General features: G+C 56.0%; 47 protein-coding genes, 3 tRNA genes and 3 rRNA genes (2 of these 53 running past the window's edge). 15 read left to right on the top strand and 38 right to left on the bottom strand.

Annotated features, from left to right (window positions below):
• The 5 genes in view from BMY44_RS13130 to BMY44_RS13150 are tightly spaced (at most 26 nt apart) and all read left to right on the top strand, a layout consistent with a single transcriptional unit that may run on beyond the window.
• Nucleotides 1-127: the 3' portion of a hypothetical protein gene (locus BMY44_RS13130; protein ID WP_242650564.1), read on the top strand. The gene continues 320 nt to the left of window position 1, outside the view; 127 of the gene's 447 nt are visible here — the last part of the coding sequence; the start codon falls outside the window, past its left edge; its stop codon occupies nt 125-127.
• Between the two features lie 26 nt (nt 128-153).
• Entirely contained in the window at nt 154-798 is a 645-nt protein-coding gene (locus BMY44_RS13135; protein ID WP_089995648.1) for a MotA/TolQ/ExbB proton channel family protein, read from the top strand.
• A 6-nt stretch (nt 799-804) separates the two neighbouring features.
• Nucleotides 805-1,266, top strand: coding sequence for an ExbD/TolR family protein (locus BMY44_RS13140; protein WP_089995651.1), 462 nt, complete (start codon nt 805-807; stop codon nt 1,264-1,266).
• Between the two features lies 1 nt (nt 1,267).
• A complete protein-coding gene (locus BMY44_RS13145; RefSeq protein WP_089995654.1) occupies nt 1,268-1,672 on the top strand; it encodes a biopolymer transporter ExbD in 405 nt (134 codons plus the stop codon).
• Nucleotides 1,669-2,844 (top strand): hypothetical protein, encoded by a 1,176-nt coding sequence (locus tag BMY44_RS13150; RefSeq protein WP_089995657.1) that lies wholly within the window; start codon nt 1,669-1,671, stop codon nt 2,842-2,844. Before BMY44_RS13145 ends, BMY44_RS13150 begins: the two co-directional genes overlap by 4 nt.
• Here BMY44_RS13150 and BMY44_RS13155 read toward each other — a convergent pair.
• From BMY44_RS13155 to BMY44_RS13230, 16 genes are all read right to left on the bottom strand, one after another.
• Nucleotides 2,841-4,850 (bottom strand): serine/threonine protein kinase, encoded by a 2,010-nt coding sequence (locus BMY44_RS13155; protein WP_089995660.1) that lies wholly within the window; start codon nt 4,848-4,850, stop codon nt 2,841-2,843. The two genes, BMY44_RS13150 and BMY44_RS13155, sit on opposite strands and share 4 nt — an antisense overlap.
• Entirely contained in the window at nt 4,850-5,614 is a 765-nt protein-coding gene (locus tag BMY44_RS13160) for a PP2C family protein-serine/threonine phosphatase (RefSeq protein WP_089995665.1), read from the bottom strand. The genes BMY44_RS13155 and BMY44_RS13160 overlap by 1 nt, the downstream gene beginning before the upstream one ends.
• 5 nt (nt 5,615-5,619) lie before the next feature.
• Nucleotides 5,620-6,348 carry a type VI secretion system-associated protein TagF gene (tagF, locus tag BMY44_RS13165; protein ID WP_089995668.1) on the bottom strand — a complete coding sequence of 243 codons (729 nt, stop codon included), beginning with the start codon at nt 6,346-6,348 and terminating at the stop codon, nt 5,620-5,622.
• Nucleotides 6,349-6,352: 4 nt separating this feature from the next.
• On the bottom strand, nt 6,353-9,925 hold the full coding sequence (gene tssM, locus BMY44_RS13170; protein WP_242650565.1) for a type VI secretion system membrane subunit TssM: 3,573 nt from the start codon (nt 9,923-9,925) through the stop codon (nt 6,353-6,355).
• Nucleotides 9,926-9,969: 44 nt separating this feature from the next.
• Nucleotides 9,970-11,496, bottom strand: a complete 1,527-nt coding sequence (icmH, locus tag BMY44_RS13175) for a type IVB secretion system protein IcmH/DotU (protein ID WP_089995674.1) — start codon at nt 11,494-11,496, stop codon at nt 9,970-9,972.
• Nucleotides 11,496-12,827 carry a type VI secretion system baseplate subunit TssK gene (gene tssK / locus BMY44_RS13180; protein WP_089995676.1) on the bottom strand — a complete coding sequence of 444 codons (1,332 nt, stop codon included), beginning with the start codon at nt 12,825-12,827 and terminating at the stop codon, nt 11,496-11,498. The genes icmH and tssK overlap by 1 nt, the downstream gene beginning before the upstream one ends.
• Before the next feature lie 103 nt (nt 12,828-12,930).
• Entirely contained in the window at nt 12,931-18,249 is a 5,319-nt protein-coding gene (locus BMY44_RS13185; RefSeq protein WP_131801609.1) for a beta strand repeat-containing protein, read from the bottom strand.
• 244 nt (nt 18,250-18,493) lie between these two features.
• Nucleotides 18,494-18,570, bottom strand: a tRNA-Met gene (locus BMY44_RS13190).
• Between the two features lie 71 nt (nt 18,571-18,641).
• Nucleotides 18,642-18,756, bottom strand: a 5S ribosomal RNA gene (gene rrf / locus BMY44_RS13195).
• An 81-nt stretch (nt 18,757-18,837) separates the two neighbouring features.
• Nucleotides 18,838-21,672, bottom strand: a 23S ribosomal RNA gene (locus tag BMY44_RS13200).
• A 350-nt stretch (nt 21,673-22,022) separates the two neighbouring features.
• A tRNA-Ala gene (locus tag BMY44_RS13205) sits at nt 22,023-22,098 on the bottom strand.
• Between the two features lie 19 nt (nt 22,099-22,117).
• A tRNA-Ile gene (locus BMY44_RS13210) sits at nt 22,118-22,194 on the bottom strand.
• A gap of 161 nt (nt 22,195-22,355) precedes the next feature.
• Nucleotides 22,356-23,819: ribosomal RNA gene (locus BMY44_RS13215) — 16S ribosomal RNA — on the bottom strand.
• Together the 16S, 23S and 5S rRNA genes with 3 tRNA genes alongside form the textbook arrangement of a ribosomal RNA operon.
• A gap of 762 nt (nt 23,820-24,581) precedes the next feature.
• Complete coding sequence (gene msrQ, locus BMY44_RS13220; RefSeq protein WP_089995682.1) at nt 24,582-25,199, bottom strand: protein-methionine-sulfoxide reductase heme-binding subunit MsrQ; 618 nt, start codon at nt 25,197-25,199, stop codon at nt 24,582-24,584.
• 3 nt (nt 25,200-25,202) lie between these two features.
• On the bottom strand, nt 25,203-26,102 hold the full coding sequence (msrP, locus tag BMY44_RS13225) for a protein-methionine-sulfoxide reductase catalytic subunit MsrP (RefSeq protein WP_089995685.1): 900 nt from the start codon (nt 26,100-26,102) through the stop codon (nt 25,203-25,205).
• A 70-nt stretch (nt 26,103-26,172) separates the two neighbouring features.
• Nucleotides 26,173-27,672, bottom strand: coding sequence for an FMN-binding glutamate synthase family protein (locus BMY44_RS13230; protein ID WP_089995689.1), 1,500 nt, complete (start codon nt 27,670-27,672; stop codon nt 26,173-26,175).
• A 259-nt stretch (nt 27,673-27,931) separates the two neighbouring features.
• Here BMY44_RS13230 and BMY44_RS13235 point away from each other — a divergent pair, with 259 nt between their 5' ends.
• The 3 genes from BMY44_RS13235 to BMY44_RS13245 all read left to right on the top strand — a co-directional run bounded on the left by BMY44_RS13235 (nt 27,932) and on the right by BMY44_RS13245 (nt 30,241).
• Nucleotides 27,932-28,408, top strand: a complete 477-nt coding sequence (locus tag BMY44_RS13235; RefSeq protein ID WP_089995693.1) for a fasciclin domain-containing protein — start codon at nt 27,932-27,934, stop codon at nt 28,406-28,408.
• 243 nt (nt 28,409-28,651) lie between these two features.
• Complete coding sequence (locus tag BMY44_RS13240; protein ID WP_165611846.1) at nt 28,652-29,014, top strand: calcium-binding protein; 363 nt, start codon at nt 28,652-28,654, stop codon at nt 29,012-29,014.
• A gap of 99 nt (nt 29,015-29,113) precedes the next feature.
• On the top strand, nt 29,114-30,241 hold the full coding sequence (locus BMY44_RS13245) for a lytic murein transglycosylase (protein WP_089995699.1): 1,128 nt from the start codon (nt 29,114-29,116) through the stop codon (nt 30,239-30,241).
• A 34-nt stretch (nt 30,242-30,275) separates the two neighbouring features.
• Here BMY44_RS13245 and clpB read toward each other — a convergent pair whose 3' ends face one another.
• On the bottom strand, nt 30,276-32,888 hold the full coding sequence (gene clpB, locus BMY44_RS13250; protein WP_089995701.1) for an ATP-dependent chaperone ClpB: 2,613 nt from the start codon (nt 32,886-32,888) through the stop codon (nt 30,276-30,278).
• Nucleotides 32,889-33,014: 126 nt separating this feature from the next.
• The gene (locus BMY44_RS13255; protein ID WP_089995704.1) at nt 33,015-33,470 is read right to left on the bottom strand and encodes a hypothetical protein; all 456 of its coding nucleotides are present in this window, start codon (nt 33,468-33,470) and stop codon (nt 33,015-33,017) included.
• 145 nt (nt 33,471-33,615) lie between these two features.
• On the opposite strand from BMY44_RS13255, the gene BMY44_RS18235 reads away from it, so the two are divergent.
• The 4 genes from BMY44_RS18235 (at nt 33,616) to BMY44_RS13270 (ending at nt 35,417) form a co-directional block, all read left to right on the top strand.
• On the top strand, nt 33,616-33,762 hold the full coding sequence (locus tag BMY44_RS18235) for a hypothetical protein (protein ID WP_165611847.1): 147 nt from the start codon (nt 33,616-33,618) through the stop codon (nt 33,760-33,762).
• A 135-nt stretch (nt 33,763-33,897) separates the two neighbouring features.
• Nucleotides 33,898-34,350, top strand: coding sequence for a hypothetical protein (locus tag BMY44_RS13260; RefSeq protein WP_131801611.1), 453 nt, complete (start codon nt 33,898-33,900; stop codon nt 34,348-34,350).
• Nucleotides 34,351-34,404: 54 nt separating this feature from the next.
• Nucleotides 34,405-35,106: an orotidine-5'-phosphate decarboxylase gene (gene pyrF / locus BMY44_RS13265; RefSeq protein WP_089995709.1), complete on the top strand. Its 702-nt coding sequence runs from the start codon at nt 34,405-34,407 to the stop codon at nt 35,104-35,106.
• A gap of 122 nt (nt 35,107-35,228) precedes the next feature.
• The gene (locus tag BMY44_RS13270) at nt 35,229-35,417 is read left to right on the top strand and encodes a hypothetical protein (protein WP_089995712.1); all 189 of its coding nucleotides are present in this window, start codon (nt 35,229-35,231) and stop codon (nt 35,415-35,417) included.
• A gap of 247 nt (nt 35,418-35,664) precedes the next feature.
• Here the strand turns inward: BMY44_RS13270 and BMY44_RS13275 are convergent, their stop codons facing one another.
• The 11 genes from BMY44_RS13275 to BMY44_RS13325 form a co-directional block, all read right to left on the bottom strand.
• Entirely contained in the window at nt 35,665-35,946 is a 282-nt protein-coding gene (locus BMY44_RS13275) for a hypothetical protein (RefSeq protein WP_089995715.1), read from the bottom strand.
• A 105-nt stretch (nt 35,947-36,051) separates the two neighbouring features.
• Complete coding sequence (locus BMY44_RS13280; protein WP_089995718.1) at nt 36,052-36,267, bottom strand: hypothetical protein; 216 nt, start codon at nt 36,265-36,267, stop codon at nt 36,052-36,054.
• Between the two features lie 49 nt (nt 36,268-36,316).
• Nucleotides 36,317-37,423, bottom strand: coding sequence for an alanine/ornithine racemase family PLP-dependent enzyme (locus tag BMY44_RS13285; protein WP_089995721.1), 1,107 nt, complete (start codon nt 37,421-37,423; stop codon nt 36,317-36,319).
• Nucleotides 37,420-38,619, bottom strand: a complete 1,200-nt coding sequence (locus BMY44_RS13290; RefSeq protein ID WP_089995724.1) for an N-acetyltransferase DgcN family protein — start codon at nt 38,617-38,619, stop codon at nt 37,420-37,422. Before BMY44_RS13290 ends, BMY44_RS13285 begins: the two co-directional genes overlap by 4 nt.
• An 81-nt stretch (nt 38,620-38,700) precedes the next feature.
• Nucleotides 38,701-39,423 (bottom strand): hypothetical protein, encoded by a 723-nt coding sequence (locus BMY44_RS13295; protein WP_242650567.1) that lies wholly within the window; start codon nt 39,421-39,423, stop codon nt 38,701-38,703.
• 782 nt (nt 39,424-40,205) lie between these two features.
• Nucleotides 40,206-40,787, bottom strand: a complete 582-nt coding sequence (locus tag BMY44_RS13300) for a c-type cytochrome (protein ID WP_089995727.1) — start codon at nt 40,785-40,787, stop codon at nt 40,206-40,208.
• A complete protein-coding gene (locus BMY44_RS13305; protein WP_089995730.1) occupies nt 40,784-42,043 on the bottom strand; it encodes a PQQ-dependent sugar dehydrogenase in 1,260 nt (419 codons plus the stop codon). Before BMY44_RS13305 ends, BMY44_RS13300 begins: the two co-directional genes overlap by 4 nt.
• Before the next feature lie 56 nt (nt 42,044-42,099).
• Nucleotides 42,100-43,671 carry a GMC family oxidoreductase gene (locus BMY44_RS13310; protein ID WP_089995733.1) on the bottom strand — a complete coding sequence of 524 codons (1,572 nt, stop codon included), beginning with the start codon at nt 43,669-43,671 and terminating at the stop codon, nt 42,100-42,102.
• A 14-nt stretch (nt 43,672-43,685) separates the two neighbouring features.
• Nucleotides 43,686-44,210, bottom strand: coding sequence for a twin-arginine translocation signal domain-containing protein (locus tag BMY44_RS13315; RefSeq protein ID WP_089997166.1), 525 nt, complete (start codon nt 44,208-44,210; stop codon nt 43,686-43,688).
• 20 nt (nt 44,211-44,230) lie between these two features.
• Nucleotides 44,231-44,626, bottom strand: coding sequence for a VOC family protein (locus BMY44_RS13320; protein ID WP_089995737.1), 396 nt, complete (start codon nt 44,624-44,626; stop codon nt 44,231-44,233).
• 107 nt (nt 44,627-44,733) lie between these two features.
• Entirely contained in the window at nt 44,734-45,027 is a 294-nt protein-coding gene (locus BMY44_RS13325) for a ribbon-helix-helix domain-containing protein (RefSeq protein WP_089995740.1), read from the bottom strand.
• Between the two features lie 157 nt (nt 45,028-45,184).
• Between BMY44_RS13325 and BMY44_RS13330 the strand changes: the two genes are divergently transcribed.
• Entirely contained in the window at nt 45,185-45,844 is a 660-nt protein-coding gene (locus BMY44_RS13330) for a GntR family transcriptional regulator (RefSeq protein WP_165611849.1), read from the top strand.
• A 170-nt stretch (nt 45,845-46,014) separates the two neighbouring features.
• On the opposite strand, the gene BMY44_RS13335 is transcribed toward BMY44_RS13330, so the two are convergent.
• The 7 genes from BMY44_RS13335 to BMY44_RS13365 all read right to left on the bottom strand — a co-directional run bounded on the left by BMY44_RS13335 (nt 46,015) and on the right by BMY44_RS13365 (nt 53,991).
• The gene (locus BMY44_RS13335; protein WP_089995746.1) at nt 46,015-46,986 is read right to left on the bottom strand and encodes an ABC transporter ATP-binding protein; all 972 of its coding nucleotides are present in this window, start codon (nt 46,984-46,986) and stop codon (nt 46,015-46,017) included.
• Complete coding sequence (locus BMY44_RS13340; protein WP_089995749.1) at nt 46,986-47,960, bottom strand: ABC transporter ATP-binding protein; 975 nt, start codon at nt 47,958-47,960, stop codon at nt 46,986-46,988. The genes BMY44_RS13335 and BMY44_RS13340 overlap by 1 nt, the downstream gene beginning before the upstream one ends.
• On the bottom strand, nt 47,960-48,904 hold the full coding sequence (locus BMY44_RS13345) for an ABC transporter permease (protein WP_089995752.1): 945 nt from the start codon (nt 48,902-48,904) through the stop codon (nt 47,960-47,962). Before BMY44_RS13345 ends, BMY44_RS13340 begins: the two co-directional genes overlap by 1 nt.
• Nucleotides 48,904-49,884 (bottom strand): ABC transporter permease, encoded by a 981-nt coding sequence (locus BMY44_RS13350; protein WP_089995755.1) that lies wholly within the window; start codon nt 49,882-49,884, stop codon nt 48,904-48,906. The genes BMY44_RS13345 and BMY44_RS13350 overlap by 1 nt, the downstream gene beginning before the upstream one ends.
• Nucleotides 49,885-49,900: 16 nt before the next feature.
• Nucleotides 49,901-51,463 carry an ABC transporter substrate-binding protein gene (locus tag BMY44_RS13355; protein ID WP_089995758.1) on the bottom strand — a complete coding sequence of 521 codons (1,563 nt, stop codon included), beginning with the start codon at nt 51,461-51,463 and terminating at the stop codon, nt 49,901-49,903.
• 118 nt (nt 51,464-51,581) lie between these two features.
• The gene (locus tag BMY44_RS13360; protein ID WP_089995761.1) at nt 51,582-53,162 is read right to left on the bottom strand and encodes an ABC transporter substrate-binding protein; all 1,581 of its coding nucleotides are present in this window, start codon (nt 53,160-53,162) and stop codon (nt 51,582-51,584) included.
• A 187-nt stretch (nt 53,163-53,349) separates the two neighbouring features.
• Entirely contained in the window at nt 53,350-53,991 is a 642-nt protein-coding gene (locus tag BMY44_RS13365) for a DUF924 family protein (protein WP_089995764.1), read from the bottom strand.
• Nucleotides 53,992-54,273: 282 nt separating this feature from the next.
• Between BMY44_RS13365 and BMY44_RS13370 the strand changes: the two genes are divergently transcribed.
• Together BMY44_RS13370 and BMY44_RS13375 are read left to right on the top strand one after the other, a co-directional pair.
• Complete coding sequence (locus BMY44_RS13370) at nt 54,274-55,137, top strand: DUF6544 family protein (protein WP_131801612.1); 864 nt, start codon at nt 54,274-54,276, stop codon at nt 55,135-55,137.
• 12 nt (nt 55,138-55,149) lie between these two features.
• Nucleotides 55,150-56,091 (top strand): M23 family metallopeptidase, encoded by a 942-nt coding sequence (locus tag BMY44_RS13375; protein WP_089995769.1) that lies wholly within the window; start codon nt 55,150-55,152, stop codon nt 56,089-56,091.
• A gap of 62 nt (nt 56,092-56,153) precedes the next feature.
• Here BMY44_RS13375 and BMY44_RS13380 read toward each other — a convergent pair whose 3' ends face one another.
• A complete protein-coding gene (locus tag BMY44_RS13380; RefSeq protein WP_089995772.1) occupies nt 56,154-56,813 on the bottom strand; it encodes a hypothetical protein in 660 nt (219 codons plus the stop codon).
• Nucleotides 56,814-56,847: 34 nt separating this feature from the next.
• On the bottom strand, nt 56,848-57,671 hold the 3' end of the coding sequence (locus BMY44_RS13385) for a sensor histidine kinase (protein ID WP_089995775.1). The gene runs 1,120 nt beyond the window's last position; the window shows 824 of its 1,944 coding nt (coding positions 1,121-1,944); its start codon lies beyond the right edge, outside the window; it ends in the stop codon at nt 56,848-56,850.

Raw genomic sequence — 57,671 nt, forward strand, 5'->3', positions numbered from 1 at the left:
CAACACTTCCCGGATCATCGTGAACGCGGTCGCGGCATGCACGCTGGCAGATGGCACAGTCGCGGGCGACCTCTGCCTTTCGGGCCTTGCCGCTGGGTCACGCGGTGCTATTCAGTTCGGCATCTAAAGCGACCTTTATAATAGGACTATTTCATGAATGCCCCCGATCTCTCTGCGCTGAATACGCCGACCTTGGCTGTATTTGCAGCACTCGCGATTATGTCGGCGATGGCAATCACCGTTGCCTTTCTGAAGATATTTCAATTCACACGTCTGGGTGTCGGGAAAACCAAGAAAGCTGACGCAGTGCTTGATCAATGGTTAAACCACCAGACCAGCGAAGCCATGCAGACAACAGTTCAGGGCAAGTCTGTGCTGATGCGCGTTCTTCATTCCGTGTTTTCAGCAATTCAGGCCCGCCCCGACGAGCCGAGTTTTGCAGAAGAACTTGGACGTCAGACCGCATTGGTCGAGATTGGCGCGATGACGCGGCGACTGCGCGTTCTCGACATGGTTATTCAGGCCGCCCCGATGCTTGGCCTCTTGGGAACGGTGATCGGTATGATCGACGCTTTCAGCACGCTGGCTGCGTCCGACGGGGTCGTGGATCAGGCGCTTCTCGCGGGTGGCATCTGGACAGCGTTGACGACGACGGCAGCGGGCCTCGCAATTGCGTTGGTCACTTACTTCGTTGCAACATGGCTCGAAGGGCGGGTCGAAAGCGAACGGCAGTCTATCGAAGCTGCGATGTCGGCTGCAATTCACGGTCGGATCGATACGCAAGCCAAGCAGGGCTAGGCCATCATGGCGCAATCGGACACACTTATCCTGCCGCGTCCCGCGGCCAAGGGTCATCGGTTTTCGCTGACGCCTCTTGCGGATGCAATGTTCCAGCTACTTATCTTTTTCATGCTGTCATCAAGTCTTGCGCCCTACTCGCTACTCACTATCCGTAGCGGCCCCGAGCGCCAGCAAGCGGGTGAAATTGTACCTGGCGACGAAGCTGCCCCGGATGATACCGAAGTGCAGGCGCTTGGCGCGAACACGGTGCTTTGGACGCTGGAGCCTGAAAAAGTTACCATCGGCGGACAGACCTTTCCTTATGATGCGCTTTCAGCCATCGCCGAAGGGTTGGCACTGAACGACGATGCCGAAGTTATTATCATTTTGCGCAACCAAGCGCGGGTCCAAGACCTTGCGAGGGTACTCGAAGCTCTGACGGCGGCGGGTATTTCGGCCGTCCAGATCATTCAGGGACCAACCTGATATGCGCACGTTGCCCCGTCCCCATCAGCCGGTTCAATTGGACACTTCGCTCGCGATCGTAAACATCGTCTTGTTGCTGATCCTGTTCTTTCTGGCAACGGGACAATTGCTGAACCCACCGAAACAAGATGTGGATCTGGCGGAAACGTCAGAACTGCCCCTTGACGAATTGCCTTCACCAATCCTGATCATTACCGCAGACGGGTCGTGGGAACTTGACGGCGCACGCGTCGCGCCAGACTTGCTTGGGACAGCAGTCAACAACTTGCCCGAACCTGTCATCTTGCACGTCATGGTCAACCGCGAGGCACCAGCGTCCGCACTGATGGAAGTACTTGCGCAACCCGAATTGGCCGAAACAGAAATGCGGCTTGTGACTGTCAGACGCGTGGTCAGTGGCGAATGATCCGTCGTATTCATCAATCCGGGGTTCTTGACTGGGGCGAAGCCGTCGGTGCGTCAGCCGTCGTGCATATTGCTGCTGCTGCTTTCATCTTCGATCTCTGGGGTGATCTCAGCCTGCGCCTGCCCGACCCTGAAGAAGCACCCCCCATTACCGTCACAAGCATCGTGCTGGGCAGCGATACAATAACAACAGCGACGAACCAGGGCGATGGCACAACTCCGCAATCTAATGACAATACCACCGAAACGCTGGCGAGCGCAGAACCTGAATCGCTTGAACCTGTGTCGCCCGGTAACGGCGACGAACCGGATGGATCAGAACCGGTCAGCGCCGAACCCATTGAACCGGTCGGGCCGGATGATGGCGCAGGCGCGGTCGAGCCCAGCATTCTGCGGCCTGCAGAAACAGGGATCAGCGTCGGCGGGGCCACTGTCGTCGGCGAAGGCACAGTCGCAGTTCAACCGGAACGCGTCGGGGCAATTGAACGTTTGCCCGTGATAGACACGACGTCAAGCGCTGCTGCACCGGCTAACGACGGTAACGGCGGCGTCGAAGCTTCCGGCGAAATCAATGAGCTTATCAGGCGTATTCGCGCCCAGCTTGACGATCCCTGCCTGCTGGCAATCCCGCAACAAGGCGGATCAGGCACGCCGGAACTATTGATGCTGGGAAACACCGATACACAGATGCGGGCCTTCGCTGATACCGTCCTCACGGGCCTGACGCCCCGGCCCGCGGAACGCAGTATTCTGGTCGATGCCCGCCAATGTGCCGCGCTCAACTACGTTCGGCAAAGCGAAGCATATCCGGCCTTCCGCCTGACTCTCAGTCTTGATTCACAAATCATTGAAAGTGGTGAGAATCTGACCGGAACCATTGGCAACGTGGGCGGGCGGTACGTGACGCTTATTCTGGTGGACGATAACGGTGTCGTGCAGGAACTTGGGGAGTATCTGACGTTCCGTGGCGGATTTGCACAATTCGATGTGCCGCTGAACCGCGCCGGTCTTGTCCGTGACACAAGTCAGGTCTTGATGGCTTTTGCCAGCGCTGCGCGCCCTGCGACCGTCGATGCTGAAAACGGCCAACTTGCAGAAACCTATTTTGCCTCGCTTCGGTCCGAACTGGGCACAGAAACACCGATGGTCATGGTGCCCTTCAACGTCCGTTAGGGCGACAGCGAAAATACACCGATACTCGCGCCTGCGTTCGATCCCCCGCGCCCGGCAATTTCGGCTTCGATCAATGGCAAAAGTGACGCAGCAGTCGTGCCGTCTGTTGCTGCGGCTGCCGCTATCAAGGGGCTTTCACTCGCAATTGCAATCAAAAGCTGGGGCGTCGGCTCTGACCCTGCTTCAGCCTGCAATGCAAAACTGAAAGTCGCGCTACCGTCAGCTCCTTCGCTAAGACGGTCGGTCAGATTGTACACCCCGCCAGCGGCAGAAATGAGCGCCAGCCATGTCGTGCGCCCGCGCCGATCGCTCAACCGGCCCACAATCGCGCCACCGCTGATCATTTCTGTATTGTCGAGTGTGAGAACTGGCGCAGGTCCGCCACGCGCACGCAAACTATCGGCCAGCGCCAAGGCCGGGCATTGTTCAGCTGTAATTTCCTGTGACTGTACAGTCGGGCGGGCACCAAAAGCCTCATCGTATCGATCCGCCAATCCGTCAAAGTCTGCTACGCTTTGCGACAACGCACTGATGACGCCGCTGTTGGGTCCAGAAGCGATGCGTGTCACGTAGACACAGGGCTCTTCAGACCACGCCGCAAGGAATCCCTCGCGCGTCGATGTATCCGGGCCTGAGACAGTTTCAGTAGGCTCGGTGGCCCCCGTGGGTGTTGCCGGCGGTGTCGTGGCATCCGCTCCGGCGAACATGCCGGTTGACCAGCCGTAGTAACTGCCACCTCCGACCAGAACGGCCAAAAGCGCGATCACCAGCCCAACTCTGCTTTTTGGTTCAGGATGCGGTTGCGAGGTGGGTGCGATGGTTTGCGGCGCAATGGTTGCAGGTGCCTGGGTGGTGCCAAATGGGCTGGCAGATGCACTGGTGCCCGTGACTTCAAGTGAACCCGAAAGCGTAGTTGCAGGTGCACTGCGGCCAGGCGGCTGTCGCAAACCCGGAACAAGGGTCGCAGGCTGCAACGTTGCTGTCGTCTGTCCGGCAGGTGGTGGGGCCACGGTGGTCTGTGAAACCGGCACATCCAAAAGGGCGACGACATCGGACATGCGCGCCGGGCGATCTGCAGGATCAGGCTGCAGCATTTTGGTCAGAATAAACTGCAGTTCGGGATCAATACCGCTTAGATCAGGGACCGACTGGCGGGCATTCACAGCCTCGACAACGGATGTGCCCATGTCCAAAGGCTTGCCACGGGCCGCGGCAGCGATCAACAGGCCAAGGCCATAGATATCGGTACGCGGCCCGACCTCTCCGCCAAAATGCCCCAACTGTTCCGGCGAAATATACTTGAATTTCCCGGCAAGCTGGCCGTGCAAAGTGCTTTCTACATTGGTCTGGCTTTTCGCGATCCCGAAATCGATAAGAACGGCATCATCGATGGCACCACCGCGCAGGATCACGTTATCAGGGGAGAGATCGCGGTGAACGACTTCCATGCTGTGCGCACGGTCGAGACCTTTGGCGAGACGGCGGATCAGACCCTTACAGGCTTCGACGGAAAGCCCGCCCTTCTCTTGCATCTCTTCCGACAAAGAAACGCCGTCAATGAACTCCATGATCAGGCAAAAACGATCCAGATTGGTGTCTTTGACAAAGTTGTAATAGCGAACAATGGCTTGGTCAGAGAGCTGACACAGCACCTTCGCCTCGCGCATGAACAAGGCCGCGACTTTTTCGTCGTTGGCAAGCGAGTTCAAAACGATCTTGATTGCGACGGCATCGCCGGTAAATGCGTTCTCACCACGGAACACTTCGCCCATGCCACCGGCGCTGATCAGTTCCTTGATTTCGTAGTTGTTGTTAATCATCGTGCCCGGCGGAATTGGCACGGATTTTTCCTGCGATGGCGGCGGCGTCACATCAGGACGTGGTGCGGCGGGAACTTCCTCGGTGTCCTTGGGCAAAATGATCGTCTCGGGCTGCGCATCGGCCTCACGGGGCGCGATACGGGTGCGATCGTCTTCGGTGGGGTCCTTGTCTTCTCCCTCCGCCATCAGGGCACCTCGACCGCATGTACGTCTTCACCGGCAAAGTGCACGACAACCGCCGTGACATTATCCTTGGCTCCGCGGTCCAACGTCATCTGTATCAAGGTTTCGCAAGCTGCATCCATCGACGCAGCAGTGCTTAGGGTCTGGCGAATGTCATCATCCGAATTATGCTCGGTCAGCCCGTCCGAACACAAAAGAAAGACGTCTCCGGGTTGCAACTGGCCGGCAACGATATCGCACTGCGGTTTCGCGGAAACGCCGATCGCGCGGGTAATCACGTTGCGACGGGGCCATGAAACGGCCTCCTCCGGGGACATCAGGCCAGCATCCAAAAGGTCGTTTACCTCGGTATGGTCTTTGGTCTGCTGGACCAGCATGCCGTCACGCAAAAGATAGATGCGGCTATCACCAGACCAAATGCACAGGTACTGGTCCTCATGGGCCAGAAGCCCAACAAGCGTGGCGCCCACGGTGCCACCACCCAGCGTCTGAGCATGTTCAACGATGCGAGTGTGAGCGCGGGACAGACGCTCCATAAATCTGGCCTGCAGATCCTCGGCAGAGATGGGAACACCGACAGAGGCGAGTTCCTCGGTGATGGTCTGGCTGGCATAGTCGCCCGCGTCATGACCGCCCATACCATCGGCAACGACCCATACACCGGATTCCGGACGGGTCAGAAAGCTGTCTTCGTTATGATCCCGCACGCGACCGGTATTGGTCTGACCGGCCGTCGCGATTGTGAAATAATCCGTTTGCACAGTCATCGGGGTTAGGCTTCCTTGTCTTCCGACGCCACAGTGAGGGGATACCCCATCAACCAGGCGATCACTTCCACATCAGGCCACCCCTGACAGACGTACACAGCAGAGCTTGTCGCATCCGCGCGCCAGACATATGACCGCCCGCGAATGGCATGGTCGCGGTCCGCGATGGCCGCATCCTGCCACAGCCGGGCGATATCGCCATCACTGCGTGCAGCCCAGAATCCATTTGTTCGGAGTTGAGTCTCTGCAGCATCACTAAAATCGCTCACGGCGCTGGCAACGTGTGAACCAAGTTCCTTTGCGTCGCTTCCATCAGTGCGCACATAGCCATCCAGCGCCTGTTCCAGCGCCTCAAACACGGATTGTGACTGGTCCTGCACTGGCGCGTGGACGGCACTACCTTCCAAGGCAGCGACCAAGGGAAAGCGTCGCCCGACCCTGTCGCGCGACGTGCGAACAACACCCAGAAATCCATGCCCCCCCGGTGTCAGATCGGGGCCGAACCAGAACCGCAGGCTTTGAGCCGTGTCAAAATTGCTTTCCCAAGCCTCTGCCCAGCCGATTTTGAGACTTGGCATGACGTGACCGAACCATTGTTCGAGCAATTCCACCAAAGGCGCTGAAATACCTGTTGAAACAAAATCGCCAAATTCCGGATGCTTTCCGAAGACACCAACGGATACTTGCGCTGTGTCCTGAACCTGATGTTCCATGGTGTCTGCGGCCACATTCATCGGATCAATCCAAACTTTGCGGGCATTCAAACTCTGCCAGTTCCGGCATTGTGAAGGGGTTCGTCACCGCATCATACCCGATATCATAGGTGATAGAGCGCCCGCCTAGAACATACATGCGGCGGCTGACGTTACCAGATGCCCGCTGCGGATCACCGCTGCGGATGAACCGCGCCAGTGACCAGACGTTACCGCTATAGCCTTCTGCATCGGTGCGCCCGCTTGGCGGGGAAACCTGTAGCATGACCTGCCCGCTGTCATTGGGCCAGCTAATCGGAGTTGGCGGATCATTTGGCAAGGTTGGGATCGGCTTGCTGCCAATAGTCAAAAGCGCTTGGCGGATCGACGAATGCGAAGACTGGTGCGTCAGGGACAAATCGACACGCGGACTGGTGCCGCCAGCGGCAAAGAACGCCTCGCGGATACGCAGCGCCCGTTCGAATTGGCGGAGCGCATTCGGAGATATCCTGTCTGCCAGAGAGCTTGATTCATCAATTGCCAACCCATCAGCCGTACGAATGACGTGTCGCGCCAGATAGGTGGAGTAGAACGTATCCATGTCGCCACCGGGGCCGAAGAAATTGCCGAAGGCCGCAATGGACACTTCGCGATCGGTGTCGCGGAATGGGTAGTAAGCGGTGATGTTCTCGCGGCATGAGAACGTAATGTCATTTGCGAGAGCGCGGTTCATCTCGGCTAGCGTCGCGTCAGTCGCCTCTTCCTGAAAGTCATTATAGGCGTCGTCGATCATCTCCTGGATCTTCGCAGGATAGCGTGAGGTCTGGCCGATCAACGCACTCAACGCCTGCGGCATGAACTGTGCGGCCTGCTCGGGATTGGTTTCCGCAAGAGTGAGATATCCAAGGATTTCACCCAGCTTGTCCTGCAAAGCGTCCATCGCCGTGGCATCCATCGGACCGTCGAGCACTTCATACCATTTTTCAAACTGTGCCTCGATACGTTCCAGCGGGGCCGTCATGCCGCCACTTGACCCGTTCACACGAACCTGATCCTTGGCCTGATTGGCCATCGCATCAAGCAACATGCGCTGCACGCCGGATGAGCGACTGCGGAAGCGCGATGCGATGGCACCGCCAACATCGGTTGCGACGCCTTCAGCACCACCTTCACCACCACCGCCACCCAAAAGTGAAGAAGCATCCAAACCGTCCAATTCTTCCAGTTCGCGCGTCAAGCGTGTTTCGGCTTTCACCGCCTCGGCCAGACGCAACAAGGGCGAATTATCGCCGGCAGCAGCACCCAGTGCATCATAGCGCGGCTTATCGGCAGACAAGTTCGCGAGTTTGACGCTTGCAAACATTTCATCCCACGCAGCGACGAAATCTCGGGTATAGCGCGAATGAAGTGCCTGATCCAAACCAGCCAGCTGCGCATCGAAATCAACGTCTGACGCTTGCTCACCCAAAACCCATTTGTCTTCGACCAAACGGTCTCGCACGACATCCAATTGGTCAAAGAAAAAGCCCCAATAACCTTCGTAGGTATAAAGGGCAGGCACGCCGATCTCGGTCAGGTCACGTTCATCCGTCGTGATAAAGACCTTCACACTTTCAGATCCGGTGCGTTCAACGAGGTTGAAATCACTCATTCCTGAAGCCTTCGCCTTGTCGGAAATCAGGGCATAGGCCTGATCGGCAACGGACATGCGAACGATCGCGTCACGCGCGGTTTCGACCGCATTTTCGTCGATGGTGACGGAAATCTCGCGCGTGTCATCGAGGTTTAACATCGCTTCAAGATGCCGACCAAGCTGTTCACGCTTTGTCAGCCCCTCGCGTCCCGTAAAGGTTTCGCGCCAAGTGTCATCGAACCAAGCAATGACAGCTTCGTTGTCTTCACGCTCGCCCTGACCGCCCAGCAGCATATACACTTTGAGCGCACGGTAGATTTCGGCCGGCTCGCCAGTGTTTCGGATTTCCTGCAGACGCCGTTCGACGTCTAGAAGCAGACGAGGCCGCAACATCTGTTCTAAAGCATCCGAATAAGCATTCGTAGTCGACGCCTGCACGCGGTCGCGCTGGCTCAGGCCGAACCCCTCCCAGATCGTCGCCTCTGCTGTCGTACCATACCCGGCAGGCATGGTGCGCAGACGTTCAAGATGGGGAAGGATGGGATCAAGATCGCGGTCTTCGATCTCGGTGCGCAGGATTTCCGTGTTGGCCTGGCGCGCATAGGTCTCGCCTTCGGTGCGGGCGGTATTCACCAGATCGCGGTTCAGCCAATAACTAAAGCCCAAGGCCGCCAGCACTCCAGCAGTTGTTATTCCAATAACAGACAATCCCAGACCACGCATGATCGCCTGACGGCGCACAGCACGCACATCATGGCTGACCCAGTCACGTTCTTCGAAAATGACACGCTTCAGCAGGTCATGAATGAAAAAGCTCTTGCCCTGCCCTGACATGAAAGACGGCGCAAAGGCACCGGCGGCACCTTCGTTGCGAGCCATCGCACCCAGCACCTGATCAATTGGTGTGCCTTCTTGCGTCCCTGACGTGAAATAGAACCCACGCAAAATGGCGTTGGACTTATAGCGGGTTGGCTCAAATACGCGACGCAGGAAATCGCTGACATTGTCGCGCAGCAATGCCATTTGACCCGGCAGTCCGAAAATCGCGACACGGCTGATGCCGTCTGGTTCTTCGCTCAGGCGGTCAATCACTTCGTCGGACAAACGGGACACAAGCTTGTCGAATTCGGTTGGCACACTTTCGTGCGTCTGCTCCTTGCGATCCTTGGTCTGGAAGGTCACGCCCCAGACGTTCTTGCGGCGGTTGATGTTGAAGCTCGAAAAGTATTCGCGGAATCCTGAAATCAGATCTGCTTTGGTGAACAGGACATAAACAGGGAAATCCACGCGCAGCGCCTCGTGGACTTCGGCAAGGCGGGCACGCACCGTTTCCGCGTGACGGGTGAGGCTCTCCTCCGTCCCGGTCATCATATCTTCGACCGAAAACGCTAGAATGATACCATTGATTGGCTGACTTGGTCTGGCTTTCTTCAGCAGTTCAAGGAACGATTTCCAGCTACTTTCATCGGCAGTCTTGTCACTGTCCTGAGTAGTGTAGCGGCCGGCAGTGTCGATCATCACCGCGTCTTCTGCAAACCACCAGTCGCAATAGCGGGTGCCCCCGAACCCTTCAACGACACCGTCATCGTCTTTCTGCGCCAGCGGAAACTCGATACCGGAATTCTGCAAAGCAGTTGTCTTACCAGCACCTGGAGGTCCGATAATGACGTACCAGGGCAGATCATAAAGATAAGCGCTGCCACCGGATTTCTTCAACGTCGCAAGGGCAGATTGCATCCGTTCTGACAAAATCTTGCCATCGCCTTCGGGCTCTGCGGGGATCAGCGCATCTTCAAGTTCTTTCGCCTTCTTGCGGCGCGCACGCCACTTGAAGAACATCATGACCAGGATTGTGCCGATGATCAGGCCGATCAATGTGGTCCGCAGCCAGACCGTCGACAAAAAGCCGACACCGGTCATCGGCAAGCCGAACCAGATCGCGCAAATCAGACAGATAAGTCCGATAATGATTGCCGGAATGCGCATCCATGGACGCCACCGCATAAACCGGAGAAGGTAACGAAAGACGTTCAATACGTGCCCTCACGTGCTAGCAGAACTTCGACGCGACGATTTTGGGCGCGCCCCTCCGGGGTGCTATTGTCTCCGATCGGGCTGGCCTCGCCACGCCCTTCAATCGTGACCCTCTCCGCATCGCTCATGTATTCCAGCAGCTTGTTAGCCACGCTGGTGGCGCGGGCGTCCGAAAGCTCCTGATTGCTCTTGTAGCGGCCACGACCTGACATCGGGATATTATCGGTGAAACCCTGTACAAGGATCGGGCCGGGTTCGGAATCCAACACTGCAGCGATTTCACCGGCCAATGCTTCGAATTCCGGTTTCACTTCGGCGCTGCCAGTGCCGAACAACAAGGCGTTGCCGACGCGGACAAAGATGTAGTTGCCCTTTTCACCAACCTCGACGGAGCCATTGGCGATTTGCTCTGACAACTTTCCGGAAATTCGATCGAGCTGCGTGGTATCAACGGGCGCGGTGAACTGTTCCACGACGACCGGACGGACAAGCGAAATGCGGCTGGCGTTCGGATGCATCGTGTTGAAGTTCGAAACGACCTGTCCACCATCGCGCGCGATGAGCGTCGATAGCCCGGCGAAGGTGGCCACAACCAGCACGGCGGCGATGCTGGCAAATATCCAAAGCGGCAAGCCGCCGAATTTACGCTTTCCGGCCAGCGGAACAGCAGTCCAACTGACAGAGATATCTTCGTCAGGGCGTGGATGCACACGGCGCAGGGTCTCGTAGATTGCGGAACGTATGCGGGCCAACTCGACTGATCCATTTGGCAGCGTGCGATACTGGCCTTCAAAGCCCAGCGACAGACAGACCAGCATGAGTTCAAGCAAGTTGAAGCGTTGACCAGGAGCCTGCATCGCCTTCTCGGCTTCTTGGAAAAAGCCGACGCCGGAATCGCGCTTCTGGAAGAAGCGGGCCACCATTGAGTATTGGATCCAGACACCCTTGTCCGCCCCCGGCAGGTTCTGGACAATATCGTCTGCTGTGCCGCACAGCGCGTATTTGCCGACCTGCGCTTCATGGGGGTCGGCACCCGCTTGTACGGCGTTACGCTCGAACTGGTCAATCTCGCGTGTGACATGTTCCATCAGCGGAACAGCCTGCATTTCAACCATGCCGGTGCGCAGACGCCCGAACAAGATCAGCAGGTTTGCGGCAGCCGCCAATAGCGGGTTTGACGGGCCACCTTTGCCCAGCCCCTTGGCGCGCAACGCTTCATTCAGCGAAATTTTCGGGCCGGACATCGGTGCAGCTTGCGGCTGGCTTTCTTGCGGAATCTGCGGGAAGAAGCCTTCTTGCTGGCCACCAGCAGGCCGCCCGATCGGGCTTTGTGGCGCTGGTGCAGGTTGTTGGACAGGACCGCCAAGCCACGTATTGCCAGTGCTCGGCTGAGCAGGACGCCCGAAGCCGCCAGGTTGCACAGGTGGCAGCGCTCCACCGATGACAGTACGGTCATTGTCCTGCGCAGGCGGTTTGACACCCGGCAGTTTTCCCCCAAAGACCGTCTTGTCGTCGTCTGACATTACGCTTTCTCCGGTATGGCCCAAAGCTCCAGTTTCAACTCGGGCCAATCACCGGCAAAGTGCATGCCGATGGCCGGTGCAGTCGAAAACTCTTGCCACAGGGCCGTTTTCTTCTCGAGCAAGAAATACACATTCGAAGATACCACACGTATCTGACGCGGTGGATTAGGCAGATGCACCAGACTGATACCGGGCAGGTTATTGTTCACGATTTCGGACATCCGCGTGTTTGGTCCGACCTTGCAAAGCTCCGGAAACTGCTGCTGCACCTGAGTGAGCGGCTTGCCTGTTGCCACTTCAATGACGAAGGTCGCATCGCGGAACAAGTTTCTGTCTGTGACCTCTGCCAGATAGGAATTCTGGCGAACCTGCTGCAGGTTAAGACGGACCGCACGGCCCACATCACGGCTCAGGAAGCGCTGGATGTCTTGCACGACTGGCGTGAAGGTTTCCTTGTGATCACCTTGGTCGTACGGGGCGTATTCGCGCGCCATTCGCTCGGCGTTATCAAATGTCGCCAGCTCACCAGCCAAACCGATCAACTGCGTGTAAAGACGTTCTGGATGAACGGCGCGGCTATTGGCCAGGTGACGCAGGACCGTGATCTCTCGGTTCAAGGTCATCAGCATCAAATAGTCATTTGCCTGCATACCGCCACCAGAGGACGGGTCAGCCGCATATCGGGCAAGACTTCCCAGCTTGGCTTCAATCCAGCCGATGACGCGGGATAGATACCCTTCCACCACGGGATGAACCGCCAACACCAATGCAGGCGGCGGGACCGTATCGTCCAACGAAATCACACCATCACGCACTTCGTTGATGCGGGCAATCCGGAGGCACTGATAGCCCTTCTTGGGTGTCTTGCGCACGTCAAGTTCCAGACGTGGCACGGCGGTTTCGATCTGATGTTCCACGCGGCTACCCGCTGCGTTGTCTGCGACGGTATCGCTGGCCAAAACATAACGGGTGGTCGCCGCATCAGGACCAAGACCGACATCGCGGCCGTTCTGGCTCAGATCAGGAAGGGTCAGCCAGATATAGAGGCCCTTGGCGTCCTTGGGCACTTCGACGGGTATTGGCAAATCAGCAGCATTCGGAGCATCGAATGGCGTACCGTCCGGCATGATACCAGTGACGGTACGCAATCCAAAACGACCTTGCTGGGCCATGTCACGATCAACAGTCATCTCTGATAGGCCCCAAGGGTATGGGGTAATCACTTCGGTGCGGGACTGGATCAGCTTTTCGAGGTAGCGATCACTCTGCTGCAAGTGCTGGGGCTGCATAAACAGCCCTTCTTTCCAAGCAACTTTGCTAAACCAAGACATTGCTATCCTAACTTTTTAGATCGTCGGGTCATGGGATCGATACCCTGTAAAAAGAGTGCGGCCTTGACCGCATGCGGTCAAGGCAACACACCGTTTTTCTTCATCAGAACTGCAGGCGAATCTGCGCCGTCAGACCCCAGCTTTCCAGCTGGTCACTGACACGAACGTCGGCGCGCGCGCTGGCACTCAGCTGCTTGCCATTCACCGGGTTCCCGACATCCAGAATCTTGACGTAGTTCAGACCGGCACTGAGTTCCGTATAGGCACCCAAGTTCTCGGTGGTGACCTCGAACCGGTTCAGACCATCGTCTGATACATAATTTGATACAGGATCATCCGCCATTTCGTTGTAGTAAGTCGCCGTGACGAACTGGTTCAAAGCTGTTGTTCCGTCCTCACCGAACTTCGTGCGCGACAATGTTCCGCCCACAAAGACGACTTCGGAGGTAAAGTCCTCAATCTGCACAGTACCACCGTCATCAAAGGAAATCTCTTCAGGCGAAATCTGTGTATAGGCGAAACCGGCAACAGGCACAAAAGACAGCTCCGTATTCGGAACCGACAGGGCATAGCTGAACGAACCACTGAATGTGCTGGAGTCACTGCCGAACGTGGTGTCGGTCAGAGCGAGGCTGCCAGTTGCATCGTTGTTTGCTTCAAAGTCGGTGGTTTCGATCCGGTACTGCAGTTCAGCCGCAAAACGATCACGCACCGCCGTCGCATAGATACCCGCATAGGTCTGGGTAAAATCGACGTTGGTTGTGGCGATAAGCGCATCGCTGGAACCAGTCTCGGAATTGGGGTCGAAGGCAAAGATCGGCTGGCTGGAAGACCCTTGGTTAATACCGGCAATACCACCACCGGCGATGTCCCAGCCTTTGTAGAAGCCGTTGAAGCAGGCATAGTCACCGCCAACCTGGAAACCGTAGTAGTTAGCAGAAATCTCGCTCTCAAACGAAACGTTACCCGCGGCATCGTTCACTTGGTCAATCCGGCCATTCGCATCAGCAGACCCGCCAATGGCACGCGCCCAGCCGCCAAAGCCACACGGATTCTCGTCGTCATATGCCAGTCCGTTGACGAACGGGCTGGAAGGACGGTTGATGACAGATCCGATCAGCGATTGCGACAGAACGACGCTTCCCGCCAGTGCACCAACACCCGGGTTCAACAGGTCAGTGACGACAAGATTGCCAGTGCTGTTATCACGCAAGATGGAATAGATTACAGCATCGCCGGGATCGGTGACGTTGGTAGGTGAAAACGTAAAGCTGTTGTCCGCATCAGGATCGACGATGAGGATTGGAATATCCGCAAACTGTTGACCACCTTCAGCAATCACGTTGAATGAAAACTCAAGATTGCCCGTTACTGGCGCGCCGGCTTCCGCGATAATATAATCGCTCTGGCCAAGGCCACCGGCCTCATCCTCCAGATTGATGTCCAGGATATATCGACCGCTACCAGACAGGCCGGTTCCACCGACCGTCAGCACGTTGTTCGTATTGCCGTCACCTGTCAGATCGACCAGGCCATTGTTCACAAGGCCGCCCGAGAACGTCAGATCGGACTCACCTTCAACACCAATGTCGCCGCTATTATCAAGCGATCCAGAGAAAATGCCTCCATTGCTCTCGATGACACCATTGTTGATGATATCGCCCAACAACGTGCCCGCATTCACGATCCGACCGTCTACACCGTTCACAAAACCGTCTGCAGTGACAGTCGCACCTTCTTCAACGTTCAGAGTGTTGGGGCTGTTGTTCTGGAACACCCCCTGGAACGTCAGAGTTCCGGTGTTGATTGTAATGGTCCCGTCATTGACAGAGTCACCGGTAACAAAGGAATTGCCGTCACTGAACACGGTGCCCAAATTGGTCAGACTGCCATCCAGCGTTGCGCTGTCGAAGTTCACTTCGCCACCCAGTTCATTGACGAGGTCAGATGCAAGAGTTCCTTCAAGATTGACCTGGCCGCCAGATTCATTCGTAAGGCCGCCCGTAATTTCAGCAGCAGCAACCACGTTGTATTCGCCACCATCTTCATTCGTAACGGCACCATTGGTCACACCATTGGCACGGTAAGCGCCTGAATTAGTTACGTTTCCTGTCAGTTCTCCGTTATGAAGTGCGCTGTCATTGTTGCGCAGATCGCCGTCCAGCGTCGCAACCGTGCGGAGTACAAATGTACCGGAATTGTTGCGGATATCGCCTGTTGTGGCATCGCCAACGACGACACGCCCACCGTTATTGCGAATGCCATCACCAAAAGTGCCGCCATCAGCATCGATACGCCCATCCGACAGAACGACGCGTCCCGTCACTTCCGATCCCACTACGGTACGAGCACCAAGATCAGAAATCGCGACGTCACCATCAACGGTGCCTGCGATCAGCATCGAACCGCCATCATAGTCAACGTCGCCCTGAAGGATGCCTGCTGCTGAAACCAACAAATCTCCACCGTCGACGGTCAGCTCCTCCGTGTCGACGTTACCAGTGATTGATACAAGACCTGACTCAGCGTCGATACCGCCAGAGAACGATCCACCGCTCGCCGTCAGATCACCACCATCCACTGTGGTCTGGCCCGTGACCTCACCGCCAGTCTGCAGGAAATCGCCTCCAGTGATGGACAATGTGTCGTTAATCGTAGCGTTGGAAACGGCACTACCTTCCTCGTTCGAAACGCTGCCGTTGATCGTTGCGCCAAGATCAAGGACGCCACCATCATTTTCGATATCGCCCGTCATTGTTCCGGTCGTCTCGACAGTTCCGCCACCTGTCGCGCGTACGCGGTTTGAAAAGACACCCCGCGCGACAACAAGTGTACCGGACCCACTCACATTGGTATCGGATGTGACGCGGGCCGCATCGCGGGCAGTTACGGTGCCGCCGGAAATGTCCATCGTTCCTGTCACACGACCGCGCAAGGATGTATTTCCGGTTTCGTTTGCCAGCTGACCGTTCAGATCACCACCATCACGAATAAAGACACGGCCACCCTGATTGCGCACAACGGCAAAAACATCGCCGGACTGTGTGCTGCTGTCATTGATATAAATACGGCCGCCGCCGTCGATGTTTACGTCAGAGTTAAAAGTGCCGCCGCGCGCAACAAGTGCGCCGCCATTTACAGATGTCTCACCATCGATTTCAGCACCGTCGAAAACGCGCGTGAGGCCACCTTCCTGCGTCAGTGTTTCCGTGATTTCGCCGGTGATGTCGGCCTCGCCGCCATCGACACGCAATGCGCCGGTCAAGGTGCCGCGTAGGCGCATCGTTGCGTTGTCCGTGATAATGTCGCCGGCAACCTCACCCGCGGTTGCGATCGAAACGTCGGACCCATTCGCATTGATGTCACCGGTCAACAGACCTGTAATGCCGACTGAACCGCCGTCGGCGTCAAGCCCAGCTGTAAAAGTACCGTCCTCGACAACAATGCGACCGTCATTCAGTGTGACAAGGCCTGTGACACTACCCGCGTCCTGCTCAAAACGTCCACCATCGACAGTCACAGTCCCGTTGACGACGTCGTTGTTTACGAATGTTCCGCTGTCATTGACCACATCGTCTGTCAGCTGCGCATTCACTGTCACGCGGGACCCTTGGTTAAAGACATCAAGGGTGGTTGCTTCGTTAATATTTACGTCACCGCCTTGAAACAGGACGCTTCCGGGACCGAATGTTCCACCTTCGGCATTCAACGTGCCGTCAGTCATTGTCACTACACCCGTGATGCTTCCGCCGGTGAAATTGTTGATGACAGCGTCTGCACTGGTATTTGCGACCGCAGATTGAATATCACCACCGTTTTGAACATTGATCACAGTCTCTGCGTCATTGGTCAGGGCATCTGTCAGGTCACCGGTGACCTCGACAGTGCCAGCGTTCAAATCAAGGCCACCGCTGAACGTACCGCCATCAGCGATCACGGACCCTGCATCCAAGGTCACCAGTCCAGCGATGTCACCGCCAGTTGATGCGCCGACCGTGGCAGTGGTACCTGTGTTCATAACAGTACCTGTCAGCGTCGCACCGTTCGTGACGATAATGTCGGTCGAATTATCGTTCAGAAAATCTTCGGTCATGTTGGCATTGATGCTCAACGTACCATCGTTCAGCTGGATACCATTGCTAAACGTGCCGCCGTCCGCATTGACTGTGCCGCCGTTTAGGATGATTTCCTCCGCCACAGATCCAGTTGCGGCGACAGACAGACTGCCGGACTCGTTTGTAAAATCGCCCTGCAACTCCACACCGGCACCAACACGAATATCGCTGCCGTTGTTCGTATCGTTCAATATCTGCAGATCTTGCGTAACATTCACGTTGATCCGACCACCATCTGCATCGATATCGTCGTCAAAGGTTCCGCCATCGGCGTTGATCGTACCACCGTCCAGATCGACGCGACCGGTGATGTTTGATCCTGCCGCATTCGTCAGCACGCCACCATCCATGTCGATTTCGCCATCAATGGTTTCGTTGTTGATGACGGTACCGCCGTTCAGATCAATGTCGCCGGTCAGTGTGAAGGTGTCGTTGACCGTCAACGTGCCTTCTTCCATGTCGACGTCAGCCGACGTATTGGCGTTGATGTTCGCGACAGCGCCTGATCCGTCGACCAGAATATTGCTTTCGAATACACCGCCATTGGCGTTCAGCGTGCCGTTCTCGCGGACCCGCGCAATCTGTCGGATTTCGCCACCGGCATTATTGTCCAGTGTGCCGCCATCCTGAATGCGCAAACCACCGACAACCACGGCACCGTCATTGATGTTGACCTGCCCGCCAAAGACGCGCAGCGCCTCTTTCGTGCTGCCGTTCATGCTACCACCGTCGGATTCCAGCGTGAACGTGCCACCGTAAACTTCAACATCGGTAAAGAAGTCCTCAAACGAGGTCAGTTCACCAGTGGCCCCGGCACCACGGTTGATCGCGACAACCTCGTCGGTGGGATTGTTGAATCCGTCCACGGAACGCACATCCACATTCAGCGCCGCTGTTCCACTCAACACGTTGATCTCAAGATCAAAGCTATCGGAAACCATAATTTCCTGGTCACCGTCATCTTCGACGATTTCGAATTCGCCAGACGCTGCGTTGAATGTGATGGTCCGTCCGATCAGGTCCTCTTTCAGGGTTATCTGGGTACCATTGCTGTCAAAGGTAACATTGTCCCCATCATTGAACGACGTCAGACCGATCCCATCGAACCAGTTTTCTGTTTCTGGACCCGGACCATCCTCATCCCAGTCGGTCGAGACGCTGGTATCGATCGTCAGGTCCGCTTGGGCGAATGCCGTCGTCGCGCCCCCCAAGATCGTCGCTGTAACCAGCACCATGCTGATCGCAGTCGAGGAATTGAGCCGCGATTTGCGGGTGAGAGCCAGGCGCGAGGAGGGAACAGTGTGCATGATAAAAACCTGAAAGGAGGTAAATTTAGCAGCATCTTAGGAGTTAGCTAATCCATTGCAACCAAGACGTGCCCCGAGGTCACGCTGCCGTCTCGAAAAAGAGTGAACGTCGCTATTCTGCCGCAGACAGGCGGTTCCGGCGACTGAATTAGTGATTGGTCGCGGACAATCCTGTGTCGCTATAAGACATTGTTCGAAAACTGCCGGGCAAACAACAAAAAACCGCCCCGAAGGGCGGCATTTTTGGTTGCGGGAGTAGGATTTGAACCTACGACCTTCAGGTTATGAGCCTGACGAGCTACCGGGCTGCTCCATCCCGCGCCAAAAGCACACCTCATATCGTAGAATTTGAGGTGAAATCGTAAGAGAGATTACATGATGTTGCTCGTTAGGTGTGGCAGTGACTTACTCTCCCACGTCTTAAGACGCAGTACCATCAGCGCAGTGGCACTTAACGGCCGAGTTCGGGATGGGATCGGGTGTTTTGCTCACGCTATTACCACCACACCAAAAGAACAACATCAGTTCCAAGTCGCGTACGACTGTAGTTGTGTATGTATCTTGACTTCAGTCCAGCTATTACTGGATCAAATCAAGCCTATCGAGCAATTAGTACCGGTCAACTGAACGTATCACTACGCTTACATCTCCGGCCTATCGACGAGGTGGTCTACCTCGGCTCTCAGGGATACCTTGTTTCAAGGGGGGCTTCCCGCTTAGATGCCTTCAGCGGTTATCCTGTCCGATCATAGCTACCCAGCACTGCCGTTGGCACGACAACTGGTCCACCAGTGGATCGTTCACCCCGGTCCTCTCGTACTAGGGGCAACTCCTTTCAAGTATCCTACACCCACGGAAGATAGGGACCGAACTGTCTCACGACGTTCTAAACCCAGCTCACGTACCTCTTTAAACGGCGAACAGCCGTACCCTTGGGACCTGCTCCAGCCCCAGGATGAGATGAGCCGACATCGAGGTGCCAAACGGTGCCGTCGATATGGACTCTTGGGCACCATCAGCCTGTTATCCCCAGCGTACCTTTTATCCGTTGAGCGATGGCCCTTCCACTCGGGACCACCGGATCACTATGGCCGTCTTTCGACTCTGCTCGACTTGTCAGTCTCGCAGTCAGGCTGGCTTCTGCCATTGCACTCAACGAGCGATTTCCGACCGCTCTGAGCCAACCTTCGCGCGCCTCCGTTACTGTTTGGGAGGCGACCGCCCCAGTCAAACTACCCACCACGCATGGTCCCGGACCCGGATAACGGGCCGCGGTTAGACATCAAGCAGAATAAGGGTGGTATCTCAAGGGAGGCTCCACAGAAACTGGCGTTCCTGCTTCAAAGCCTACCACCTATCCTGCACATACTGTGCCTGATGCCAATGCGAAGCTGTAGTAAAGGTGCATGGGGTCTTTCCGTCTAACCGCGGGTAGCCTGCATCTTGACAGGCAATTCAATTTCGCTGAGTCCACATTTGAGACAGCGGGGAAGTCGTTACGCCATTCGTGCAGGTCGGAACTTACCCGACAAGGAATTTCGCTACCTTAGGACCGTTATAGTTACGGCCGCCGTTTACCTGGGCTTCAATTCGGAGCTTGCACTCCTCCTTTTAACCTTCAGGCACCGGGCAGGCGTCAGACCCTATACGTCGTCTTGCGACTTCGCAGAGCCCTGTGTTTTTAGTAAACAGTCGCCACCCCCTGGTTTGTGCCCCCGACCAATAGTTGCCTACTAATCGGGCCTCCTTCTCGCGAACTTACGGAGGTATTTTGCCGAGTTCCTTAAATGTGGTTCTCTCAAGCGCCTTGGTATTCTCTACCAGTCCACCTGTGTCGGTTTAGGGTACGATCTTAAAGGAGGGCTATTTCCAGGAACCTCTAAGCAGCCCATTCAATCCGATAAGGATGAACTACCTTCGAGATCCGTCACCACTCCATGGCCCAGGAATATTAACCTGGTTCCCATCGACTACGCCTTTCGGCCTCGCCTTAGGGGTCGGCTTACCCTGCTCAGATTAGCTTTAAGCAGGAACCCTTGGACTTTCGGCGAGGGAGTCTCTCACTCCCTTTGTCGCTACTCATGTCATCATTCTCACTAGTGATCTCTCCACCGGATCGCTCACACGCCGGCTTCACAGAAAACTCCGCGTCTCCAATACAGCCCGAAAGCCGCAAAAGAGACATGGAGTTATGTCACACTACGCTCTGCTACCATGCAATAAATTGCATCCTAGACTTCGGCTCATGGCTTGAGCCCCGTTACATCTTCGCCGCAGGACAACTTATTTAGACCAGTGAGCTGTTACGCTATCTTTAAAGGATGGCTGCTTCTAAGCCAACCTCCTGGTTGTTTTGGTCGTCCCACCTGCTTTCCCACTTAGCCATGAATTAGGGGCCTTAGTCGTAGGTCAGGGTTGTTTCCCTCTCCACAACGGACGTTAGCACCCGCTGTGTGTCTGCCATCTAGTACTCCTCGGTATTCGGAGTTTGGTTAGGATCAGTAAGCCTGTGGGGCCCCATTACCCATCCAGTGCTCTACCCCCGAGGGTATTCGGATGACGCTCTACCTAAATAGATTTCGCAGAGAACCAGCTATCTCCGAGTTTGATTGGCCTTTCACCCCTAGGCACACCTCATCCCGACCTTTTTCAACAGGTGTGGGTTCGGACCTCCAGTAAGTGTTACCTTACCTTCATCCTGGACATGCCTAGATCACTCGGTTTCGGGTCTAATCCGTCTAACTCATTCGCCCTATTAAGACTCGCTTTCGCTGCGCCTACACCTAACGGCTTAAGCTTGCTAGACAGACTAAGTCGATGACCCATTATACAAAAGGTACGCTGTCAGGCCTCGAGGGCCCTCCAACTGATTGTAGGCGTTCGGTTTCAGGTACTGTTTCACTCCCCTCGTCGGGGTGCTTTTCACCTTTCCCTCACGGTACTGGTTCGCTATCGGTCAGTAAGGAGTACTTAGCCTTCGAAGGTGGTCCTCCGATGTTCAGACAGAATTTCACGTGTTCCGCCCTACTTAATACGTCCAATCATGCTTCTTATACGGGACTGTCACCCACTCTGGTTGTGCTTTCCAACACATTCTAATCACACTCATGGCTCGGCTGGTTCCCGTTCGCTCGCCGCTACTAGGGAAGTATCTGTTGATTTCCTTTCCTCCGGGTACTTAGATGTTTCAGTTCCCCGGGTTTGCTTTTTTAACCCTATGTATTCAGGTTAAAAATACCTGGTTTACCTCATTATTAATCACCCCGAAGAGTAATAATAACAAAGTATCAGGTGGGTTGCCCCATTCAGAAATCCATGGATCAAAGCTTATTCTCAGCTCCCCATGGCTTATCGCAGAGTATCACGTCTTTCATCGCCTCTTACTGCCAAGGCATCCACCAAACGCCCTTTTCGCGCTTGATTTGATCCAGAAAAAGTCAGACTTTTTCAGCGGCCCCCCTTTTGTATAAGGTCAATGGGGCCATACCAAACAACATCCGAAGATGATGCTTGGCAAATCAAAATGCATACAATTGCTAAGTCAGCCGCTGGTTCGCAACTGACCTAGTTCGAACAGCATTACTGCTGTTCCGGTTAGTGTACTTGACTTGGAACAAAATAGACTTCCGGGTCGAACCCGGCGGCTTATCCTTACGCGGACAGCCATCTATTCTGATGTTGTAATCTCTCTATACGATGTCAAACCTTCCGAAGAAGGTGTTTCGTCCGATTGGACGGCAAAACAGCGAACTGCTTAACGGTCAAATCGGAAATGGTGGAGCGTATCGGGATCGAACCGATGACCCCCTGCTTGCAAAGCAGGTGCTCTCCCAGCTGAGCTAACGCCCCAAACTTCCCGAAGGAATTGTGGTGGGTCGAGGAGGACTTGAACCTCCGACCTCACGCTTATCAGGCGTGCGCTCTAACCACCTGAGCTACCGACCCATGACGGGTGGTAACCCGTGTTTGAAACTGAAGAGATATGAGGACGGCTCGGTCCGCAGGTCACTGCACGGAAAGCAGTGCCTGAATATGCCGGCTTTGTTTGCCGACTGCTAAGTTTTCCACGATCAAGAGCAAGCTCAAGATACTAGGAAAATCCTTAGAAAGGAGGTGATCCAGCCGCAGGTTCCCCTACGGCTACCTTGTTACGACTTCACCCCAGTCGCTGATCCTACCGTGGCCGCCTGCCTCCCCGAAGGGTTAGCGCAGCGTCGTCGGGTAGAACCAACTCCCATGGTGTGACGGGCGGTGTGTACAAGGCCCGGGAACGTATTCACCGCGTCATGCTGTTACGCGATTACTAGCGATTCCGACTTCATGGGGTCGAGTTGCAGACCCCAATCCGAACTGAGATGTCTTTTGGGGATTAACCCACTGTAGACACCATTGTAGCACGTGTGTAGCCCAACCCGTAAGGGCCATGAGGACTTGACGTCATCCACACCTTCCTCCCGCTTATCACGGGCAGTTTCTTTAGAGTGCCCAGCCGAACTGCTGGCAACTAAAGATGTGGGTTGCGCTCGTTGCCGGACTTAACCGAACATCTCACGACACGAGCTGACGACAGCCATGCAGCACCTGTCACTGAGTCACCGAAGTGAAAACTAGATCTCTCTAGCGGTCCCAGGATGTCAAGGGTTGGTAAGGTTCTGCGCGTTGCTTCGAATTAAACCACATGCTCCACCGCTTGTGCGGGCCCCCGTCAATTCCTTTGAGTTTTAATCTTGCGACCGTACTCCCCAGGCGGAATGCTTAATCCGTTAGGTGTGACACCAAAGGGCAAGCCCCCTGACGTCTGGCATTCATCGTTTACGGTGTGGACTACCAGGGTATCTAATCCTGTTTGCTCCCCACACTTTCGCACCTCAGCGTCAGTATCGAGCCAGTGAGCCGCCTTCGCCACTGGTGTTCCTCCGAATATCTACGAATTTCACCTCTACACTCGGAATTCCACTCACCTCTCTCGAACTCTAGACTGATAGTTTTAAAGGCAGTTCCAGGGTTGAGCCCTGGGATTTCACCTCTAACTTTCCAATCCGCCTACGTGCGCTTTACGCCCAGTAATTCCGAACAACGCTAACCCCCTCCGTATTACCGCGGCTGCTGGCACGGAGTTAGCCGGGGTTTCTTTACCAGGTACTGTCATTATCATCCCTGGCGAAAGAGCTTTACGACCCTAAGGCCTTCGTCACTCACGCGGCATCGCTAGATCAGGCTTTCGCCCATTGTCTAAGATTCCCCACTGCTGCCTCCCGTAGGAGTCTGGGCCGTGTCTCAGTCCCAGTGTTGCTGATCATCCTCTCAAACCAGCTATAGATCGTAGACTTGGTAGGCCATTACCCCACCAACTATCTAATCTAACGCGGGCCAATCCTTCACCGATAAATCTTTCCCCCGAAGGGCGTATGCGGTATTACTCTTCGTTTCCAAAGGCTATTCCGCAGAAAAGGGTATGTTCCCACGCGTTACTAACCCGTCCGCCGCTCCACCCGAAGGTAGCGCTCGACTTGCATGTGTTAGGCGTGCCGCCAGCGTTCGTTCTGAGCCAGGATCAAACTCTCAAGTTGAAAGCATCTTGCGATGCTATCCTTGACGATTGAACCTCTGCACATCGTTCTCTCATGCGCCGGCTAGGACACATGATCGAACAGTCTCTGTTTGTTGTGCTTTGGTACCAAAGGTACCGAAAGCCGTACAAACAGTGAAGCTGACACTAGATCATCGGGTTGCCCCTACTAGCGCGATATACAGACGTCGATCCATCGAATGAACCAAACCGCCCACATATCTCTTCAGATACTATCAATTTCAAACAGCGTTGAGGACAAAAGAGACTGGATGCGCCCTAACTTCTTTGGCGCGCCCCGCCCTAATACCTCTGATATTCTTATCCGCCTCGCTTCCCGTCTGTCCGCGTTTCCGCGTCTGTCTGGTCCGTCTGGCGTCCCGTTGGTGCTTGTTAGCGCCGCCGGTGAGGGGGGTTCTACGGTTAGTGACTGGTACCCGCAACCCCTTTTTTTCACAAAAATGCATTTTTTCCAAAAAACCTGATTTTGCTCATGTTTTTGGGGGGTTAGGGCAATTTATGTTCGCGGACCCTACGTCCGTATGCAACTTTCTTGTGCAGAAATTAAACAAGGAAAACAACATTTGGGGTTATCCACAAGTTTCCCCACAAGAGTCGCGCTGGATCAGCGTGACCAAAACGTAAATTTGCAGATGAATCGCGATGAATCAGTCCGATGAGTCGTGATTCACGTGTCCACAATCAGTGAATCGGCACTTTGACAGGGTCATTTTCAAAGGATTCTCTATCGTCCGACAGCGATTCACGCGCGCGCAGTCTCGGACTTGCGGTTTTTCGGGATGAATCGCATCGCGACAAGGCCGCAAATCACCGCGAGATAGATAATCGGCTCGATCTGAAAGCCTTTGACCAGCCAAAGATAGTGAATTGCCCCGAGAATCGCGGCCGGATATGTCAGCTTGTGCAGTTTGCGCCAAGCAGCAGCGCCCAACTTACGCACGGACAGATTGTTCGATGTCACTGCAAGCGGCAACAACATCAGGAATGAGGCCATACCAACGGTCACATAGGGACGCTTCACAACTTCTTCCCATACGCGGGCTACACTCTGCACGTCGAGAATCGCGAAAACCAGGAAGTGGGCAAGCACCAGAAAAAAGGCGCTGACCCCAATCGCCCGGCGGAACCGCAGTAGGTTCAGACCGAACCAATTGCGCAAAGGGGTCACAAATAGCCCGACAACAATCAGCTTAAGCGCCATCTCCCCGTATGCGCGTTCCAGCACATTGATAGGTTCGACGAGGTAAGCACCCTGTTGCGTGGCGGCTAGCCAGAACTGCCAACCAACATAAGCAGCGCAGACTATATATATAGTCCACGCTGGAACCTTGCGCAGACCGGTGTTGATGGCCGACACCATGGTTTAGAAGTTTTCCCGCAGGTCCATGCCGTCATACAGGCTCGCGACCTCATCATAGCCATTGAACATCAGCGTGTCCTGACGGGATGCAAAGATCCCACCTCCGATGCGGCGTTCAGTGGCCTGTGACCAGCGTGGGTGATCTACTTCTGGGTTCACATTACTATAGAAGCCGTACTCGCGCGGGTTGGCCTTGTTCCAGCTGATCGGCGGCTCCTGATCGGTCAGTGAAATGCGGACGATCGATTTGATTGATTTGAAACCGTACTTCCAAGGCACCACCAGACGGATCGGAGCACCATTCTGGTTCGGAATAGGTTCGCCATAGATGCCGGTGGCCATCAGTGTGAGCGGATGCATGGCCTCGTCAATGCGCAGACCTTCGACATAAGGGAAATCCAACACACGGCGCTGCACGCCAATCATGTTTTCCGGCTGGACCACGGTTTCAAACGCGACATACTTGGCTTCTGGCTTTACGCCGACCTTATTGAGGATATCGGCCAACTCGATCCCGTTCCACGGAATGACCATGGACCAAGCCTCAACACAGCGGAAACGATAGATACGGTCCTCGACAGTGAGACCGTCAAGCAGATCATCCAATGCGTAATCGCCAGGATTGTCGACTAGACCGTCGACCTTGATCGACCATGGCGAAGTGACAAGCGCACCGGCGTTGTCTGCCGGGTCGCTTTTGCCGGTTCCGAACTCGTAATAGTTATTGTAGCTGGTGATCTCTTCGAACGTGTTGGGTTCAAGGTCAGTCGCACCTTCAGCAATACCTGCAGCAGCAATCGCGCCAAGACCCATCGTGCCAGCCAGAATCTGGCGTCGGTTGAGATATGCCGCTTTCGGCGTCACATCCGCCACGGTCAGGTCGTTTGTCCAGCGATATGCCATTCGAGCGTCTCCAGTCTTCAATTCACTACTTACTTAGGGCCTCTATACAGAATGTGAATTGAAATGGGGCTCACGATGCCGCCAGTTCCTTGTAACGATCGTCAATGACATCAAGAGGAACAGAACTGCCATCGGCCTGCACGATGCGCACATGCTTGCGACGCATCAGGCGCGGTTCGGTGACGCCAACAGAATGGGCGATGATTTCCACCTCTTCAGTGATGCCTTGTGCATACCGGGCAATGCGCTTGTATTTCTCCTCGACAACAAGGCCCTTCTGGAAACGAGGATTATGGGTCGTGATGCCAGTAGGGCATGTGTTCTTGTTGCACTTCAGGGCCTGAATACAGCCGAGGCTGAACATGAATCCACGGGCCGACGTGACAAAATCGGCACCCGCACACATCGCCCAGGCAATATCGCCGGGATTCACCAGCTTCCCACTCGCAATCAGGCGGACACGTTCTTTCAAACCCGCCTCATTGCGCAACCGCGCGACATGCAGCAATGCCTCGCGGATGGATACGCCCACAAGGTCCATCAACGGCATAGGCGAAGCACCCGTGCCCCCCTCACCACCATCAAGTGTTATGAAGTCTGGCGCACACTCGGCTCCACGCTGCTGGATCAGCGCAAATAGCTCGGAAAATGACTCACCATTGCCATAAACCGTCTTGATCCCCGTCGGCAGGCCGCTGACCTCGCGGACATGGTCGACGAAATCCAGCAGATCGGAAAAATCATCGACCTCTTTGTGACGGTTTGGCGAATAGCTTGTCTGGCCTTCAGGGATGCCGCGGATATCGGCAATCTCCGGTGTGACCTTTGATCCCGGCAGAATGCCCCCCTTGCCGGGTTTTGCACCTTGGGCCAGCTTGATTTCAATCATCCTAACCTGCGGATTGTCGGCAAGCGCGCGCAGCTTGGCATCATCCAGATGCCCATAGGCGTCGCGTACACCGTATTTCGCTGTACCCATCTGGAAGACGATATCGCAACCACCTTCCAGATGATAAGGGCTCAGGCCACCCTCGCCCGTGTTCATCCAGATGCCAGCCTCCTTGCAGCCGCGGCTCAAGGCCTGCACGGCGGGTTTCGAAATCGCACCGTAACTCATTCCAGACAGATTGAAGATCGAGGTCGCAAGATAAGGTTTGCGTGCGTGTGGACCAATCTGCATCGGCTTGGTCTTTGCGGCCTGCTCGTCCAATGGGGGAAAGGCCGCATTGACGAAGATCGGTGTGCCGGGTGCCGAAAGGCTGCGGGTGGACCCAAAAGCGACAGTGTTGCTTTCGCCCTCGCCCGCGCGACGAACCCATTCACGCTGAGCCCGGTTGAACGGCAGTTCCTCGCGGTCCATCGCAAAGAAATACTGACGAAAGAATTCGCCAAGTTCAGTGAACAGATGGCGAAAGCGGCCAAGCACCGGATAATTGCGGCGGATCGCGTCGGCGCGCTGTGTCTTGTCGATAACGAACAGCACCACGACCGTCAGCGCGACAAGCCCGATAACGACAATAAAGAGAACGGCGAGTGCGGAAATGATATTGATCGTCAGATCTGAAAACATTTGAATCTCCGCGGTACAACATAGGGTGCGCGCAGCAAACGACGGCGGGGGGACAGGGTCAAGTCACGCCTGTTTTCCACGCAAGATCATCACGGAGAATAACATAACTGTGACTGGAAACCGTATGTTGCGCTGGCTTAGGTTTTTGCAGTTTCCCGTCAAGTCATGTCGGCGAAATCCCCCTATGATCCAAGGACAATGCGACCCGTAAGAACGGTAATGCCAATCATGGCAGATGCATCTTATGGGAGACCCACATATGCTTCGTAGAACATTTATTGCGGTTACAGCTGCATCCACAATGGCAACAGCAGCTTTCGCTGACGGCCACTCCATGGACATCGTGGATACAGCCGTTGAAGCCGGAACATTCACCACACTCGTCGCAGCTGTAGAAGCTGCCGGCCTCGTGGATACTTTGAAAGGCGAAGGCCCGTTCACAGTTTTCGCACCAACAGACGAGGCATTCGCAGCACTGCCGGAAGGTACAGTCGAAGGACTGCTGGCCGATCCGGAAGCACTCGCCGCGATCCTCACCTACCACGTTGTTGCGGGCAAAGTAATGTCGACAGACTTGTCTGACGGCATGACAGCGACAACCGTGAACGGTGCGGACATCACCATCGGCACCGAAGGCGGTGTTACAGTGAACGAAGCCAACGTCACGACCGCAGACATCGAAGCATCGAACGGCGTAATCCACGTCATCGATGCCGTGATCCTGCCAGCAAGCTAAGAACGACTCTGGGGCGTCCTGATCAACAGGACGCCCTTTTTCTATCGACCGTCATAGGTCGAACAACAGTCCCCGTTCCGGCGACGACATAGGGAAATAACATCAAGCCAACCATTGCTTAAATCGCTTCGGGCGAGGACTTCATTGACGCCAAAGGCGGTAGCGATTTTATCCATGCGGACTCGGTTGCAAACGTTGTACTTGCCGGTGACGGAAACGACCGCATCAGCGCAGGCGGCGGCGATGGCATCGTCAGGCGAAGGCGGTCGCGATCTGCTGCTAGGTCGGTCAAGACGAGACCCGATCGACGGTGGTGATGGCAATGACATGATCAACGTCGGTGCGGACAACGACCTTTTGTATGGTTGCAATGATAACGACACTTTCGTCTTCACCGAAGGCAACCGGCGGGATGTCATCTATGACTTCGACCGACGCGACAATGATCAGATCGACCTCAGCGACTACAGGTTCGACAGCTTTGCAGATGTCGCGCATGACATCAGCGGCAATCGGCTCGTCACCCGCATCGATCGGGGCAACGACAAACTGGCCCTAGTCGGAACCGGCCCGCACCGGATTGGCAAGGATGATTTCATCCTCTGACTCACATCGCTGGGCAGGTTTCGGCCTGCCCAGCAATCTCTTGCGCAGATCAGTGTTTTGGACTGGCAGTCCGGCGGAAAATCATGATTGTCTGAACCCATGAACATTGATCGTCGCCTTTTCACCCTGTCCCTCGCCAGTCTTGGTCTCAGCGCGTGCAGCAGTGGCGCGCAGACTGTCGGTCGGGCAGCGCTATCCGCTGATCTACAACCACAACCCAACCCGGCCTATGACGCCTGGGTTGCGAATTTTCGCAATCGTGTCAGCGGAATCTCTCCGGCGACGCTGAACGCGGCGTTTGCGAATGCAGGCTACCTGCCCGGGGTTATCACGCGCGACCGCAATCAGATCCAGACACGGCGAACCCTCGAAGACTACCTTTCTATCGCTGTGTCCGATGATCGGGTTGCCAAGGGGCGTTCGGCCTATGCGCGCTACGCAAATATCCTGTCAGCGGTCCAATCACGGTATGGCGTTGACGCGCGGATTGTCTGCGCGATCTGGGGCGTAGAAAGCCAATATGGCGAGAAAAAAGGCGACATTCCCGTGATCTCCGCCACCTCAACGCTGGCCTTCGACGGACGGCGTGGCGCATTCTATGAAGACCAGCTCCGCGCGGCCCTGCGCATTCTTGAAAATGGCGATACGTCTGCGGACCAGATGAAGGGCAGCTGGGCCGGAGCGATGGGACATACGCAATTCATCCCGACTTCGTATCAATCTTTTGCAGTCGATTTTACCGGCGACGGACGACGCGACATCTGGAGCGATGATCCAAGTGACAGCCTCGCTTCGACAGCAGCCTATCTTTCGCGCAACGGCTGGCAGAACGGTCTCGCTTGGGGATCCGAGGAAGGCACTGGCGGTCCAGCCGGGCGCATCGTCCAGCCGCAGGCAGGGGGCGCACGATTTGTGGTGACACGCAATTTCAACGTCATCAAAACCTATAACAACTCCGATTTCTACGCGATCGGTGTCGGGCATCTGGCAGACAGGATTGGCGGGGCCGGCCCGTTACGAGGCAGCTTCCCGCCTGATGAAAACGGACTGACCAAAGCTGACCGACAGGCACTGCAACGCGGTCTCGCGCGGCGCGGCTATGATGTCGGGTCAATCGACGGTGTGATTGGCGGCGGAACAGAACGGGCAATTCGCGCTTTCCAAACCCAACAGGGCCTGCCGATTACAGGTGTGCCATCGCGGGCATTGCTGGCAGCACTACAATAAGAAAAGGGGCCCGGTCCGGGCCCCTTCCTTATTGTTAGTGGACGACAGCATCATCCGGCCTTGGCCGCTCTGACGTGGACAAACGATCCCCCACGATCAGACCATCCGCACCGGCACTGACAGGTACCGTGGCCCCATCAAGTACTTCGCCGGCAAGGATCATCTCGGCCAGTTGGTCCTGCAAAGCACGCTGGATAACACGCTTCAGCGGTCTGGCACCAAAGACTGGATCATAGCCCTCATCAGCCAGCCAGGCTTTCGCGCTGTCATCAAGTTCAAGCGTGATGTTGCGGCCCGCCAAACGTTTGGCCAGACGACGCAGCTGTATTTCCACGATTCCCGCCATGTCTTCACGGGCGAGCCGGTCAAATATGACAGTCTCGTCCAGACGGTTCAGGAATTCAGGCCGGAAATGGGCGCGCACGGCATCCATGACATCCCGTTTCGCGTCCGATGCATCAGCCCCGTCAGGCAGCTGGCTCAATGCTTGCGCCCCCAGGTTCGAGGTCAGGATGATAAGCGTCTGCTTGAAGTCCACGGTGCGACCCTGACCGTCGGTCAGCACACCATCATCAAGAACCTGCAGCAGCACGTTGAACACATCCGGATGAGCCTTCTCAACCTCGTCGAACAGGACAACCTGATAAGGGCGACGCCGAACAGCTTCGGTCAGAACGCCACCTTCATCATACCCAACATACCCCGGAGGTGCACCGATCAATCGGGCAACCGCGTGTTTCTCCATGAACTCCGACATATCGACGCGAACCATCGCGTTGTCATCGTCAAAGAGGTACTCGGCGACAGCTTTGGTTAACTCTGTCTTACCAACACCGGTTGGTCCAAGAAACAGGAACGATCCCAAAGGGCGGTTCTCGTCGTTTAGGCCGGCACGTGCACGGCGAACTGCATTGGCCACGGATTTGACGGCGGTTTTCTGGCCGATAACCCGCTTGCCCAGCTCTTCTTCCATGCGCAGCAACTTTTCGCGCTCTCCTTCCAGCATCTTGGATGTCGGAATACCGGTCCAACGCTCGACGACTTCGGCAATCTGCTCGGGACGAACGGCCTCTTCGACCATCAGGTCTTCGTTGCCTTCTGTCTCGGCCAGCTTGCGTTCCAACTCGGGAATGACGCCATACGACAGCTCACCCGCCTTGGCGAGATTGCCTTCACGCTTTGCGATTTCCAGCTCGGCCCGGGCACGGTCCAACTGTTCCTTCAGATCACGCGATCCTTCCAGCTTGTCGCGCTCCGCCTGCCATTTGGCAGCCATCTCGGTCGCGCGTTCCTGCAGATTGGCAAGCTCTTCTTCAAGCTTCGTCAACCGGTCCTTGGACGCAGCATCGTCTTCCTTTTTCAAGGCTTCCTGTTCGATCTGCAGCTGCATGATCTGGCGATCCAAAGCGTCCAGCGCTTCTGGCTTTGAATCGACTTCCATGCGCAGACGCGAAGCCGCCTCGTCCATCAGGTCGATAGCCTTGTCGGGCAGGAAACGGTCCGTGATATAACGATGTGACAAGGTCGCAGCAGCCACAAGCGCGGCATCCGAAATGCGCACACCGTGATGAAGCTCGTACTTTTCCTTGATCCCGCGCAGGATCGAAATCGTATCGACGACGGTCGGCTCGTCCACAACCAGAGGCTGGAAACGACGGGCCAAGGCAGCGTCTTTTTCAACATACTTGCGATATTCATCCAGCGTGGTCGCACCGACGCAGTGCAATTCACCGCGAGCCAACGCAGGCTTGATCAAGTTGGCAGCATCCATTGCGCCATCCGTCTTACCGGCACCGACAAGCTGGTGCATTTCGTCGATGAACAGGATGATCTCACCAGCAGCGGCTTCGATTTCCTTCAGGATGGCCTTCAAGCGCTCCTCGAACTCGCCCCGATATTTCGCACCGGCGATCAGGGCACCCATATCAAGCGCCATCAGCTTCTTGTTCTTCAGGCTCTCGGGCACGTCACCATTGACAATGCGCAAGGCTAGACCTTCAGCAATCGCAGTCTTACCAACGCCCGGCTCACCAATCAGAACGGGGTTGTTTTTTGTGCGACGCGACAAAACCTGCATCGCGCGGCGGATTTCCTCGTCGCGGCCGATAATCGGATCAATCTTGCCCTGCTCTGCCGCTTCGGTCAGGTCACGCGCGTATTTCTTCAAAGCATCATAGCCATCCTCGGCAGACGCACTGTCGGCAGTGCGGCCTTTGCGAATGTCATTGATGGCAGCGTTCAATCCTTGTGCCGTGACTTTCCCGGCATCAAGGGCGTCTTTTGCTTTCGATTTCACGATTGCCAGCGCCGTCAAAATGCGTTCGACCGGCACGAAACTGTCACCTGCTTTACCGGCCAGCTTCTCTGCCTCGGCAATGACCTTACCGGTCAGATTGTCGAGATAGACTTGACCTGCATCACCGGTTACCTGCGGAATCTTCGCAACGGCAGCATCAACCGCGGTGCGGACCGCAACAGGATCGCCAGCCGCTTTTGTGATCAAATTGGCCGCCATCCCTTCGGGATCGTCCATGATCGCTTTCAGCAAATGTTCAGGGGTCAGGCGTTGATGATTTTCGCGCATTGCGATGGTCTGGGCTGCCTGAAAAAAGCCGCGCGACCGCTCAGTGAACTTCTCAAGGTTCATGACGTTCTCTCCTTACAAAGCACCCGCATGATGGATAGCGCCCGCTTGGCGGCACGCCCCTGATCGGGCCTCACATCTCATATGGGAAGAGAACACGCGCCGGACAAGACCGGCGCGCTAGGGTTTTTATTCAGTGGTGAACGGGTCTCCATCGCGGCCTTCAGGACCCGATACTGTGGGATAAAAAGACCCCATGTCGCCCTCAGTAGTGCCACGCTGCTTTGCACCTTCATCTGGGTCGACGACTGGCTGCGGATCGACGCCAGCAGGGGTTTCGGTTTCCGCGCTGGTGTTCGTGTCCGATCCAGCGGGGATAGCGGTTGTGAACTCGTCAGTATCCGCCGGTGTGGCATTTCGGCCGCTGACAGGCTCGACAATGTCCGCGTTTTGCGGAATGTCGGCAGGCACTGTCGCCTCGATACTTGTTTGGGTTGGGGACTCAGCCACACCAACCTGTGATCCGCTCGGGCCTTCGGTCATGGCGATACCGATCGCAATCAGGATTGCGACACCGGCACCCATACCCACCACAAGTGTCAGTGGATTGCGTCCGCTTTCTTGTTCATGAGGCAAATCTGCCATTGGTCATACCTTTCTGCTTCAGTTACTCGAAAAACCAACAACACCCAAAGTTGTTCCCGATCCAGCATTCACAGCGTGTGAATGGGGGAAATTTTTACGAAACCTCCCAGATGTCTCGGACAGAAAGAATGGCCATATCAGGTGTATGGAAACGAAAGACCAGTTTCAGGAACAGGACGCGCCAGAACGGCCCCTGTTCCCGCTTAGCCCGCAGGCGGTGCGCGAACTGCGCACCATGCCGCCACCGGTCCCCACCGACGCGGCACCCGGCGCGCAAACAGTTTACGAGTGAATCGTCTTCATCTTCGCGCACCAATGCGTGTCGTTCATCGCAGCCTGGCGCTGCGCAAACTCGCGCGGCCTGTCCCAGAACAGGTCGCGTTTTTTGCGCGTTGACGACCTCATGCGCGCGGCGCACCATCAATGCATGAAAGCTGCCATCCCCTGCCTGATCCTGCTGACTGCTTGCTCACCCCAGCCACCTGCAGACCCCGATGCACATGGCACTATTGTCGTGCAAATAACCGGCGCTGACGGCGCGGCTTTTGGACAGATCGGTCAGGTGGTGCTTGGTCCGGATGGCAATATGACCTGCACAATGACCTACCCGCCTGTCACTTTTGCATCCGAACCGGCGCTGACCACGCAAAGAGAATTCAGCGCACCGCGACTTTATTCCATTCTGGCCAATTACATCCGCGCAAACGACAGTCCCGGGCCTGCGACTTCGTTCGAGGACATTATCAAGCTTAACGATCCCGCCGACCCTGTCGCGATATTGCCGATTTCAGGTATTTTCGGACTGACCGACGCACGTGCGGGTGATGTTGTGGCACTCATCAACAACGCAACGAACGGCGAATGCCTGATTTACGGCTAGGATTTTCGCGGCCGCACGGATAGGAACACGCGACCCCGATGCAAAGGATATCCCATGCTTGCCGATGACCGCCTGATCGTTGCTCTTGACGTGCCAAATGTGCTCGATGGTTTGGCGCTGGCCGAACAGCTTGGGGACAGCGTCAGTTTCTACAAGATCGGTCTTGGCATGTTGACGGGCGGCGGGCTTGCACTTGCAAACGAGCTGAAACAGGACCACGGAAAGCGGATCTTCTTGGATATGAAGTTTTTCGACATCGCCAATACAGTCGAAGCGGCAGTGCGCGGGATTGCCCAATTCGATCTTGATTTTCTGACCGTTCACGGCGATCCGCACGTGGTGAAGGCCGCGAAAGAGGGTGCGGCGGGCACAAACCTCAAGATCCTGGCGGTCACGATCCTGACGTCACTGGACCGTGATGATCTTGATGACGGCTGTATCAAGGCCGGAAATGTTACAGATTTGGTGCAGGAACGGGCAGGAAAAGCGTTTCAAGCCGGTGCCGACGGTGTGATCGCAAGCCCGCAGGAAGCAGCACTGATCCGCGCAATGCCAGAATCCGCACATCGCCTGATCGTCACACCGGGCGTGCGTCCGGCAGGGGCTGCGCTGGGCGATCAGAAACGGGTAATGACCCCGGCAGACGCCTTAAATAATGGCTCAGACTACCTTGTGGTCGGACGTCCGGTCTATCAAGCGGCGGACCCACGTGGCGTTGTTGAAAGCATGCTCGCCACATTTCCAACAGCGGCGTAACGCTTTGTAACAAAGCAGCTTCCTGCCGATTCACGTAACATCACACCGTTGCGAGGCCGCTTGTCCGGCGGGCCGATCACGCACACCTTTGTCTTATGGAAACCGTCACACGGAGACAGACAATGCGTATTAACAACCTGCGTTACAACGGTCGGACTCACGCTTTCGAGGCCTCCGTCGACATCACACGCGACGGACGGACATTCCGCTATCCTTGCGAGGTATACGGCCCGGCAAGCATGGACCCGGCGCTCATCAGTGCAGGCCTGCGTGATCGCGCAATCCGGATGTCCGACACGCACCGGCGGTAGCACGATCCGAAGATTTTTCTGGTCAAGCCGCGCAACGCTTCCTGTCCCTCAGCGTTGCTCTTCAAACCTGACTTGACCCAACTGGCCCGATGCCTCCCCCGCACCGGGCCACTTTCTGTGCGGGTACGATCTCTGCATTTGGTCATCAGGTTACGGGACAGACCTACGGACTTCACTGAATCGCCATCTGTGAACGCAAACGCAGCGTTGAATTTCAGCGCCACCAAAGGGCGCGCGTTACTGATCTCTAGAAATCATCGAACTCTGGCACATCGCCTAGCCTCACAAGGAAACGAGGCGATCCGACTTCGCCGGTGGCCGGGTCTTCGATGACCATATAGGCATCCGCACCGGCGCATTCCTCTGATTCCGCTTCACGCTCGGCCCTGTTTTCTGCCGCCGACGCAGTGGTGTACTGGAACTGCTTGGCAATTTTTAGGTTTGCCTGTCCGTCACGGCCCGGTTTCTGCGCGACATAGGTCTGGCAGATGTAGTGAATTTTTTCTGCGTCTTGGTCCGAATGCGTCATGAAGGCGTCCTGTCAGGGTAAGTGGACTTGCGGACGTCCGGTCAAACTGCGAACCGAAATATTGTCCAATATGTTCCTGGTCACTCAGAACAGAAACGGATGGTCTTACGACCGCTTTTTGGCGGGTTTTGTCGGGCTAGCTTCAGCCGGGGTGTTCGCTTCTCTTTCCAGCCGCGCATTGCGAAGACGCTCGACCTTTGCATGGCGCAGCTCGGCCTCGTCGTCGACAATCTTGCGCACCACGCGCGTTGTTTTGTCCATCGGCGTTTCCGCTTTGGGAGCTTGCGCCTTGAACGCAGTTGTCTTTGTCAATTTTGCCATCTGTCATTCTCCTGAGTAGATTCTTGCAGGCATCCACACCATTTGCGGTTCAATGCATTGCATGTTTGGCATCTGGAATTTGGGTGTCGTGGGCGGGTTGATTGTGAAGAAACGTTGTAGAAACGTCGGGGGCAGCCATCGCGCGCATCAACGCACTATAGTTTATGTCAAACCGCACTTCCGATCCGACCGAATGCACGGACTTCTCGGCGCTCATGACAAGATGATCGCTTGTTGCACCAACAAGTCTGTATCCCGTCGGCATCGTAAGACCGCGAACATCAGTGTCCTGATGCCCAATAGCAAGGATTAAACGACAGTTGTGATCAACGCGCGGCACAGGCCGTAGCATCGCGATAGGTTGATCGGTATCGATTTGTATGACCGGCTTCGTGTCCGTCTCGATAACGTCTGCGACGATGGAAAAGGTATCCTGAAACAATCCGCTGATCCGATCCCCGGTGACGGGATCAACACCACACAGGATGGCCTCACCAAGCCGTAGATCATTGACGCGTCCAGTCTGGTTGTCTTCAAATGCCCAGCGCAAGTTCGCGGAATTTCCGCCGGACACCGTCTGAAGGACGAAACCAATCCGTTTCTCGGTGTCATACGCAAGGGCAGACAGGTCATTCATATTCGCGACAGTCGGGGCAACCCCATTGAGGCAGGCAAAATTCGCCCCGATACCTGTCAACGTGACGCCTGGCATTTTGACAACATTCGCAGCAATCGCGCCAAGGTCGTCTGGCAGGATCCCTTCGCGCAGATCGCCCATCTCGACCATCAGAATAACACCATGATTCCTGTCTTGCTGGATGGCCGCCGCAGCAAGGGCGCGGATAACGATGGTCTCTGTGTTGTAGCTTTGCTCACACAATTGCACGACTTCAGACGCCTGACGCATCATTGGCGTCCGGATCAAAGTGATAGCGCTCTTCACCCCGGCGTTGCGTAGCGTCCGCACATTGCTCAGACGCGCTTCGGCAAGGCCGACGGCACCACCGTTAAGCATGGCCTGCGCAATGGCCGGCTGCCCGCAAACAGCTTTGGTAACTCCGCTCACAGCGATGCCACGTGTTTTCAGTCGGTCCACGAGCGTTTGCGTATTGTGGCGTATCTTGTACAGATTCACCTCTATGCGCGGGCTGTTCATATCGCAGCCACAGGCCTTGTTTCTTGCAGGCCGGGATAGGCGGCCATCATCATGTCAAGAAGATGCTCAGCCGGGCGGCTAAGGGCATCGGTCACAGGCAGTCCAAGCGCATCCGACTGGACCGCGATTGCATTGGTAATCTCTGTATCGGACATCTGTTCGTGGTTAAGCGTGACCCCAATGACCTTTGTATCCGCGAAGGCCTCGATCAAGGCGATCTCGCTCGCAAGAGTCGGCATCGGCATGTCTGGAAAGTCACAGCGATGTTCCCGTTTCGGAGCATGCTGAAGAATTACCGCATCGGGTTGGCTACCACGCAAGATGAATGCTGACGTACAGAATGCCGGATGACTAAGTGCACCCTGACCTTCAATCAAAATGACGTCAGGCTGCTCCGCGTCGGCGGCTTCAAGAATCGCGCCTTCCAGTTCGCCACAGCAGAATTGGGGCGGAACGGCATCCATCGCAACGCCATACTTTGCACCTTGCATCAGACCAGTCTGGCCTGTGCCAACAAGAACAGTTTTGATTCCCTTCGCATTCAGGATTTGCGCCAATACCGTCGCGGTTGTCCGCTTGCCAATAGCGCAGTCCGTGCCGAGAACTGCAATGCGCAATGCATTGACCCCGGCCACGCTCCCATCAAAAAGGCGCATGTCCTTACTGGCCTTTGGCTTGCGCATGTCGCGAATGGTGACACCATTGGCCAATGCCGCCTGAGAAAACGCGGGGTCATCACTCAGATATTCATGCAATCCGCTGACGACATTCATGCCGAGGGCAATAGCGTCCAAAACCACTTGACGATCTGAAGGGGACAGCTTGCCAGATGACGGTGCCATCCCATAGATCAGGGTATCCGGGATCATCGGTTCATGGATTACGGCGGATTCAAGATCCGCAAAAACCGGAATATCATTATACTGTTCATCAAGAACCAGACCGCTGTCTTTGCCTTCATGTAAGCTGTCGATGACAGACAGGATGCGAAACGCTTTTGAATGCCGGATCAGCCCGTTGGCCGTCTTTCCATCCACCCGTGCGAAATTGCCTTCACAATAGACGATCGCGGTGGGGACATCCGTCAACCGGGAAACGTCGGCAGCATTGCGGCGTGTATTCGCAATGAGAGGCGGCGCTGCTGACTGACCCAGATTCGGGCGGGTCACATCAGCGGGTTTGATATCGATTTCCATGCGTATTCCTTTCGGGGTGTCGGCGCGAAAGCTGATGCTTTCACGCTCATATCGGCCGAAGCCGTCGCAATTGCGTTCATGCTAGTTATTGAGGACACAAAGGCCTTGGGATTCGCGGAAGTTCCTATCGCACTGCCAGCGGTTTCCGGATCGATCCAGATGGGCGTTCTCTGGCACGTCAATGCGCGCGCAAGTCTGACCCGCTTCAAGATATCCGCGTTCACACTTCCAGCCACTGCCGTATTTGGAGGCGTCGAAATAGGCATTTTCAGGGATCAGGATTGCCTCGCACTGACCGTCCCGCGCAACAAATCCACGGTCACACAACCACGGTTCACCATAGCCAGCCGCATTCAGATACGCGTTGGCAGGCACCAGGATTGCGACACAAGTGCCATCAACCGCTTCAAAACCGCGGTCGCAGACCCAGGCAGAACCATAGGTCGTATCTGTCAGATACCCGTTTTCAGGCACAACGATTTCCAGACAGGTATCGCCTTGCTTCAGATAACCGCGACCACATTGCCAGCGCTCGCCAGAGGCTTCCAGAAAACCGCCCTCGGGAACGACGACGGCAATGCAGGTCGCCGCATTGCTCTTGCGAAAACCATGCAGACATTCCCAGCCCGACCCATAGGTCCGGTTGGTCTCGTAGGCGTTTTCCGGAACAAGAACCGGGGTGCAGGCATCGTCGCTAAGCCTATAACCAAGATCGCATTTCCAGCCGTCGCTATAGCTGTTCGATGTCGCATTTTCAGGAAGCGCTTGTGATGCGGACTGCCCAAAGGCGGACGTAGCCAGCAAGAGCAATGCGCAAATAGGAACGAAAAACAGCGTGGCGATGAATCTCGCTTTCGAATTTTCATGTCGCCCGCAAATTGCATTGCAGGGCAAATGCTTAACCGCTGACCTATGATCCATTCAATTCAAGCCCCGCGATACAAGCGTCCGCAAGGGCGCGGTTTGGGGTATCCATGCCAGGAAAAGTCATTATTTGGTTCCTCTGACGGGGAAAGCGCCGCCTCGCTATACGCGGTCTGCCTTACGCATAACCGGTCATGTCGGGGCCTGTCACAAACCCAAGAGAGTGCGCAGGCTGTCCACTATTCTCGCAGATGTTGGATCAGTTCGTCCGTTGGAACGGGCGAACGCACCGCACGTGCGGTGTGGTCGTGCGCGAGATTGTCGGCAACTTTCCCAAACGTCAGATCCTTGCTGCGGGATATGACAGTTGAATTGTGTTGATAGCAGATTGCAGTTCGCTTTTGCAGGCGATGGGCCTGAATAGCAGAAAAGCACAATCTTTGTACTTCCTACATAAGCTCTTGGTGATAAATTTGCAATGAGTGCGAAGCGCGCCCAATTCGCGACGCGCTCATTACTTCAAGCCAAGGAAAGGGGCGCGAAACCGCTACCGGCATCAACAACGGTGCGACTTTCCTCTTCGGGAAACGCGCGGGACTTACCAAACCTGCCCCGACGCCAAACACGCATGATCTTTCCACGCTGACGGACTACAAAGCCTTTGGCGATCTAAAGCGACGCCTGGAATAACCCAGAGGCCTCATCATCATGTCGGTCTGACATCATTCCAAGGGCTCTATTTCCAACGCGATCGCCGCAAACCAGTCGGCAAGCCTCCGGATATCGTCGTCGGCCAGATCCGCTGAGACGGAAGACATGATCTCGTGCACGCGTTTGCCCTCACGATAGGCTTTCAACTGCGTTGCGATGTAAATGTTCGTCTCGCCCGCAAGGTTAGGAACGCCGTCCACAAGCGCAATCCCGTCGGTGCCATGGCATCCGATACAGGCTTCCGGGGCATCCGCAGGATCGGCAGATAATGTCGCGATAGCCTCGTGTTGGCTGTACCATGCAGCGACATCTGCAATGTCCTGATCGGCCATGCCGCGCGTTACAACTGTCATCATCTCATGTTCGCGCGTCCCATCGCGAAACGCCCGCAGCTGCCCCACAAGATATGTCTCAGACTCTCCGCCGATGTGGGGTGCGATAGGAATTTGCGCATACCCGTCAAGACCATGACAGGTCCGGCACTGCCCTGCGACCTTGCGGCCCGCGTCCGGATCACCCGGTGGCAAATCCTGCGCAAAAGCTGCCCCGGCGAACGCAAGTCCGCCGAGACAAAAGAGGTATCGCCCGATCATTCGCCGTAGCTGATCCGGTAAAGCGCACCAGCGAGATCGTCAGACACAATGATCGACCCGTCCCGCAATTGCGCGACGTCCATGGGGCGGCCAAGGTACTCTCCGTTTGCATCCAGCCAGCCTTCGGCGAAGGGCTCCATCGTTGCATTTCCCTCCTCGTCGATGAAGGTCACCATGACGCGTGCGCCGACAGGTTCAGTGCGGTTCCATGATCCGTGTTGGGCCGAAAAGATGGCGTTCTTGTACTTGGCTGGGAACATGTCGCCGGTGTAAAAACTCATCCCCAGATCGGCAGCATGGGCGACAGTTTCAACAACCGGCATCACGACATCGACGGGTACTTCCATCTTGTCATAGCCGTGATCGCTGACACGGATGTCACCGCCGCCGTACCAAGGTGCCCCAAAGTGCTGGCCCATAGCCGTTTGGCGGTTCAACTCTCCCGGCGGAATGTCGTCACCCATCCCGTCAACCTGGTTGTCAGTCCACCAAAGCTCACCCGTTACAGGATGAAAATCGTGCCCGACCGAGTTGCGCACACCGTAGGTATAGACCTCGCGCCCTGTCCCATCCCGGTTCAAACGGATGATCCCGCCAATGCCATATTCGGCATACATGTCCAGCTTTTCGGGTGGGGCCACGTTGAACGGCTGACCAAGCGAAATATAGACCTTGTCGTCCGGCCCGACCCGGCAAACGCGGGCAGAGTGGTTAAAACTTTCTTCTTCCGGCGGAATTAAATCCCCCTGCGCGATCAGATTGAACGCGGCCACATCGGGACTTTCATAGAAAAACTCTGCGGCCGGAAACAGTAAAACACGGTTCTGTTCGGCGATATACAGGAACCCGTCCTTGGAAAAACACGGCCCATTCGGGATCGAAAAGGTCAGCGAAGGTGCAAAGTCCTTTACCTCATCTGCGATGCGATCCTTATTGCGATCCGTGACCGACCAAACCTTGTCCTTGCGGGTCCCCACAAATGTCACGATGCCTTGCGGACCGACGGCGATGCTGCGGGCATCGGGGACGACGGCATATAGCTCGATCTTGAAGCCATCCGGCAAGGAGATCTGTTCGAGCGTGGCCTTGATCCCGTCAGCGTATTCGCCGGTTTGCTCGATAAAGGTGAACTCCGTCACCCCTGTGGATTGAAAGTTCGATAATTTTTCAAGGTTGTCTGGCACATCTGCGGTCTGCGCAAATGTACTGCTGGACACCAATGTTGCAACTGCAACGGAACTGAGAAATTTTTGCATTAATCATCCTCCCAATTGAAATGCCGCACCCCAAGACAGGGATGCGGCGGTCGCTCTTAGATATTTCCGCGCGACAGTTCGCCCGCAATGAAATCCGCCTGACGGATAGCCAGCGCGACGATCGTCAAGGTCGGGTTTTCGGCAGCGCCCGTCGTGAATTGCGATCCGTCAGAGATAAACAAGTTCGCAATATCGTGGGTCTGCCCATGTGCGTTGACCACGCCATCGCGTGCATTGGCAGACATCCGGTTGGTGCCGAGGTTATGCGTAGAGGGATAAGGCGGCGTCGGGAATACCCGCGTCGCGCCGACCGCTTCGTAAACCGCGATACCTTGTTGGTATGCATGGTTACGCATTGCAACATCATTGGGGTGGTCACTGAAGTGAACGTTCGCAACCGGCAGCCCATGCTGGTCGGTCACATCATGATTTAGCGTCACACGGTTGGTTTCCTGTGGCATGTCTTCCCCCACGATCCACATGCCGGCCATGTTTTCATAGGAATCCAAGGCAGAGGTAAACTCCCGTCCCCATGCACCGGGATCAAGGAAAGCCGCCATGAACGGCAGGCCCAAAGCGAGCGTTTCCAACTCGTACCCACCAACGAAACCGCGACTTGGATCGTGACGGGCCTCGTCCTGAATGATCCCGGCCATCGTTGTGCCACGCCACATCTTCACTGGCTGTTCGAAGGTGGCATAGACCGACCCGGTCATGTGGCGCATGTAGTTACGCCCCACCTGGCCGGATGAGTTGGCGAGCCCGTCAGGGAACATTGAGGAGGCTGAATTGAGCAACATGCGCGGGCTTTCAAAGGAATTCCCAGCCACGCAGACCACCTTGGCCTTTTGCATCTGCAGGTTTCCGTCCGCATCGAAGTATTCGACGCCTGTGACCTTGCCCGCTTCGTTATGCTGGATACGGGCCACATGTGACAGCTCTCTCACTTCCAGATTGCCAGTTGCCTCGCCTTCAGGAATGTCGGTGTAGGCAGCAGACCATTTCGCGCCCCATTTGCAACCCTGAAAGCAGAACCCGGTCTGCTGGCACATTTGCCGATCACGGTTGTTGTCCGAATTGATCGCCATGCGACCGGTATGAACTTCGGTGTAACCCAGCGCCTTGGCCCCGGCTTCGAACACCTTGTAATTGTTGTTCCCCGGAAGTCCCGGACGATCGCCGGTGCGTGTCACGCCCAACTTATCTTCGGCCTTGGTATAATAGTCATCCATCTCGCGCGGATCGATGGGCCAGTCGAGCAGGTTCGCGCCCTGCACGTCACCATAGGTCGTGGCAGCCTTCCACTCGTGGTCCTGAAAGCGCAACGAAGCACCGGCCCAGTGGGTCGTGGTGCCGCCCACAGCCTTGACGATCCAGGCAGGCAAACCACTGAAATCCTTGGCCACGCGCCAATCGCCGGATGTGGTGCGCGCATCGGTCCAGGCCAACTGGCCAAAACTTTCCCATTCGTCGTTGACGTAATCCTGCGGCAGATACCGGCCGCCTGCTTCCAAAGCGACAACGCTGACGCCTTTCTGGGCTAGTTCGTTGGCTAGGACGCCACCGCCTGCGCCAGTGCCGATGATGACGACGACAGAGTCATCGTTCAGATCAAAAGGTGCTGTCATGATACGATCCCCCTCTACAGCCAGTTGATGTCGTCAAAGCCGCGGTCGATGTAACCACCAAGCTCGAAAGACGCGCCTTCATAGCCAAAGATCGGCCAGACGGCTTTTTGGTTATAAAGACCGGTGACAAGACCGCCGCGGATTTGCTGAAAGAACGCGCTGTCTTCCATGCCACGCAGGATATCAACGCGGTCACGCTCCCAACCGACGGCAAGATAATTGTCAAAGCCTTTGCCTTGGGCGGCACCGTTCAGTGCGGCAATCCCGGCCTCAATTCCGTCGGCGGCGTCTTCGCTGTCATAGCCTTTCACGGCGGCGACGTAGAATTCATCGCCAACCTTGTCGTGCGGATAAATATCGCGGGCCATTTGAACGAGGGTTGCGAATGTTTCGGGCGTCAGCGCGGTTGTTTCCACGGCCCAGGCCGCGTTCGGCGCAGCTAGAAAACCAGCCCCAACCACGAATGATGCCCCAGCCGCTGTCGCGCGCGACAGCAATTGGCGGCGGGTCAGCCCCTTGGGGCCAAGTGTCGTTACCATGATCTTTCCTCCCTTGATCATTACTGAAAGCGCCCCGACCGTTCGAGCACTTCGATCTGATAGCCGTCCGGGTCGGCCACAAAGAAAAAGCGGCCCACCAGTTCTCCGGCAGGTGCAAATTCCACAAGTTTGCGTGGGGCGAGGCCCTCGGTCTCGAACCGGGCATGCTCGGCATCAAGATCATCGACGGACACAGCCAGATGGCCGTAGCCATCACCAAGGTCATAAGGTTCTGTGCGATCCTTGTTGACGGTCAGTTCAAGTTCAAACCAACTGTCCGCATTGCTGAGATAGATCAGCGTGAAATCAGGGAAATCAAGCCGGTCTGCGACGGTCAGGCCAAACGCCTTTTCGTAGAACGCGACAGAGCGTGCCTCGTCCAGAACGCGGATCATGGAATGTATCGTCTTGGCCACTGCCACCTCACTTGTTGGTTACAAGTCGAGGTTAAGGAGCGGTGGTTTCTCGCGGGTAGTATGACGTTACTACCCTGCTTTTTTCAGATTATGCGAGGCTTGGAAGACTATTCAGCGGCAATAACCAATGGCTTTTGGGCCGGGGAGATTTCCATGAATTTCAAACACGCACACCGCAGCAAAGATGTAAAATTCACCGGTTCCCCGCGTTGCTCCAGCACCTCGGAATGGAGCTTCGAGATAAACATCGGCGTGGTCATGTCATCGTTTTTCGCAATATTATCAATTACTTGCCAAAATGCATTTTCCAGCCGGATACTGGTACTTTGACCGTTCAGGCGCAAGCGCCGCGTGTGGCTTTCATAACGGTTCGGATCTTGTCCGGCAAAAACTCGGCACATCTTGTTTCCTCCCAGAAATGGACCGTCACCCGCGATACCCGCAGACCCAGCAATGAGTCGTCAGCCCAAATTTCGTATACCAAATACGAATTTGAGTCTATTCAGTGAAACCAAAGGTGATAGACTTGCACAAACAGCAGAACGGCAGGACCGATCAATGGACGCGGTAAAACCGAAAAAGACATTGGTCGAAGAAACCTACGACATTCTGACAGATGCGATCTGCACGGGCGAATTTGCCCCGGGTGAAAGGCTGAATCAGGACGAAATCGCCGCAAAGCTGAACGTGTCACGCCAGCCAGTGAACAGCGCCATCTCCATCCTCAAAGCCAACGGTCTGGTCGAGGATACAGGGCGCCGATCGGTCGTTGTCACGCGCTTTGATCGTGATCTGTTTCGCGCGATCTATGACTACCGCACTGTGATCGAACCCTTCGCTGTCAAACTTGCCGGTCAGCATCTGACCAGCGCTGATCGAAAGCTCGCTGACAAGGTCCTGCGCGCCGGAGAAAAAGCGCTCACCAGCAACAAGCTCGGCCAGCTTGTGCGCGCCGATATGATGTTTCACGAAATGATCTATGCCTGGAGCCGCAATCAGGTCATCGAAACATCCATGCGTAATAATTGGCACCACATCAGGCGCTCCATGGCAGAAGTGCTACGCGACCCAAGCGCGATCGTCCCGGTGTGGCAGCAACACCGAGAGATCGTCGAAGCGCTCTTCGACAACCGCCCCGACGAGGCGGCCAGGATCATGCAAAGCCATATCGGGAGTTCGTATGAATCAATCATCAGCGCGATGGAAAACCCGCACTGACGGTTATGCGGCTCTGTCGCTGATCTGAACTGCGGCCATCGCAGCAATGGTGCAAGGCAGGACCCCGTTTGTTGTCCCGAAACGCCAATCAATTTGATCGCCGGTAGCAGTTCAAACAAGGCTTCACTCACAGCTATGCGCGCTAATCAGTTCAAAGGATCAACGGCCCGTCAAGGCTCAAGCGACGCGAAATGGCAGGCAGCGCGTGCGTTGCCATGTTGCTTCATCTCAGGGCGTTCGTGCTTGCAGATGTCTTGTGCAATCGGGCAGCGCGGATGAAAGGCGCAGCCTGTGGGCGGGTTGATCGGATCTGGAATCTCGCCTTCGGGCGGCGCTACCTCGCGCCCGAACCCGTCCATGCGCGGTGCCGCCTCCAGCAACATCTGGGTGTACGGATGCTTGGGCGCTTCAAATAGGTCGCGCGGGCTGGCTTCTTCGACCAAACGGCCCAGATAAAGTACGCCGATACGGTCCGCCATATGACGTACGACCGTCAGATCGTGGCTGATGAAAACATACGTCAGCCCGAAATCATCCTTGAGATCGCTCATCAGGTTCAGAACTTGCGCCTGAACTGACACATCAAGGGCTGATGTCGGTTCGTCACAGACGATCAGCCGCGGTTCAGAAGCAAGCGCGCGCGCGATACAAATACGCTGCCGCTGCCCGCCGGAAAACTCGTGTGGAAACTTGCCCGCATCCAATGCAGACAAGCCGACCTGTTCCAGCAGCCTCGCTGCCAGCCCATCCGTGTTTCCGCCGCGCGCGGCGACAGGCTCCACGATAATATCGCGAACCCGCCAGCGCGGATTGAGCGAAGCATACGGATCCTGAAAAATCATCTGAATGTCAGAGCGGATAAGATCGACTTTCGCCGCGTCGGTTTCATTGGCCAGATCGACCCCGTCGATTTCCACGTTACCTGCCGTCGGCCTTAACAACCCCACCAGCATCCGACCAATTGTCGACTTCCCCGACCCGCTTTCCCCGACCAGCGCATAGGTACTGCGCTCGGCGATGTCGAAATCGACATCTGAAACTGCGGTCAGATACGCCTTTGCGCGCCGTTCGATCACGCGGTTCAGCCAAGGCTTGGACACATCAAAAACGCGGGTGAGGTTGCGAACACGGACAAGCGCCATCAGGACACAGCCTCCTGCACGAGCGGAAACCAACAAGCAGCGGCGTCGTCTTCCACGCGCGGGCGGGGTTCCACGCGGCAGCGATCCGCCGCATAGGGGCAACGGGGATGAAATGCACATCCATCCGGAACGGCATCAAGACGTGGCATCGCGCCGGGAATCTGATGCAGCCGATCCTTTCCCGCCGATGCCAGCGGTGTCGAGGCCATCAATCCGTGGGTGTAAGGGTGCCGTGGATGGGTCAGCACGCTTTCGACCGGTCCGATTTCCGCCAGACGCCCCGCATACATCACGCCCACGCGGTCCGTGGCTTCGGCGATCACACCCATGTCATGGGTAATCAGCATCACGGCTGTCCCACGCTCCCGGCACAAGCGCCGCAGCAGCGCGATGATCTGCGCCTGCACTGACACATCCAGAGCGGTCGTCGGCTCGTCGGCGATAATCAGCGACGGTTCGGCACAAAGCGCCAGTGCAATCACAACCCTTTGACGCATACCGCCTGAAAACTCGTGCGGGTAACTGTCAACCCGTTCTGCGGCACCCGGAATCCCGACTTCGTCAAGTGCGGCGATGGCGCGCTTTTCTGCTTCGGACTGGCTGATATCAATATGGGTGCGCATGGTTTCAACCAGCTGGTCCCCGATCCGCAGCAACGGGTTGAGCGAAGTCAGCGGATCCTGAAAGACCATACCGATATGCTTGCCGCGCAACCGCCGCATGGCCTCTCCGGTCAATTGGTCGATCCTCTCGCCATTCAGCCAGATCTCACCAGAAGCGATATGCGCCGGAGGGCTGAGAAGGCCGATCACCGCGTTTCCGGCCATGGATTTGCCAGCACCACTTTCGCCAACAATGCCCAAAATCTCACCCGGCGCGATGTCATAGCTGACCCCATCCACAGGCTTCACGATCCCGTGGCGCGTGGGGATTTCGACAGACAGATTGCGGATGGACAGAACCGGCCCGGCCATCAGCGCAACCTCGGATTAAGTGCATCGCGCAGCCAGTCACCAAGCAGGTTCACTGACAAGGCCAGCGCCAGCAACGTGACCGCGGGAAAGAACAGGATCCACCACTCGCCCGAGAACAAGAACCCCTGCCCGATGCGGATCAAAGTTCCAAGGCTCGGCTGCGTGGGCGGTGCGCCGACACCGAGGAAGGAAAGCGTAGCCTCTGCGATAATCGCCAAGGCAAGCGAGATCGTCGCGATCACCAGCACAGGCGACAGCACATTTGGCAGAATATGCCACAACATGATCGCACCGGGCTTGCGCCCGATCAGCCGCGCGGCCTGCACGTATTCCTTGTTCTTCTCGACCAGCGTTGCACCACGCACCACGCGGGCGAACTGAACCCAATCGGACAAACCGATAGCAAGGATCAACACCCAGATCGCCATCTGGTCACGATATTCAACAGGGGTCACGCCTTTGGCGATGCCAAAGATGAGCATGGCCACAAGGATCGACGGAAAGGTAAGCTGCACATCGGCGATGCGCATAATAACGGTTTCGGTCCAGCCACCGACATAGCCGGAAAGCAAGCCCAGCGTGATACCAAGAACCATTGCAAACCCGACCGCTGCGACACCCACGAACAGCGAAATGCGCATGCCATAAAGGATCGTTGAAAAGACATCGCGACCCTGATCATCTGTACCAAGCAGAAATGTCTCTCCGGTGAACGCGTTCGGCGCAGAAGGCGGCGTGAAGCCGTTCATCAGGTTCAGGCTTGCAGGGTCAAAGGGGTTCGTCGGTGCGATCAAGGGCGCAAAAAGCGCCGAAAAGACAAGGATCATCACAACGACGGCTGAAACAATTGCAACCGGAGAGCGGCGGAAAGAATAGAAAACATCGCTTTCCAGCGCCAATGCCAGTCTCGACTTTACGCGCGGTGTGGTGTCAGGGCTCGACATCAATGGCCTCCCGCCCGATCCGCCCGCAAGCGCGGGTCGATGAAAAAGTAGAGCAGATCGACAATCAAGTTGATCGCGACGAACAGAACGGAAATCAGCATCAGGTACGCCGCCATGACCGGAATATCGACAAACTGGATTGCATTGATGAACAGCAACCCAACACCCGGCCACTGGAACACGGTTTCGGTAATGATGGCAAAAGCAATGATCGCGCCCAGTTGCAATCCGATCACCGTGATAACCGGCACCATCGTGTTTTTCAAAGCATGGCGGAAATTGACCACACGGCTGCGCAAGCCGCGCGCACGGGCGAAGCGAATGTAGTCCTGTCGCAAGACCTCCAGCATCTCGGATCGGACCAGCCGCATGATCAACGTCATCTGATAAAGTCCCAACGTGATCGAGGGCAGGATCAGCGCCTTCAGCCCGCTTTCGGTCAGAAATCCTGTCTTCCAACCACCAATGTCCACGGTTTCGCCCCGTCCGAAGCTGGGCAACCAGCCAAGTTCAACCGAAAAGACATAAATCAGCAGAATGCCGATCAGAAATGTCGGCAATGACACCCCGACCAGTGACGCCGACATGATGAAATTGGCCAACCAGCCATCACGCCGGATCGCGGTAAACACGCCCAGGGCGATACCGAATACGATGGCTAGAACACCGGACACTGCGGCAAGCTCCAAGGTCGCGGGCGCGCGCTCCAGCAGGATATCTGCAACCGGGCGGCCCTGCCTGTAACTCACACCGAAATTACCTTCCAGCGCGCCCTGCAGAAACTTGAAGTATTGCACCGGAAACGGCTGATCGAGACCAAGCTGCACGCGCAACCGCTCGATATCCTCTGCCGTGCGCTCCTGCCCCAGCATGTTGTCGATCGGATCACCCACGAAGGTGAACATCGAAAAGGCGACAAGGCCCACGATCAGCAGAACAAGGATCGACTGTCCGACGCGTCGGATAATATAAGCAAGCATACGCTGTGGCTTTCGTTCAGTTCACCGTCACCCAGCGCAGAAGCAAGAAGTCGTCCGGACGCTGCGTCAGTGACACGTTGCTCCGGGTTCCCCAGACAAGAGGCTGAACGTAAAGCGGAACATATGCCATCTCGTCGAAAAGGATCTGTGCAGTTTCGTCAAGCATGGCCTGACGGGCTGTGTCGTCAATCTCCGACTGGATTTGCGGCAATAACTCGTCGACCCGCGCGTTCGAGAAATCCCCGAAATTCCAGCTGCCCAACTTCTTCTCTTCATTGGGAGTCGCAGCAAGGAAACGGATCGGATGTTCGGCATCAAACGTGCCGGGCGACCAGCCCAGCAGATACATATCGTAGTTATCCTCGCGCAGTTCGGGCCAGTAATTCTGTACGGGCATCGCGTCCAAGGTCGCGCGCATGCCAACCTGCGCCAGCATCCCTGTGATCGCCTGACATACAGCTTCATCGTTCAAATATCGGTCGTTCGGGCACTTCAAACCAAAGGAAAAACCGTCGGCATAGCCCGCCTCGGCCAACAGTGAGCGGGCCGCATCCGGGTCGTAAGCCGTTTCGCCAAGTCCTGCGGTGTAGCCGCGCATCGCTGGACTGACCAGCTGATTGGCCGGCTCTGCATTGCCGCGCATGATAGTTTGCAGGATCGCCGGTACGTTAACTGCATGTGCCACAGCGCGGCGCACGCGCACGTCCGCGAAAGGGTTGGCATCCGTCGTCTCTGAAGAATACTTCAGCGCATCGGCTTGATGCGGAAATCCCAACATGATGACCCGCGCTTCAATCCCCTGAATGACCTGAACATCCGGATCACTCTGCAGTCGGGCGACATCCTGAACGGGGACAGGATTGATAAAGTCCACATCTCCGGACAGTAGGGCGGCCAGTGCGGTCGCCGGATTCTGGATCGGTGTCAATTCGGCCCGCGTGATGTTGTGTTCAGCATCACCCCACCAGCCAGCATAAGGTTCCAGCACAGTGCTCAACCCCGGTTCGCGTGCGGTGATCTGGAACGCGCCTGTGCCATTGGCATTCAGGGTCGCAAAGTTCCCGCTTTCCTTGTCAGGGCGCGTGGCACTGTTCGCCTCGGCCCAGTCGCTGTCCATGATCATCCAGTTGGCAATGCTGTCGGGAAAAATCGGATTGGGCGCGGTCGTCATGAAATCGACCGTGAAGTCATCGACGACAACCACATCAGAAACAGGGGCGAACCAGCTGCGTGTATCGGCCTCTTCACTGGATGCACGCTGATAGGAAAACAAAACATCCTCGGCATCAAATGCGCTGCCGTCCTGAAAGGTGACGCCTTCGCGCAAATTGAACCGCCAGCCCTCGCCATCGCCAATCGGCTCCCAGCTCGTGGCAAGCGCGGGCTCGACGCTCATGTCCTTACCGCGACGCACAAGGCCCTCGTAGACATTGTTGAGAAAACCCAGAACAGGGGCCGAGTTCACGGCATGCGGGTCCATCGTCTGCGGGTCAGTCGTGACAGCCCAGCGGAACTCTTCCGCCTGAACTGCCGGAGCAAAGACCATCGCCAAAGCGGCCAGTAGAAGGGAACGTGTCATGTTATGTCCTCATATTTGCATGCAGGTGGCAGATCGTCCGGAAAAACGCGCAGTCTTCGGATTGACGCATTCGGAAAAAACGTCGCGGCGCGCTGCAGGACAACGCGCCGCGAACAGATCAGTTCATCGTGAAATACTTGACCTTGGGCTGGTCTTCGGGATCAACCTCGATACCGACTCTTTCGGACATGCCCCAGTTCAGTACCTGATGGTGAATCGGGATGTACAGCACTTCGTCCTGTACCACCCGCCAGATGTCGGCGATGTCAGCATTCCGCGCTTCCAGATCGGTGTTGGAAGCCAAAGATTTGATCTTCGCATCCAGCTCGTCATTGTCAAAGCCCGTGCCATTCCACGTCCCGATATCGGCTTCCCGCCCATGGACAAGGAAGTTGAAGATATATTCAGAATCGTAGGTCGGAACGCCCCAGCCCAGCATGTAGAAATCGGTCTGGCCATCGGTAATCAGCGGAAAGTGCTGGGCCTTTGGCTTGGCGTCCAGATTGACCGTGACACCGATCTGGCCAAGCATACCCACGGCAGCCTGACAGATACCCTCGTCATTCACATAGCGGTCATTGGGGCAGTCCAGACGAATGGAAAAACCATCCGCATAGCCCGCTTCGGCCATCAGCGCCTTCGCGGCCTCAACGTCGGTGCTGGATTCAGCATCCATTTCCGCAGTCCAGCCATTGACGAAAGGCGGCGCGACCATGCCTGCGGGCTCTGACTGGCCGCGCATCACAACCTGCTGGATCGCATCACGATTGATCGCCATGGACATCGCCTTGCGCACGCGCACGTCCGCAAGAGGATTCTTGCCATCGACATTGTCCGCTTCGATATCGTCAGCACCTTGGTTCATGCCGAAAAAGATCACACGGTTCTGCGGTGCCTGTTTGACGACAAGCCCGTCAGTGGCATTGACCCGTTCAAGATCCTGTACGGGCATATCCTGCAAAAAGTCGATTTCGCCCGACAGCATCGCTGCGACGCGGGTCGCCTCGTTCTGGATCGGGGTATAAACAATCTCGGTGACTTCCATCGGGAACTGGTCGATGCCCCAGTAGTTGTCGTTCCGGACCATCACCGTTTTAACGTCTGGCTCCCGACTTTGTAGGACATAAGGGCCGGTACCGTTTGCGTTGGTTGTGGCAAACGTGATTTCACCACCCTCGAAGTCCTGAACGTTGACGGTATTGTTCGCCTCGGTCCAACCCTTATCCATGATGAAAAGGTTCGTCAGGTTTGACGGCAGAATCGGGTTTGGCCCGTCGGTCACGATCTCGACGGTGTAATCATCCACGGCCCGTACTTCAGTGATCGAACCGATCAGCTCTTTCATGTCGGAATTTGGCTGCTTGGCACGTTCAAAGCTGAAGACCACGTCTTCTGCGGTGAAATCAGCGCCGTCATGGAATGTGACGCCTTCACGCAGGTTGAACACCCAGACATTGGGATCATCGGCTGAAGGTGCCCAATCGGTCGCAAGCGCCGGTTCAAATGCACCTGTGACATCACGGATAATCAGCGGTTCGTACATTTGATGGCGAACAGTATGCGTCGGGCCCTCGTTCTGCGCATGCGGATCAAGCGTCAGCGCATCACCGGAGCGTGCCCAGCGGAGCGTTTCCGCCGCCAGCGGCGCGGTCGTCAGCATCAGCGCGCCAACCATCGAGATTGCGATTTTCACGTTCATTGGATTTCCCCCAGTTGTTCTTTTTGTGGTTCATTCAGTCATCTACGCAGTCTTTGCGACCGCAAGACGAATAACAAGACCCAACTTGGCCTAAATCTCATTCGCAGGCAAAATGCCGTTTGATGGGACCAAGTATCCTGGCAGAACTACACGTGGTTCTGACCTATGCACTGCGATCTCAAGCCTATCAGACTTCCAGCTTGGTTTCATGCGGGAAAACACCGTTGGCTATGTAAACCATTTCTTCGGGCGTTGAACTGCGCCCCAGAATGTCATTGCGATGGCTATGTCGCCCGAATTGGGCGATCACAGCCCTGTGTTTTCTTGGTTGGGCAGCCGCGAATGCGTACACCTCTTTCAGGTTTTCAGGGGCGTCTTCGTGAATTTGATCCGCAATCGCGATGACGCGGTCAAGGTTCGCCAGATGATCCGGGCATTCACAGTGTTCCATGGGCAATTTGAAAACCGACTTGAACCACACATTGTCAAGCGCGTCGAAGTGGCCGTTCTCAAGACCCTCAAGGCAAAGGGCCAGCGCCTTCTGGTCTTGCGCATAGGCCTTTGCCGTTCCGGCCCACACAGTTCGTGAAAACTGGTCGAGTAAAATAATCAGAGCGAGCCGGCCAATCGGATCCTTCGCCCAATCGTCGAACGCGCCTTGCGCCGCACGTGCGGTGGCATCCACGTATTTCGCGTTTATCTCGTCGTTTGCCCCGCCCCTCATTCGCCATGCCCACAAATCCAGGTGGGCCTTTGGTTCCGGGCGTGGTCCATCCGGAAACCAGAAGTCGATGATCTCTTGGGCCGTGACATCAGATTGATCTGGCATTGCAGCCTCCCAAAACCATAAGGTCCCCCTGACGTTGAAGGCAAACCCCTCCCATTGCCAATGAAATTTCAAGACAGCATGCCTTCAACGCGAAGCTATTCAGCACACCCGCCGAAATCCAAAACGCTGAACTGGAGGTGTTATTTGACGCTTCAAAGTTGCAAATGGCACAGGCGCAGAATGCTTGAGATCGCCTGAACACAGTCTCTTTGATTTATCTCAATGCGCCTGTTGCCCATGACCCTTAGCCATAAGCAAGCAGAAGCACAGAGGTCTTTGGCAATGAGTGAATGGATCACGATTTCCGGGAAATTTCTGTTCCTGATTGTCGCCGTCATCGCAGGTGCGTGGCTTTGGGCCAACGCCCGATATCGAAACGGCATGGCCGACGCGGAAACAGCATGGGCTGACATTGCCAGCCGTCAAACCGAAACTGCGGATCGCTACACACCGGAAATGGTTCGTGACCTGCCAGAGGTTGCCCAGCGTTACCTGAACCATGCCATTGCGCCAGGCACTCCGCTGCTGCGCAAAGCAGAGTTGGAGATGGCGGGCGAATTCCTTCTGGGAGAGCCCGGCGCGCAGAAAACCTTTGCTATGCTGGCGCGGCAAGTCCTCGCGCCGCCGCATGAGTTCGTCTGGATTGCGCGGATGTCATCAGGCCCCGTCCGGATCAGCGGCAGTGACGGGCTGCATCATCGTCATGGCTGGACCCGTTTCTGGATGTTGCACAGCCTGCCGCTGGTCCAACTTGCAGCAACAGCTGATCTTGATCGTGCGGCCGCGGCCCGCCCCGCGATCGAGGCTATTTGGGCTCCCGCCACGATGTTGCCCGCCAATGGCGCGTCGTGGGTGCAGACCGGCCCAGATACCGCGGATGTCACGTTTGGCACGGAGGCAGAGGCGATAACGATCACCCTTCGGATCAATGCAGATGGTGCTCTGAAAGAAATCTGGACCATGCGATGGAGCGACTCGAACGTCGAAAAGACGTACAAAATCCAGCCCTTTGGCGCGACGATCCAGGCCGAAGACAACTACAATGGTTTCACGATTCCAAGTCGCGTCACCGTGGGAAATCACTTTGGCACCGACCACTTCCTTCCGTTCTTCATCGCACGCCTGACACACGTACGCCACTTCTGAAAAGGGAAAACGATGAACACTGTGATCATTGGTTTGGGTTTCACGCAGGTGTTGCTACCGATTGCACTTATCGCCGCAAACACCTTGATACCAAGTGCGTCACGTTTTGGTCTGGGGTTGCGAAGTGGGGCACTCTTTCTGCTTCTGATTTATGCTGCGTTGGCAGGTCTATGGCTGTTTCCACCATGGTGGACGCCCTATCTTTTCATGGGTTTGCTCATGATTGGTGCGATCTTCCGATATGGCCGGATTAGGCATGCGACACACCGTTGGATCAGACGAACAGAACAGACCGCAGCCGCCCTTGCCCTTGTCGGTGCTGCGCTCGTCCTCGTTCCAGCCTTGCAAGGTCGCAGTGCTCCGGACGATACTGTCGATCTGGCGATGCCGGTCGGACCGGGGCGCTATCTCGTTCTCAACGGCGGGACAACAGACCCAATCAACGCACATCTTTTCACACTGACCGCCGAAACCGCGCGCGCCTACCGCGGACAAAGCTATGCGATCGACATTATCGGCATTGATCGATTTGGCCTGCGCGCCGACGGGATTTCGCCAGTCGATCCGACAGCATACCAAATCTACGGCACGCCCGTGCGGGCACCCTGTACAGGCACCATCGTGCAGCGGATTGACGGCGTTGCAGATATGCCAGTCCCAGTGATGGACAGAGAGAACATGACCGGTAATTCGGTGATGATCGATTGCGATGGGTACGTCGTGCTTCTGGCGCATCTGGCCGCCAACAGCATCGCGGTGGAACTAGGCCAGTCCGTGCAGACCGGCACGCTTATCGGACAGGTCGGGAATAGCGGCAACACGGGCGAACCGCATCTGCACATCCACGTTCAAAGTGCGCTGCCAGATGACGATCCGATCTCGGCAAACCCGCTTTGGTTCACTCTCGACGGCCAGTTTTTCGTGCGCAATGACCGGTTCACGGTGGACGAGTAGACAATGGATAAGAGGCGAATTCGCGGATCCAGTGTCATTGACCGGTCTCGTATGGCCGCGCCTTAACGCTCGGTACTTTGCGCCATGTAAACCTCTTCGCCCAATTCAGCACGGCAAAGCCGCGGGATGAACCCGCTTTCCGAAAAATCCCTCGGGCAATAGCTCGTGGCGGAAGGCGTGTCGGGCAAAAGGCCTCCGGCCTGATAGGTCGCGGCAATCAACTCACTACAAAAGAAACTGCCCTCGTCGCGCGCCGTCAAGTAACGCTCGCGAAAGTAATACCACATCAGATGGCTGGTTTCCGGATAAGTGGAGTCACGAATTTCCGGATCATTGATAAAGGCCGCCATGGCCGTGCGCATCTCTTGCGTGCGTTCTACGTGCAGGTAACGGGCGGACAGCAGGTAATAGCCCCACTTTTCAAAGTAATCCTCCAACCGCTTCTCAAGATCGACAAGCATCGGCCCGGTATCGGGAAACCGGTGTCCCGGTTTGATGTCGAACCCGCCAATGGTGGTGGATTCCCAAAGATAAAGCCCGGAATGGATCGTTTCGGGATCAATATCCCGCGGCTCAACCACCATGGCAACATGCGACCAGACACCGCCCGTCACCATTTCGATCACGCGCGATTGCCAGCCACGACCACGAAAAAAGATAAGATCACCGGTTTGCAGCGTGGGGATGATTTTACGCCAGGGGGCAAGAGGTCTGCGAAACATCTGGAAAAGCCTTTATGAATTCTGAGAGGGACCGTCACTGAACGCGGGGAAGGATGATCTTGAAAACAGTGCCCTGCCCCGGCAAAGAGCTGATCGCGGTTTGGATGCCGTTCTCGTCACAAAGTTGCCGCACGATACTAAGTCCCAGCCCATGCCCTTCATAATCACCACCGCGCACGTGACGGCGTTGGTACTGAGCAAGTTCATCGTCCGATAACCCCCGTCCGGTGTCATAGATATTCAGGCTCCAGTGCATCCCGCTTGGACGACACCCCACCAATACCCCGCCGACATCAGTGTTCCTTATCGCGTTCGAAACAAGGTTCGAAGCAACGCGCATAAGAACAAACGCATTTGTTCTTGTGCGCGCGGTTGATGGAACGACGCGAAACCTTAATCCCTTTGCGGCAGCTTCGGCCGCGAACATGGCATCAAGGTTGTTGAGGATCAGCGAAATGTCGAATTCCTCGATGTCACCGTCTGAGCCTCGCGCGACATGGCCTTCGTCACCATTCGCCTCGGCAATTTGCCTGCGCACGATGTCATCAAGATAGTCGATGGCAGTGCCAAGATCCCGGCGACCCGTCCCGTCGCTGTCATTGCCTGCAAGGGCAAGCCGCATGGACGACAACGGTTGTTGAATATCATGTGCTGCGGCCGCCATTCGCCTGGAGATATCAAGCTTCTCTTCGGCCAACCGCAACTCGGATACGAGAGAGCGTTCCCGCTGCTTCTTGATCTCGTTGATTTGGGCGAACATCGCTCCGGACAGCGCGACAGATTCAAACGCGAGGCCGTAGATAAAAACCGTCGCCGCGTCTTGATAGGTGTAATACCCGGTCAGGAAATCGCTCAGAT

Origin of the sequence: Cognatiyoonia koreensis (assembly GCF_900109295.1) — a bacterium.
GTDB classification, from domain to species: domain Bacteria; phylum Pseudomonadota; class Alphaproteobacteria; order Rhodobacterales; family Rhodobacteraceae; genus Cognatiyoonia; species Cognatiyoonia koreensis.

What these genes read in the sequence shown, in the direction of transcription:
- BMY44_RS13135 (WP_089995648.1), top strand. Translation starts at nt 154, where the DNA reads ATGAATGCCCCCGATCTCTCTGCGCTGAATACGCCGACCTTGGCTGTA.
- BMY44_RS13140 (WP_089995651.1), top strand. Translation starts at nt 805, where the DNA reads ATGGCGCAATCGGACACACTTATCCTGCCGCGTCCCGCGGCCAAGGGT.
- BMY44_RS13145 (WP_089995654.1), top strand. Translation starts at nt 1,268, where the DNA reads ATGCGCACGTTGCCCCGTCCCCATCAGCCGGTTCAATTGGACACTTCG.
- BMY44_RS13150 (WP_089995657.1), top strand. Translation starts at nt 1,669, where the DNA reads ATGATCCGTCGTATTCATCAATCCGGGGTTCTTGACTGGGGCGAAGCC.
- BMY44_RS13155 (WP_089995660.1), bottom strand. Translation starts at nt 4,850, where the DNA reads ATGGCGGAGGGAGAAGACAAGGACCCCACCGAAGACGATCGCACCCGT.
- BMY44_RS13160 (WP_089995665.1), bottom strand. Translation starts at nt 5,614, where the DNA reads ATGACTGTGCAAACGGATTATTTCACAATCGCGACGGCCGGTCAGACC.
- tagF (WP_089995668.1), bottom strand. Translation starts at nt 6,348, where the DNA reads ATGAATGTGGCCGCAGACACCATGGAACATCAGGTTCAGGACACAGCG.
- tssM (WP_242650565.1), bottom strand. Translation starts at nt 9,925, where the DNA reads ATGCGCATTCCGGCAATCATTATCGGACTTATCTGTCTGATTTGCGCG.
- icmH (WP_089995674.1), bottom strand. Translation starts at nt 11,496, where the DNA reads ATGTCAGACGACGACAAGACGGTCTTTGGGGGAAAACTGCCGGGTGTC.
- tssK (WP_089995676.1), bottom strand. Translation starts at nt 12,827, where the DNA reads ATGTCTTGGTTTAGCAAAGTTGCTTGGAAAGAAGGGCTGTTTATGCAG.
- BMY44_RS13185 (WP_131801609.1), bottom strand. Translation starts at nt 18,249, where the DNA reads ATGCACACTGTTCCCTCCTCGCGCCTGGCTCTCACCCGCAAATCGCGG.
- msrQ (WP_089995682.1), bottom strand. Translation starts at nt 25,199, where the DNA reads ATGGTGTCGGCCATCAACACCGGTCTGCGCAAGGTTCCAGCGTGGACT.
- msrP (WP_089995685.1), bottom strand. Translation starts at nt 26,102, where the DNA reads ATGGCATATCGCTGGACAAACGACCTGACCGTGGCGGATGTGACGCCG.
- BMY44_RS13230 (WP_089995689.1), bottom strand. Translation starts at nt 27,672, where the DNA reads ATGTTTTCAGATCTGACGATCAATATCATTTCCGCACTCGCCGTTCTC.
- BMY44_RS13235 (WP_089995693.1), top strand. Translation starts at nt 27,932, where the DNA reads ATGCTTCGTAGAACATTTATTGCGGTTACAGCTGCATCCACAATGGCA.
- BMY44_RS13240 (WP_165611846.1), top strand. Translation starts at nt 28,652, where the DNA reads ATGGCATCGTCAGGCGAAGGCGGTCGCGATCTGCTGCTAGGTCGGTCA.
- BMY44_RS13245 (WP_089995699.1), top strand. Translation starts at nt 29,114, where the DNA reads ATGAACATTGATCGTCGCCTTTTCACCCTGTCCCTCGCCAGTCTTGGT.
- clpB (WP_089995701.1), bottom strand. Translation starts at nt 32,888, where the DNA reads ATGAACCTTGAGAAGTTCACTGAGCGGTCGCGCGGCTTTTTTCAGGCA.
- BMY44_RS13255 (WP_089995704.1), bottom strand. Translation starts at nt 33,470, where the DNA reads ATGGCAGATTTGCCTCATGAACAAGAAAGCGGACGCAATCCACTGACA.
- BMY44_RS18235 (WP_165611847.1), top strand. Translation starts at nt 33,616, where the DNA reads ATGGAAACGAAAGACCAGTTTCAGGAACAGGACGCGCCAGAACGGCCC.
- BMY44_RS13260 (WP_131801611.1), top strand. Translation starts at nt 33,898, where the DNA reads ATGAAAGCTGCCATCCCCTGCCTGATCCTGCTGACTGCTTGCTCACCC.
- pyrF (WP_089995709.1), top strand. Translation starts at nt 34,405, where the DNA reads ATGCTTGCCGATGACCGCCTGATCGTTGCTCTTGACGTGCCAAATGTG.
- BMY44_RS13270 (WP_089995712.1), top strand. Translation starts at nt 35,229, where the DNA reads ATGCGTATTAACAACCTGCGTTACAACGGTCGGACTCACGCTTTCGAG.
- BMY44_RS13275 (WP_089995715.1), bottom strand. Translation starts at nt 35,946, where the DNA reads ATGACGCATTCGGACCAAGACGCAGAAAAAATTCACTACATCTGCCAG.
- BMY44_RS13280 (WP_089995718.1), bottom strand. Translation starts at nt 36,267, where the DNA reads ATGGCAAAATTGACAAAGACAACTGCGTTCAAGGCGCAAGCTCCCAAA.
- BMY44_RS13285 (WP_089995721.1), bottom strand. Translation starts at nt 37,423, where the DNA reads ATGAACAGCCCGCGCATAGAGGTGAATCTGTACAAGATACGCCACAAT.
- BMY44_RS13290 (WP_089995724.1), bottom strand. Translation starts at nt 38,619, where the DNA reads ATGGAAATCGATATCAAACCCGCTGATGTGACCCGCCCGAATCTGGGT.
- BMY44_RS13300 (WP_089995727.1), bottom strand. Translation starts at nt 40,787, where the DNA reads ATGATCGGGCGATACCTCTTTTGTCTCGGCGGACTTGCGTTCGCCGGG.
- BMY44_RS13305 (WP_089995730.1), bottom strand. Translation starts at nt 42,043, where the DNA reads ATGCAAAAATTTCTCAGTTCCGTTGCAGTTGCAACATTGGTGTCCAGC.
- BMY44_RS13310 (WP_089995733.1), bottom strand. Translation starts at nt 43,671, where the DNA reads ATGACAGCACCTTTTGATCTGAACGATGACTCTGTCGTCGTCATCATC.
- BMY44_RS13315 (WP_089997166.1), bottom strand. Translation starts at nt 44,210, where the DNA reads ATGGTAACGACACTTGGCCCCAAGGGGCTGACCCGCCGCCAATTGCTG.
- BMY44_RS13325 (WP_089995740.1), bottom strand. Translation starts at nt 45,027, where the DNA reads ATGTGCCGAGTTTTTGCCGGACAAGATCCGAACCGTTATGAAAGCCAC.
- BMY44_RS13330 (WP_165611849.1), top strand. Translation starts at nt 45,185, where the DNA reads ATGGACGCGGTAAAACCGAAAAAGACATTGGTCGAAGAAACCTACGAC.
- BMY44_RS13335 (WP_089995746.1), bottom strand. Translation starts at nt 46,986, where the DNA reads ATGGCGCTTGTCCGTGTTCGCAACCTCACCCGCGTTTTTGATGTGTCC.
- BMY44_RS13340 (WP_089995749.1), bottom strand. Translation starts at nt 47,960, where the DNA reads ATGGCCGGGCCGGTTCTGTCCATCCGCAATCTGTCTGTCGAAATCCCC.
- BMY44_RS13345 (WP_089995752.1), bottom strand. Translation starts at nt 48,904, where the DNA reads ATGTCGAGCCCTGACACCACACCGCGCGTAAAGTCGAGACTGGCATTG.
- BMY44_RS13350 (WP_089995755.1), bottom strand. Translation starts at nt 49,884, where the DNA reads ATGCTTGCTTATATTATCCGACGCGTCGGACAGTCGATCCTTGTTCTG.
- BMY44_RS13355 (WP_089995758.1), bottom strand. Translation starts at nt 51,463, where the DNA reads ATGACACGTTCCCTTCTACTGGCCGCTTTGGCGATGGTCTTTGCTCCG.
- BMY44_RS13360 (WP_089995761.1), bottom strand. Translation starts at nt 53,162, where the DNA reads ATGAACGTGAAAATCGCAATCTCGATGGTTGGCGCGCTGATGCTGACG.
- BMY44_RS13365 (WP_089995764.1), bottom strand. Translation starts at nt 53,991, where the DNA reads ATGCCAGATCAATCTGATGTCACGGCCCAAGAGATCATCGACTTCTGG.
- BMY44_RS13370 (WP_131801612.1), top strand. Translation starts at nt 54,274, where the DNA reads ATGAGTGAATGGATCACGATTTCCGGGAAATTTCTGTTCCTGATTGTC.
- BMY44_RS13375 (WP_089995769.1), top strand. Translation starts at nt 55,150, where the DNA reads ATGAACACTGTGATCATTGGTTTGGGTTTCACGCAGGTGTTGCTACCG.
- BMY44_RS13380 (WP_089995772.1), bottom strand. Translation starts at nt 56,813, where the DNA reads ATGTTTCGCAGACCTCTTGCCCCCTGGCGTAAAATCATCCCCACGCTG.